This window comes from Dactylosporangium sp. CS-033363 (assembly GCF_050942475.1).
Classification (GTDB): domain Bacteria; phylum Actinomycetota; class Actinomycetes; order Mycobacteriales; family Micromonosporaceae; genus Dactylosporangium.
The window spans coordinates 4,635,018-4,690,926 of sequence record NZ_CP192032.1; the positions used below are offsets into that span (position 1 = coordinate 4,635,018).

At 74.3% G+C, this 55,909-nt stretch carries 48 protein-coding genes (2 of these 48 only partly in view); 26 read left to right on the plus strand and 22 right to left on the minus strand.

Annotation, left to right across the window (positions count from 1 at the left end; all coding sequences use genetic code 11):
• The 4 genes in view from ACQPZ4_RS21445 to ACQPZ4_RS21460 are tightly spaced (at most 2 nt apart) and all read right to left on the minus strand, a layout consistent with a single transcriptional unit that may run on beyond the window.
• A protein-coding gene (locus ACQPZ4_RS21445) for a 4-hydroxyphenylacetate 3-hydroxylase N-terminal domain-containing protein (protein ID WP_433063919.1) crosses the window boundary here: on the minus strand, window positions 1–734 show its 5' portion. Its footprint begins 652 nt before the window's first position; the window shows 734 of its 1,386 coding nt (coding positions 1–734); the start codon lies at window positions 732–734; the stop codon falls past the left edge of the window.
• On the minus strand, window positions 731–1,867 hold the full coding sequence (locus ACQPZ4_RS21450; protein ID WP_433063922.1) for an acyl-CoA dehydrogenase family protein: 1,137 nt from the start codon (window positions 1,865–1,867) through the stop codon (window positions 731–733). The genes ACQPZ4_RS21445 and ACQPZ4_RS21450 overlap by 4 nt, the downstream gene beginning before the upstream one ends.
• 2 nt (window positions 1,868–1,869) lie before the next feature.
• The gene (locus tag ACQPZ4_RS21455) at window positions 1,870–2,628 is read right to left on the minus strand and encodes a crotonase/enoyl-CoA hydratase family protein (protein WP_433063925.1); all 759 of its coding nucleotides are present in this window, start codon (window positions 2,626–2,628) and stop codon (window positions 1,870–1,872) included.
• Window positions 2,628–3,401, minus strand: a complete 774-nt coding sequence (locus ACQPZ4_RS21460; protein ID WP_433063928.1) for an SDR family NAD(P)-dependent oxidoreductase — start codon at window positions 3,399–3,401, stop codon at window positions 2,628–2,630. Before ACQPZ4_RS21460 ends, ACQPZ4_RS21455 begins: the two co-directional genes overlap by 1 nt.
• A 182-nt stretch (window positions 3,402–3,583) precedes the next feature.
• Here ACQPZ4_RS21460 and ACQPZ4_RS21465 point away from each other — a divergent pair, with 182 nt between their 5' ends.
• The 10 genes from ACQPZ4_RS21465 (at window position 3,584) to ACQPZ4_RS21510 (ending at window position 13,454) form a co-directional block, all read left to right on the plus strand.
• On the plus strand, window positions 3,584–5,128 hold the full coding sequence (locus tag ACQPZ4_RS21465) for a class I adenylate-forming enzyme family protein (protein ID WP_433063931.1): 1,545 nt from the start codon (window positions 3,584–3,586) through the stop codon (window positions 5,126–5,128).
• Window positions 5,125–5,889, plus strand: coding sequence for an enoyl-CoA hydratase/isomerase family protein (locus tag ACQPZ4_RS21470; RefSeq protein WP_433063934.1), 765 nt, complete (start codon window positions 5,125–5,127; stop codon window positions 5,887–5,889). The genes ACQPZ4_RS21465 and ACQPZ4_RS21470 overlap by 4 nt, the downstream gene beginning before the upstream one ends.
• Window positions 5,890–5,905: 16 nt before the next feature.
• Window positions 5,906–6,550 (plus strand): TetR/AcrR family transcriptional regulator, encoded by a 645-nt coding sequence (locus ACQPZ4_RS21475; RefSeq protein WP_433063937.1) that lies wholly within the window; start codon window positions 5,906–5,908, stop codon window positions 6,548–6,550.
• 132 nt (window positions 6,551–6,682) lie between these two features.
• On the plus strand, window positions 6,683–7,681 hold the full coding sequence (locus tag ACQPZ4_RS21480; RefSeq protein ID WP_433063940.1) for a LysR family transcriptional regulator: 999 nt from the start codon (window positions 6,683–6,685) through the stop codon (window positions 7,679–7,681).
• Between the two features lie 157 nt (window positions 7,682–7,838).
• Complete coding sequence (locus tag ACQPZ4_RS21485; protein ID WP_433063942.1) at window positions 7,839–8,927, plus strand: ABC transporter substrate-binding protein; 1,089 nt, start codon at window positions 7,839–7,841, stop codon at window positions 8,925–8,927.
• Window positions 8,928–8,944: 17 nt separating this feature from the next.
• Entirely contained in the window at window positions 8,945–9,748 is an 804-nt protein-coding gene (locus ACQPZ4_RS21490) for an ABC transporter ATP-binding protein (protein WP_433066600.1), read from the plus strand.
• Window positions 9,745–10,599, plus strand: a complete 855-nt coding sequence (locus ACQPZ4_RS21495) for an ABC transporter permease (protein ID WP_433063945.1) — start codon at window positions 9,745–9,747, stop codon at window positions 10,597–10,599. The genes ACQPZ4_RS21490 and ACQPZ4_RS21495 overlap by 4 nt, the downstream gene beginning before the upstream one ends.
• A gap of 4 nt (window positions 10,600–10,603) precedes the next feature.
• Entirely contained in the window at window positions 10,604–11,752 is a 1,149-nt protein-coding gene (locus tag ACQPZ4_RS21500; RefSeq protein ID WP_433063948.1) for an acyl-CoA dehydrogenase family protein, read from the plus strand.
• Window positions 11,753–11,756: 4 nt separating this feature from the next.
• Complete coding sequence (locus tag ACQPZ4_RS21505) at window positions 11,757–12,275, plus strand: gamma carbonic anhydrase family protein (protein ID WP_433063951.1); 519 nt, start codon at window positions 11,757–11,759, stop codon at window positions 12,273–12,275.
• 12 nt (window positions 12,276–12,287) lie between these two features.
• A complete protein-coding gene (locus ACQPZ4_RS21510; protein ID WP_433063954.1) occupies window positions 12,288–13,454 on the plus strand; it encodes a CaiB/BaiF CoA transferase family protein in 1,167 nt (388 codons plus the stop codon).
• Here the strand turns inward: ACQPZ4_RS21510 and ACQPZ4_RS21515 are convergent.
• A complete protein-coding gene (locus ACQPZ4_RS21515) occupies window positions 13,431–14,768 on the minus strand; it encodes a histidine-type phosphatase (RefSeq protein WP_433063957.1) in 1,338 nt (445 codons plus the stop codon). The genes ACQPZ4_RS21510 and ACQPZ4_RS21515 overlap by 24 nt on opposite strands.
• Window positions 14,769–14,832: 64 nt before the next feature.
• Window positions 14,833–15,387, minus strand: coding sequence for a dihydrofolate reductase family protein (locus tag ACQPZ4_RS21520; protein ID WP_433063960.1), 555 nt, complete (start codon window positions 15,385–15,387; stop codon window positions 14,833–14,835).
• Window positions 15,388–15,458: 71 nt separating this feature from the next.
• On the opposite strand from ACQPZ4_RS21520, the gene ACQPZ4_RS21525 reads away from it, so the two are divergent.
• From ACQPZ4_RS21525 to ACQPZ4_RS21545, 5 genes are all read left to right on the plus strand, one after another.
• Window positions 15,459–16,373, plus strand: coding sequence for a sigma-70 family RNA polymerase sigma factor (locus ACQPZ4_RS21525; RefSeq protein WP_433063963.1), 915 nt, complete (start codon window positions 15,459–15,461; stop codon window positions 16,371–16,373).
• Between the two features lie 17 nt (window positions 16,374–16,390).
• Complete coding sequence (locus ACQPZ4_RS21530; RefSeq protein WP_433063965.1) at window positions 16,391–17,365, plus strand: aldo/keto reductase; 975 nt, start codon at window positions 16,391–16,393, stop codon at window positions 17,363–17,365.
• 10 nt (window positions 17,366–17,375) lie between these two features.
• On the plus strand, window positions 17,376–17,933 hold the full coding sequence (locus tag ACQPZ4_RS21535) for a TetR family transcriptional regulator (RefSeq protein ID WP_433063968.1): 558 nt from the start codon (window positions 17,376–17,378) through the stop codon (window positions 17,931–17,933).
• A gap of 36 nt (window positions 17,934–17,969) precedes the next feature.
• On the plus strand, window positions 17,970–19,391 hold the full coding sequence (locus ACQPZ4_RS21540) for an MFS transporter (RefSeq protein WP_433063971.1): 1,422 nt from the start codon (window positions 17,970–17,972) through the stop codon (window positions 19,389–19,391).
• An 86-nt stretch (window positions 19,392–19,477) separates the two neighbouring features.
• Window positions 19,478–21,985 carry a hypothetical protein gene (locus ACQPZ4_RS21545; protein ID WP_433063973.1) on the plus strand — a complete coding sequence of 836 codons (2,508 nt, stop codon included), beginning with the start codon at window positions 19,478–19,480 and terminating at the stop codon, window positions 21,983–21,985.
• Here the strand turns inward: ACQPZ4_RS21545 and ACQPZ4_RS21550 are convergent, their stop codons facing one another.
• Genes ACQPZ4_RS21550 through ACQPZ4_RS21560 form a run of 3 tightly spaced genes read right to left on the minus strand, consistent with a single transcriptional unit; the run spans window position 21,986 to window position 23,420 of the window.
• Window positions 21,986–22,561 (minus strand): HdeD family acid-resistance protein, encoded by a 576-nt coding sequence (locus tag ACQPZ4_RS21550; RefSeq protein ID WP_433063976.1) that lies wholly within the window; start codon window positions 22,559–22,561, stop codon window positions 21,986–21,988.
• Window positions 22,562–22,620: 59 nt separating this feature from the next.
• Window positions 22,621–23,040 (minus strand): alpha/beta fold hydrolase, encoded by a 420-nt coding sequence (locus ACQPZ4_RS21555; protein WP_433063979.1) that lies wholly within the window; start codon window positions 23,038–23,040, stop codon window positions 22,621–22,623.
• A 56-nt stretch (window positions 23,041–23,096) separates the two neighbouring features.
• Window positions 23,097–23,420, minus strand: coding sequence for a hypothetical protein (locus ACQPZ4_RS21560; RefSeq protein ID WP_433063982.1), 324 nt, complete (start codon window positions 23,418–23,420; stop codon window positions 23,097–23,099).
• A 321-nt stretch (window positions 23,421–23,741) separates the two neighbouring features.
• Between ACQPZ4_RS21560 and ACQPZ4_RS21565 the strand changes: the two genes are divergently transcribed.
• The 4 genes from ACQPZ4_RS21565 to lepB all read left to right on the plus strand — a co-directional run bounded on the left by ACQPZ4_RS21565 (window position 23,742) and on the right by lepB (window position 26,812).
• On the plus strand, window positions 23,742–23,933 hold the full coding sequence (locus tag ACQPZ4_RS21565) for a hypothetical protein (protein WP_433063985.1): 192 nt from the start codon (window positions 23,742–23,744) through the stop codon (window positions 23,931–23,933).
• 74 nt (window positions 23,934–24,007) lie between these two features.
• Window positions 24,008–24,562, plus strand: coding sequence for a TlpA family protein disulfide reductase (locus ACQPZ4_RS21570; RefSeq protein ID WP_433063987.1), 555 nt, complete (start codon window positions 24,008–24,010; stop codon window positions 24,560–24,562).
• On the plus strand, window positions 24,555–26,333 hold the full coding sequence (locus tag ACQPZ4_RS21575; RefSeq protein ID WP_433063990.1) for an ABC transporter ATP-binding protein: 1,779 nt from the start codon (window positions 24,555–24,557) through the stop codon (window positions 26,331–26,333). The genes ACQPZ4_RS21570 and ACQPZ4_RS21575 overlap by 8 nt, the downstream gene beginning before the upstream one ends.
• Complete coding sequence (gene lepB, locus ACQPZ4_RS21580) at window positions 26,330–26,812, plus strand: signal peptidase I (RefSeq protein ID WP_433063993.1); 483 nt, start codon at window positions 26,330–26,332, stop codon at window positions 26,810–26,812. Before ACQPZ4_RS21575 ends, lepB begins: the two co-directional genes overlap by 4 nt.
• On the opposite strand, the gene ACQPZ4_RS21585 is transcribed toward lepB, so the two are convergent.
• The 4 genes from ACQPZ4_RS21585 to ACQPZ4_RS21600 all read right to left on the minus strand — a co-directional run bounded on the left by ACQPZ4_RS21585 (window position 26,792) and on the right by ACQPZ4_RS21600 (window position 33,752).
• Window positions 26,792–30,292, minus strand: coding sequence for an AAA family ATPase (locus ACQPZ4_RS21585; protein ID WP_433063996.1), 3,501 nt, complete (start codon window positions 30,290–30,292; stop codon window positions 26,792–26,794). The genes lepB and ACQPZ4_RS21585 overlap by 21 nt on opposite strands.
• Before the next feature lie 3 nt (window positions 30,293–30,295).
• Entirely contained in the window at window positions 30,296–32,566 is a 2,271-nt protein-coding gene (locus ACQPZ4_RS21590) for a HelD family protein (RefSeq protein WP_433063999.1), read from the minus strand.
• A 122-nt stretch (window positions 32,567–32,688) separates the two neighbouring features.
• On the minus strand, window positions 32,689–32,895 hold the full coding sequence (locus ACQPZ4_RS21595; protein ID WP_433064002.1) for a DUF7489 domain-containing protein: 207 nt from the start codon (window positions 32,893–32,895) through the stop codon (window positions 32,689–32,691).
• Between the two features lie 35 nt (window positions 32,896–32,930).
• The gene (locus ACQPZ4_RS21600) at window positions 32,931–33,752 is read right to left on the minus strand and encodes a phosphotransferase family protein (RefSeq protein WP_433064005.1); all 822 of its coding nucleotides are present in this window, start codon (window positions 33,750–33,752) and stop codon (window positions 32,931–32,933) included.
• Window positions 33,753–33,853: 101 nt separating this feature from the next.
• Here ACQPZ4_RS21600 and ACQPZ4_RS21605 point away from each other — a divergent pair, with 101 nt between their 5' ends.
• Window positions 33,854–36,202, plus strand: coding sequence for a transglycosylase domain-containing protein (locus tag ACQPZ4_RS21605; protein ID WP_433064007.1), 2,349 nt, complete (start codon window positions 33,854–33,856; stop codon window positions 36,200–36,202).
• A gap of 31 nt (window positions 36,203–36,233) precedes the next feature.
• On the opposite strand, the gene ACQPZ4_RS21610 is transcribed toward ACQPZ4_RS21605, so the two are convergent.
• Window positions 36,234–36,917 (minus strand): 2OG-Fe(II) oxygenase, encoded by a 684-nt coding sequence (locus ACQPZ4_RS21610; RefSeq protein ID WP_433064010.1) that lies wholly within the window; start codon window positions 36,915–36,917, stop codon window positions 36,234–36,236.
• Window positions 36,918–36,991: 74 nt separating this feature from the next.
• Between ACQPZ4_RS21610 and ACQPZ4_RS21615 the strand changes: the two genes are divergently transcribed.
• From ACQPZ4_RS21615 to ACQPZ4_RS21625, 3 genes are read left to right on the plus strand one after another with little or no spacing between them, the layout of a single operon-like run.
• Window positions 36,992–37,951 carry an NAD-dependent epimerase/dehydratase family protein gene (locus ACQPZ4_RS21615; RefSeq protein ID WP_433064013.1) on the plus strand — a complete coding sequence of 320 codons (960 nt, stop codon included), beginning with the start codon at window positions 36,992–36,994 and terminating at the stop codon, window positions 37,949–37,951.
• Between the two features lie 11 nt (window positions 37,952–37,962).
• Window positions 37,963–40,110: a CATRA conflict system CASPASE/TPR repeat-associated protein gene (locus tag ACQPZ4_RS21620; RefSeq protein WP_433064016.1), complete on the plus strand. Its 2,148-nt coding sequence runs from the start codon at window positions 37,963–37,965 to the stop codon at window positions 40,108–40,110.
• Entirely contained in the window at window positions 40,100–42,778 is a 2,679-nt protein-coding gene (locus tag ACQPZ4_RS21625) for a CHAT domain-containing protein (protein ID WP_433064019.1), read from the plus strand. The genes ACQPZ4_RS21620 and ACQPZ4_RS21625 overlap by 11 nt, the downstream gene beginning before the upstream one ends.
• Here the strand turns inward: ACQPZ4_RS21625 and ACQPZ4_RS21630 are convergent.
• Genes ACQPZ4_RS21630 through ACQPZ4_RS21645 form a run of 4 tightly spaced genes read right to left on the minus strand, consistent with a single transcriptional unit; the run spans window position 42,775 to window position 47,607 of the window.
• Window positions 42,775–44,001, minus strand: a complete 1,227-nt coding sequence (locus tag ACQPZ4_RS21630) for a macro domain-containing protein (protein WP_433064022.1) — start codon at window positions 43,999–44,001, stop codon at window positions 42,775–42,777. The two genes, ACQPZ4_RS21625 and ACQPZ4_RS21630, sit on opposite strands and share 4 nt — an antisense overlap.
• 4 nt (window positions 44,002–44,005) lie before the next feature.
• Window positions 44,006–45,031, minus strand: coding sequence for an ABC transporter ATP-binding protein (locus tag ACQPZ4_RS21635; protein WP_433064025.1), 1,026 nt, complete (start codon window positions 45,029–45,031; stop codon window positions 44,006–44,008).
• Window positions 45,028–46,542, minus strand: coding sequence for an ABC transporter permease (locus tag ACQPZ4_RS21640; protein ID WP_433064027.1), 1,515 nt, complete (start codon window positions 46,540–46,542; stop codon window positions 45,028–45,030). The genes ACQPZ4_RS21635 and ACQPZ4_RS21640 overlap by 4 nt, the downstream gene beginning before the upstream one ends.
• A 9-nt stretch (window positions 46,543–46,551) precedes the next feature.
• Window positions 46,552–47,607 carry an iron ABC transporter substrate-binding protein gene (locus ACQPZ4_RS21645; RefSeq protein ID WP_433064029.1) on the minus strand — a complete coding sequence of 352 codons (1,056 nt, stop codon included), beginning with the start codon at window positions 47,605–47,607 and terminating at the stop codon, window positions 46,552–46,554.
• Window positions 47,608–47,717: 110 nt separating this feature from the next.
• On the opposite strand from ACQPZ4_RS21645, the gene ACQPZ4_RS21650 reads away from it, so the two are divergent.
• Both ACQPZ4_RS21650 and ACQPZ4_RS21655 read left to right on the plus strand, forming a co-directional pair.
• Entirely contained in the window at window positions 47,718–48,311 is a 594-nt protein-coding gene (locus tag ACQPZ4_RS21650; protein ID WP_433064032.1) for a response regulator, read from the plus strand.
• Window positions 48,308–49,543, plus strand: a complete 1,236-nt coding sequence (locus ACQPZ4_RS21655) for a sensor histidine kinase (protein WP_433064035.1) — start codon at window positions 48,308–48,310, stop codon at window positions 49,541–49,543. Before ACQPZ4_RS21650 ends, ACQPZ4_RS21655 begins: the two co-directional genes overlap by 4 nt.
• On the opposite strand, the gene ACQPZ4_RS21660 is transcribed toward ACQPZ4_RS21655, so the two are convergent.
• The 3 genes from ACQPZ4_RS21660 to ACQPZ4_RS21670 all read right to left on the minus strand — a co-directional run bounded on the left by ACQPZ4_RS21660 (window position 49,522) and on the right by ACQPZ4_RS21670 (window position 54,263).
• A complete protein-coding gene (locus ACQPZ4_RS21660) occupies window positions 49,522–52,905 on the minus strand; it encodes a CHAT domain-containing protein (RefSeq protein WP_433064037.1) in 3,384 nt (1,127 codons plus the stop codon). The two genes, ACQPZ4_RS21655 and ACQPZ4_RS21660, sit on opposite strands and share 22 nt — an antisense overlap.
• Window positions 52,906–53,089: 184 nt before the next feature.
• Window positions 53,090–53,911 (minus strand): chemotaxis protein CheB, encoded by an 822-nt coding sequence (locus ACQPZ4_RS21665; protein WP_433064038.1) that lies wholly within the window; start codon window positions 53,909–53,911, stop codon window positions 53,090–53,092.
• A gap of 100 nt (window positions 53,912–54,011) precedes the next feature.
• A complete protein-coding gene (locus ACQPZ4_RS21670; RefSeq protein ID WP_433064041.1) occupies window positions 54,012–54,263 on the minus strand; it encodes a hypothetical protein in 252 nt (83 codons plus the stop codon).
• Window positions 54,264–54,345: 82 nt separating this feature from the next.
• Between ACQPZ4_RS21670 and ACQPZ4_RS21675 the strand changes: the two genes are divergently transcribed.
• Window positions 54,346–55,299, plus strand: coding sequence for an alpha/beta fold hydrolase (locus tag ACQPZ4_RS21675; protein ID WP_433064043.1), 954 nt, complete (start codon window positions 54,346–54,348; stop codon window positions 55,297–55,299).
• On the opposite strand, the gene ACQPZ4_RS21680 is transcribed toward ACQPZ4_RS21675, so the two are convergent.
• A protein-coding gene (locus tag ACQPZ4_RS21680; RefSeq protein WP_433064045.1) for an FHA domain-containing protein crosses the window boundary here: on the minus strand, window positions 55,183–55,909 show its 3' portion. The gene runs 416 nt beyond the window's last position; 727 of the gene's 1,143 nt are visible here — the last part of the coding sequence; the start codon falls outside the window, past its right edge — the gene reads right to left on this strand; the stop codon is at window positions 55,183–55,185. The two genes, ACQPZ4_RS21675 and ACQPZ4_RS21680, sit on opposite strands and share 117 nt — an antisense overlap.

The following is a 55,909-nucleotide window of genomic DNA, read 5'->3' on the forward strand; positions in this document are numbered from 1 at the left end:
TTGGGCACGTAGACGTCGTCGAAGATGACGAACCCCTCGGCCATGTTGCGCCGGGCGCTGTAGGGGAAGTAGTCGGCCGGCAGGTCGGGGCGGGGCGCGTAGGTGGTCGCGATGATCTTCACGCCGGGCGCGTTGACCGGGACCGCGCAGGCGATCGACCAGTCCTCCTCGCCCGGCTTCATCCGCTTGGTCGGCATCACGATGAGGTCGTGGTCGATCGGGGCGCCGGTGATGTGCAGCTTCGCGCCGCGGATGGTCACGCCGCCGGAGTCGCGGCTGACGACCCGCACGTACAGGTCGGGGTCGTCCTGCTTCATCGGCGACAGCGCCCGGTTGCCCTTGGCGTCGGTGATGGTCTGCACGCAGCGCAGGTCGGCCTTCTTGGCGTGCTCGAAGTAGGCCATCACGCGGTCGGCGTAGTCGGGCAGGTCGGCGCGGATGCGGCTGGCCGCGGTCATGAGCATGAGCAGGCTGACCGACGTGGTGCGGGTCGGGTTGGCCCACTTGAGCTGCTCGACCTCCTGGTACTTGAGGTCCTCGACGCTGTGCGGGATGAAGAACAGCGGGCCGAACGCGTCGTCGCCCGGCCGGTAGAACTCGTCGTAGTTGGCGGCGGTCATCGCGATGCTCTGCCGCAGCAGCGGCTCCTCGGTGACGTCCTCGATGCGCCGGCCCGCGATGTAGACCTGGCGGCCGTCGCGGAGGCTCTGCCGGTACTGTTCCCCGGTCATCATGGCTGCTGCGGTCCCTTCGGTGATTCGTGACGTTCCCGGGGCAGGCCCAGGACCCGTTCCGCGACGATGCCGCGCTGGATCTGGTCGGTGCCGCCGGCGATGCGCTGGGCGGGGGAGCTGAGCAGGAAGTCCGACCAGGTGCCGAAGCCGGGCGCGCCGGCGTCCGCGACCAAATCGGGGCCGAGCAGCCGGGCGGCCGCGCGGCCGTAGAAGCCCAGGTCGTCGACGAGGGCCAGCTTGCCGATGGACGGCGACACCCCGCCGGTGGCGACCCGGTCGGCCGTCACCCCGGCGAGCTGCTCCCGGATCCAGGCCTCGGCCAGCAGTTCGCGCTCGGCGTCGCCCGGTTCCGGGACAAGAGCACGGAGCCGCCGGTACGGCCGGCTGAGGTAGGTCTTGTCGCGGCTGCCCATGGCGGTGCGCTCGCTGGTGAGCGTGGACATCGCCACCGTCCAGCCCTTGTCGACGGCGCCCAGCCGAGCGCTGTCGGGGATCCGGACGTCGTCGAAGAACACCTCGTTGAAGTGGCTGTCGCCGTTGATCTGGCGGATCGGGCGGACGGTGATGCCGGGCCGGTCCATTTCGACGAGAAAGGCCGTGATGGCCCGGTGCCGGTCGGCCGGCGCCCCGGTGCGCGCGAGCAGCTCGCCGACGTCGCTGAGGTGGGCCCACGAGGACCAGACCTTCTGGCCGTTGACGACCCACTCGTCGCCGTCGCGGACCGCGGTGCAGCGCAGCGAGGCGAGGTCGGAGCCGGCCTCGGGCTCGGAGAACAGCTGGCAGGCGAGGGCGTCGCCGCGCCACAGGGCGCGCATCCAGCGCTGCTGCTGCTCCGGGGTGCCGTGGGCCAGGATGGTCGGGGCGACGATGCGCCGGCTGACGGTGAAGTAGCTCTGGTCGGGCAGCTCGTACTCGTACAGCACCCCGCGCAGCGCGTCCGCCGTGGCGGGGTCGAGGCCCGCGCCGCCGAGCGCGACCGGCCCGTCGAACCAGGCCAGCCCGGCGTCGAAGAGCCGCTGCTGGAAGGCCATCGAATTCTCGAGCCCACCGGACGCGGAGGGGTCCGCCTCGGGATCGCGGCGGGCCAGCCCCTCGGCGGCGGCGAAGGCGTGGATACGCTCAGGAAAATCCATGCTCACCGCCCGGCCCACACGGCGGCCCGGCGCTCGGCGAACGCCCGGGCCCCCTCGGTGGCGTCGGCGGAGGCGAAGACCGGGTCGAACCACTCGTCCTGGCGGGCGAACGACTCCTCGTCGGGCCAGTCGGCGCTGCGCCGCACCACCTGCACGCTGGCCGCGACGGCGAGTGGCGCGTTCGCGGCGACGGTCTGAGCCAGCTCGATCGCGGCCTTGAGCGCGCCGCCGGGCGGGGTGATCCGGTTGACCAGCCCGTGCCCGGCCGCGCGTGGAGCGTCCAGCGGCGCGCCGGTCAGCACCAGCTCCATCGCGAGGGCGTAGGGGAGCCGGCGCGGGAGGCGGAACGCGCCGCCGCCGCGGGCGGTCAGGCCCCGGGTGACCTCGGGCAGCCCGAACCGGGCGTCCTCGGCCGCCACCACCAGGTCGCAGGCGAGCACCATCTCGAAGCCGCCGCCGAGCGCCCAGCCCTCCACCGCGGCCACGAGCGGCATCCGGGGCGGGGACTGCACGAACCCGGCGAACCCGCGGCCGGGCACGCTCGGGCGGCCCTGCTCCGGGAAGTCGCGCAGGTCCATGCCGGCGCTGAAGGTGCCCTCGGCGCCGGTGAGCACGGCCGCCCGTACCTCCGGATCGGCCTCGAGCCCGGCGAACGTCTCGGCGATGGTGTCGGCGGTGGCCCGGTTGATCGCGTTGCGCCGGTGCGGCCGGTTCACCGTGACGACCGCGACGTGCCCCTGGCGCTCGAGGAGGACGTCCATCAGCGCGGCGCCATGCGGATCGCGCCGTCGAGGCGGATCGTCTCGCCGTTGAGGTACCCGTTGGAGAGCATGTGTACGGCCAGCGCCGCGTACTCGTCGGGCTGCCCCAGCCGCCGCGGGTGCGGGACGCTGGCCGCGAGCCCGGCCCGCAGGTCGTCGCGCAGCCGCCCGAGCATCGGGGTGTCGAACACGCCGGGGGCGATGGTGTTGACCCGGATGCCCCGGCCGGCCAGGTCCCGGGCGGTGGTGATGGTGATGCCGTGCACGCCCGCCTTGGCCGCGGTGTACGACGCCTGCCCGATCTGGCCCTCGAACGCGGCCACGGACGCGGTCAGCACGCACGCGCCCCGCTCGCCGTCGACCGGCTCGGACTCGGCGATCGCGGCGGCGACCAGGCGCAGCACGTTGTAGGTGCCGACCAGGTTGACCCGCACCACCTCGGCGAAGCCCTCGATCGGGGCGGGCACCCCCTGCTTGTCCAGGATGCGCAGCCGGTCGCTGCCCCGCCCGGCGCAGTGCACCAGCCCGCGCACCGGGCCGCGCTGCCGGGCGACGTCCACGGCCGCCGCCATCTCCTCGGTGGAGGTGATGTCCGCGGCGACGAACGTCGCGGCCGGGCCGAGCGCCTTCGCCTCGGTCGTGCCCAGCTCGGCGGCGGTGGGCAGGTCGACCATCACCACGGTCGCGCCCTCGGCGACGAGCCGGCGCGCGGTGGCCAGGCCGAGGCCGGAGGCCCCGCCGGTCACCACCACTGTGGCCTTGTCCAGATTCACGATGCGTTCTCCTGCCGCCCATTTCACGATCGACCACTCGACCATTGCGGCTGACCCCGGATATGTCCAATACCCGTGCCCGCCGAATTGATAGGGGACGCCTATCGACCGCTTCCTTGACACCCATTTCCGGGCGGCTAACGTCGGTTTCGGTAAATGGTGCCGAAGTCGGGAGTGCGGCAGTGAGATCGTTGTCCTCGGTCGGGCCGGGCGACTGGCCCACCATCGGCGCGCACGCGTACCCGGACAATCCGGCGCTGCGGACCCCCGACGGCGTCGCGCTGACGTTCGCCGGCCTGGAGGCGCGGGCGTCGCGGCTGGCGGCGGCGCTGCTCGCGGCCGGGGTGGGCAAGGGGGAGCGGGTCGCGATCCTCGGCACCGACGGGGTCGGCTACGCGGTGACCCTGTTCGCCTCGCTCAAGGCCGGCACGGTCGGCGTGCCGCTGAACTTCCGCCTCGCCGGGCCCGAGCTGGCTTCCCTCACGGCCGTGGCCGACCCGGCGGTGCTGGTCATCGAGGCGCGGTACGCCCACCTGCTCGACCAGCTGCGCGCGGCCGCGCCGGGGCTGCGGCTGGTGCTGACGCTGGACCGGCCGCTGCCCGGGATCGCCACCGTCGAGGAGTTCGGCGCCTCCGGACCGGAGAGCCTGGCCGCCGCCACCGAGGACGACGACGTGCTGCTGTGGATGCTGACCAGCGGTACAACAGGGACTCCCAGAGTCGTCGCGCAGACCCAGCGGATGCTCAAGGCGAACACCGCCAAGGGCGTGCTGGAGCAGGGCTTTCAGCCGGGGGAGTGCCTGTATGCCGGCACCCCGCTGTTCCACGTGGCCGGAATGGGCTGGCTGTACTACGCGATCTCCCGCGGCGCCGCGCTCATGCTGCTGCCGCAGTTCGAGGCCGGCGCCGTGCTCGGCTGCCTGCGCGCCGGGACGGTGACCCGCTGCCTGCTCGTGCCCAGCATGGCCGTGGCGCTGCTGGACCACCCCGGCGCCGGACCGGTCCCGCAGTTGCGCAGCATCGCCTACGGCGGCTCGGCGATGCCGCCGGAGCTGGTCCGGCGGCTGATCGAGACGTTCGGCTGCGACCTGTACAACACCTTCGGGGCCGGCACCGAGGGCGGCGGGCAGACCATCCTGCGCCCGGCCGACCACCGCGCCGCGCTCGACGGCCGCCCGCACCTGCTCGGCTCGATCGGCCGGCCGATGTTCGGCGTCGACCTGCGGCTCTGCGACGCCGACGGGGCCGAGGTCGGGGTGGGCACGGTCGGCGAGATCCACACCCGCAGCGACACGGTGATGAGCGGCTACGTGGGGCGGCCCGACCTGACCGCGACCAAGGTCGTCGACGGCTGGATCCGCAGCGGGGACATGGCCTGGCGGGACGCCGAGGGCTACCTCTACCTGGCCGGGCGCAAGGACGACATGATCCTGCGGGGCGGCGAGAACATCTTCCCGGCCGAGATCGAGAACGTCCTCGTCGAGCACGCCGAGGTGGCCGAGGCGGCGGTGGTGGGGCTGCCGGACGAGCGCTGGGGCCAGATCGTGGTGGCCGCGGTGGTCGCCGCGCCCGGCCAGGCCCCCGACCCCGAGGTGCTGCGGGCGTACTGCCGGTCGCGCCTGGCCGGCTACAAGACGCCCGCCCGCATCGTGGTGATCGACGAGCTGCCGAAGAACGCGGCCGGCAAGACGCTGCGGACGGCCGTCGTGCAGCAGGTGGCGGCGTGAGTGACATTCGCGTGGAGCGGGCCGGCGACGTGCTCACGGTGACCATCGACCGGCCGCAGCGGCGCAATGCGATGACCTACGGGGCCTGGGACGAGCTCGGCGCGGCCCTGCGCGACGCCGCCGCGAGCGATGCCCGGGCGGTGGTCGTCACCGGTACCGGCGGCGCGTTCTGCAGCGGCGGCGACCTCGACGGCGGCGACCGCGCCCCGCACCCGACGGCCCAGCTCGCCGCGGTCGCCCGGACGTGTCAGGCCCTCGTGGCCATGCCGCAGCCGACGATCGCGCAGGTCGACGGGCTGGCCGCCGGGGCCGGCTTCGGACTGGCCCTCGCGTGCGACTTCGTGGTGGCCAGCAGCCGCGCGAGGTTCGGCACGATGTTCCTGGCCCGCGGCCTGTCGCCGGACTTCGCCACCTCGTGGCTGCTGCCCCGGCTGGTCGGGCTGCGGGTGGCCACCCGGCTGACGCTGCTGCCGGAGATCTTCGACGCCGCCCGGGCCCGCGAGCTCGGCCTGCTGGAGGACGTCGTCGAGCCGGACGAGCTGCCCGGGCACGTGGCCGCCCTGGCCGCGCGGCTGGCCGCGGGGCCGCCGGTCGCGATCCGGCTCACCAAGCAGCTGCTGCGCGACTCGTTCGCCCGCGGCGTCGAGGAGTCCCTGGCCGCGGAGACCATGGCCCAGTCGGTGAACCGGCTGTCGGCCGACGCGCAGGAGGGGATCGCGGCCTTCCGGGAGCGGCGGGCCGCGCGGTTCGAGGGGCGATGATGCCACGATGTTCGATGTGAAGGCTCCCGCAGTGCGTGCGGTCGCGGCTCCGGCGCAGCCGCGGACCCCGGCGCAGTACGACCGGCGCGACCGCGTGCTCGCGACCGCCTCGGCCCTGCTGACCACCGGCGGGGAGGACGCCCTGCAGATGAAGCGGGTCGCCGAGGACGCGCGGGTCTCCCTCGCGACCGTCTACCGGTACTTCCCGTCCAAGGACCACCTGCTGCTGGCCATGGCCCGGGCGCGCTTCGAGCGGGCCCTCGCCCGGGTCCAGCGCGGCGACATCGACCTGGACGGGACGACCCCCGGGCAGCGGGTCGGCGAGTACCTGCTGCGCGAGTTCGCCGCCCAGCAGCGCCAGCCGCACATCACCTCGGCCCTGGCCCGGGTGCTCGTCGGCACCAACCCGGACTACCGCGAGACGCACGACGAGGTCCAGCGGATGCACCTGCGGCTGCTGTGCGTGATCGCGCACGGTCACGACGGGGCCCCCGGCTACGAGGCCTGGATGGTGCTGCGGGTGGTGGCCGGCTGCTTCGGCTCGGCCACCCGCAACTGGATCGCGGGCCTGCTCTCGGCCGACGAGGCCCGCTTCGAGATCGCCCTCGCGTGCCGGCTGCTGGATCTCCCGCCGGCAGAACCGGTTCTTCCCGCTCCGTAACCACGATCGTCATCACTGCTCCTGACCAGCCACGATGCCCGCAACACGGATTTAACACAACCGTTGAAAACCAGACTCGATTCTGGAACACTCGCCCGCATCAACACCCGGCGATGATGCGTGAGGTGCGGGATGAGCAGCATCGAGGTCCGTCAGCTCGAGTACTTCCTGGCCGTCCACGACCACGGTGGCGTCACCCGCGCCGCGAAGGCCCTGCACCTGTCCCAGCCCTCGCTGTCCCAGGCGATCCGCAGCCTGGAGCGGCAGCTGCGCACCGACCTGTTCCTGCGCGTCGGGCGCGGGCTGGTGCTCTCCCCGGCCGGGCAGGCCCTCGTCGGCCCGGCCCGCCAGGTCGTGCGCTCCCTCGAACGCGCCCAGGCGGCCGTCACCCGGGTCCGCGAGCTGCACGCCGGGCAGGTCTCGATCGCGGCCGGGGCCGGGCTCGTGGCCGACCCGCTCGCGCCCTGGCTCGGCCGCTTCCGCCGCAAGTACCCCGACACGGTCGTGCGGGTCGAGGAGAGCGAGAGCGACGACGGCGTGGCCGAGCTGGTCCGCTCCGGCGACTGCGACCTCGGCCTGACCGCCGGCTCCATCGTCTGCGACGAGCTCGAGCAGCTGCTGGTCAGCGAGCAGCACGTGGTGCTCGTGGCGCCGCCCGGCACGCCCCGCGCGGCGGGCCCGGTGCCGCTGGAGCACCTCGCCGGCGTGCCGATGATCGCCGGTGACCGGCGCGGCCAGGCCTGGACCGACGTCGAGCGGGCGATGGCCGCCCGCGGGGTCGCCGCCGACGTCGTCGTCGAGGTCGCCCGCACCGCCTCCACCATCCCGCTCGTGCTGGCCGGCGTCGGCTCGACGTTCCTGACCCTGCGGCTGGCCATCGAGGCCCAGGCCCGCGGGGCCGTGGTGCAGGAGATCGCCCCGGCCCAGGTGCGCCGGCTGCGGCTGCTGCGCCGGCCCGGCGACCGCTCGGTCGGCGTCTCCGCGCTCAGCGACGTGATCCACGCCGACGCCCGCCGCTGGGTCGCCGCGCTGCAGGAGGAGCAGGACCGCGGACTGGGCCTGGTGGCCGCCGGCGCCGCGGTCGACGCCCGCATCCGCGACGCCCGCGCGGCCCGATCGGCGGCGGCCTAGAAAGCGACCGATACTTCCGCGCTATGGATGCAGTGGAAGTAGGTATGCGCTTCACCGAATCGAATGTTGACCACCGTTACCGGCGCCCGTGACGATGATTGCGAGCGCATTCCCGGGAATTGTTTTCGCCCCTTGGAGGAATTCGGTGGTCTCGACAATGAAAAGGCGCACGGCGCTCGCGGCGCTGGCCGCCCTGGCGCTTTTACCCCTCGCCGCGTGCGGCGATGACGACGACGGCTCCGCCGCCCCCGGAGCCGCCGGCGAGACGATGACGATCCGGCTGGGGTTCGCCGGTGCGGTGCTCTCGCCCGGCGCCGCCATGTACACCTCGCTCCCCGACGTGCTCGGCTTCTGGGCCGAGGACCACCTCAAGGTCGAGATCACCCGCATCGAGGGCACCGCCACGGCCCTGCAGGCGATGGTGGGCGACAAGGTCGACGTCGCGGTGGTCTCCGGCGAGGCGGTCATCCCCCCGGTCTCCGAGGGCCAGCCGTTCGTGATCCCCTACTCGCTGAGCCAGCGCGGCATCGTCACGATCGCCGCCCCTGAGGGCAACGGCGTCAACAGCCTGGCCGACCTCAAGGGCAAGAACATCGGCGTGCCGACCCTGGCCAGCGGCGCGGTCACGTTCACCAAGGCCGGCGCGGCCGACGCCGGCGTCGACCCGAACAGCCTCAAGTTCGTGGCGATCGGCACCGGCGCCCAGGCCGCCAACGCGGTCAAGAGCGGCCAGGTCCAGGCGATCGCCGACACCGACACCTCGATCGTGACCTACCAGCAGGCCGGCGCGAAGCTCAAGGTGCTCGACACCGCCGTGGCCGACAAGCTCGTCATCGGCGTGGTCGCCGCCACGACGAAGAACGTGATGACCAACAAGAAGGCGGCGCTGACCGCGTGGGCCCGCGGCGTGGCCAAGGCGACCGAGTGGATGCAGGCCAACCCCGAGGAAGCGGTCAAGCTGCACTACAAGAAGTTCCCGGACGCCAAGCCGGCCGGCGACGAGGCGGCCGCCGTGGCCACCGGCGTCGAGCAGGTCAAGGCCCGGCTGGTCAACGTCAAGGCGGCGGCCAACGGCGAGTACGGCTCGATCACCAGCGACCAGCTGACCTACATCATCAAGTACCTCACCGACAACGGGCAGCTCAAGAAGCCGGTCGAGGTCGGCGCGGTCTACGACGGCTCGCTCATCCCCGACATCAACAAGTTCGACAAGACGGCCGTGCGCGCCGTGAAGGTGCCAAGCTGATGGAGGTCGGCGTGACCATGCAAGCAAGCGGACCGGGCGCGGCCGTCGGCGCGGCGCCCGGGGTCGAGGTCCGCGGGGTGTCCAAGACCTTCCGCACCAATGCCGGTGACGTGGTCGCGCTGACCGACATCGACCTGGAGGTCCGGCAGGGTTCGTTCGTCTCCCTGGTCGGGCCGAGCGGCTGCGGCAAGTCCACCCTGCTGCGCATCGTCGCCGGGCTGGAGACCAGTAGCGGCGGCTCGACCAAGGTGGCGGGCACGCCGGTCGAGGGTCCCCGCCGCGACTTCGGGATGGTCTTCCAGCAGCCGGTACTGCTGCCCTGGCTGACCATCTTCAAGAACGTCATGCTGCCCGCGGACGTGGCCCGGGACCGCACGCCGGCGGCCCGCCAGCGCGCCGCGGACCTGCTGGAGCTGGTCGGGCTGGACGGCTTCCAGCACCGCTACCCGCGCGAGCTGTCCGGCGGCATGCAGCAGCGCGCCGCCCTCGTGCGGGCGCTGATGAGCCGGCCCAGCCTGCTGCTCATGGACGAGCCGTTCGGCGCGCTGGACGCCCTGACCCGCGAGACCATGAACGCCGAGCTGCTGCGGATCTGGTCGGAGACCGGCGCCACCACGCTGTTCGTGACCCACTCGATCGCCGAGGCGGTGTTCCTCAGCGACGTCGTGGTCGTGCTGTCCGGGCGGCCCGGGCAGATCCTCGACCGGGTCCCGATCGACCTGCCCCGGCCGCGCACCTTCGACGTCATGGAGTCGCCCGAGGCGGCCCGCCTGACCAACCACATCCGTGGGTACCTGCACGCCAGAGGAGCCGTGGGATGACCGTCACCGCCGCACCCCCCGCCGTGGCCCCGCCGGCCAAGCGGCCGCCCCGCTCGATCGTGCGCCGCCACCCCACGCTGATCGTCACCCCGCTCATCGCGCTCGTCGCGCTCGGCGCCTGGCTGCTCGCGGTCGACGTGTTCGAGGTCGAGTCGCTGATCCTGCCGCACCCGCTCGACGTGCTCGACGAGCTGTGGCTGATGGTCAGCAGCGCCGAGCTCTACCAGAACCTCTGGGTGACCGTGGTCGAGTTCGGGGTCGGCTTCGTGCTCGGCTCGGTCGCCGCGATCATCGTCGCCGCCGTGCTGGCCCGCATACCGGTGCTGGAGCGGGGCTTCTCGCCGTACATCATCGCCTTCCAGAACTTCCCCAAGATCGCCATCGCGCCGATGCTCATCACCTGGTTCGGCTTCGGCATGGCCCCCAAGATGGCCCTGGCGACCGTGCTCGCGTTCTTCCCCGTGTTCGTCAACGTCATCGTCGGGCTGAAGTCGTCCACCCGCGAGCAGCGCGACCTCATGCGGATGCTGCAGGCCTCGGAGTGGCAGACGTTCTGGAAGCTGCGGGTCAAGGTCGCGCTGCCGTTCATCTTCGCCGCGCTGCGGGTCGCCGCCGTGTTCAGCCTGCTCGGCGCGATCACCGGCGAGTTCATCAGCTCCTCGGAGGGGCTCGGGTACATGCTGCTCACGGCCAACGCCCAGCTGCACGTGGACGCGGTGTTCGCGCTGCTGATCGTGATGGCCGCGATCGGCCTGGCCGTGCACGCGCTGCTCGGCCTGCTCAACCGCAAGGTCATCTTCTGGGAGGACCACGACGAGCAGCGCCGGCCGATGGCGGAAGAGAGCGTCTGAGCCGATGCGCCGCACGTTGTTCGCGCCCGACCACGAGCAGTTCCGCCAGCTGGTCCGCACGGTTCTGGAACGTGAAGTCGTCCCCAATTACGAAGGGTGGCGCGAGGCCGGGATCGTGCCCCGCGACCTGTTCCGCACCCTCGGTTCCGTCGGCATCATGGGCTTCGCCCTGCCCGCCGAGCACGGGGGCGGCGGGTCCGACGACTACCGGTACAACGTCGTCATCCAGGAGGAGACCGCCCGGGCCGTCGTGACGCTGGGCGGGCTGCGCACCCACCTGGACATCGTCCTGCCGTATTTCCTCGCGTTCGCCGACGACGACCAGCGCGCCCGCTGGTTCCCCGGCCTGGCCTCCGGCGAGCTCTACACCGCGATCGCCATGAGCGAGCCCGGTGTCGGCTCCGACCTGGCCGGGATCAGCACCAGCGCGGTGCGCGACGGCGAGCACTACGTCGTCAACGGGGCCAAGACCTTCATCACCGGCGGCGAGCTGGCCGACCTCGTGGTCGTCGTGGTCCGCACCGGCCGCGACCCCGACGACCGCCGGGCCGGGCTGTCGCTGCTCGTCGTGGAGAAGGGCACGCCGGGCTTCACCGTCGGCCGGCGGCTGCACAAGATCGGACTGTCCACTCAGGACACCGTCGAGCTCGCCTTCGACGACGTGCGCGTGCCCGCCGGCAACCTGCTGGGCGCGGAGGGCACCGGTTTCGCCAAGCTCACCCACAACCTGGCCCAGGAGCGGCTCGCGATCGCCGTCGGGTCCGTCGCGCAGGCCGTCACCGCCCACGAGCAGACCATCCGGTACGTCCGGGAGCGCACCGTCTTCGGCCGCCCGCTCGCGCAGTTCCAGAACACCAAGTTCGAGCTCGCCGCGATGGCCGCCGAACTCGAGGCGGGGCAGGCACTGCTCGACGCGGCCGTGCGGGCGCACCTCGACGGCGAGCTCACCCCGGCCGACGCGGCCAAGACGAAGCTGTTCTGCACCGAGATGCAGGGCCGGGTCGTCGACCGCTGCCTGCAGCTGCACGGCGGCTACGGTTACGTGACGGAGTTCCCGATTGCCCGCATGTACGCCGACGCCCGGGTCACCCGCATCTACGGTGGAACCAGCGAGGTCCTGAAGACCATCATCAGCAAGTCGCTGGAGCTGTGAACGAATGCCGATCTACGCCCTTGGTTCCTTTGTCCCGTCCATCGACCCGTCCGCCTACGTCCACCCCGACGCCGTCGTGATCGGCCGGGTTCACCTCAAAGCGGACGCCTCCGTCTGGCCCGGCGCCGTGCTGCGCGGGGACAGCAACGACATCGTCGTCGGGGAGGGCACCAACATCCAGGACGGCTCGGTCGTACACGCGAACGACCTGCACCCGACGACGGTCGGCGCGCGCTGCGTCGTCGGGCACCTGGCCCACCTGGAGGGCTGCGCCATCGAGGACGGCGCCCTGATCGGCTCGCAGGCCGTCGTGCTGTCCGGGGCCGTCGTCGGCTCGGGCGCCCTCGTCGGCGCGGCCGCGCTGGTGCCGCCGCGGTTCGTGGTGCCGCCCCGCACCATGGCCCTCGGCGTGCCGGCGAAGATCCGGGACGAGGCCTACGACCCGGAGCTGCTGCGGCTCAACGCCACGCGGTACGTCGAGACGGCCCGGCTCTACCGCGACTCGCTCCGGCGGATCGGCTGAAAGGCGGTACCGATGCAGCAGCAGTTGCCGGCGCTGGACGGCATCCGCGTCATCGAGCTCGGCCAGCTCATCGCCGGGCCGTTCTGCGGCCAGCTCCTCGCCGATTTTGGGGCCGACGTCATCAAAGTGGAGCAGCCCGGCGAGGGCGACCCGATGCGCCACTGGGGACACAGCAAGGACGGCAAGTCGCTGTCGTGGAGCGTCATCGCCCGCGGCAAGCGCAGCGTCACCGCCGACCTCAAGTCCGACGCGGGCCGGGCGTTCCTGCGCGCGCTGGTCGCCGAGGCCGACGTGCTCGTGGAGAACTTCCGGCCCGGCACGCTGGAGCGGCTCGGCCTCGGCTGGGACGAGCTGTCGGCGGTCAACCCGCGGCTGATCCTGGTGCGGGTGAGCGGCTTCGGCCAGACGGGGCCGTACGCCTCGCGGGCCGGGTACGGCTCGATCGGCGAGGCCATGGGCGGCCTGCGGCATCTGGTCGGCGACCCGGACCGCCCGCCCAGCCGCACCGGACTGTCCATCGGGGACATGCTCGCCGGCATGCACGCCGCCTACGGCACGACCCTGGCCCTGCTGGCCCGCGAGCGCACCGGGGCCGGGCAGGTCGTCGACGTGTCCATCCTCGAGTCGGTGCTCGCCATGACCGAGGCCCTGGTGCCCGACTACGCCCTCGCCGGGGTGACCCGCGAGCGGTCCGGGGCGGTGCTGCCCGGAGTGGCACCGTCCAATGTGTACCCGACCGCGGACGGCGACTTCGTGCTCGTGGCGGCCAACCAGGACACGGTGTTCCGCCGGCTCGCCGTCGCGATGGGCCGGGCGGAGCTGGGGACGTCGGCCGAGTACGGCACCCACGTGGCCCGCGGCGAGCGCCAGCGGGAGCTCGACGACCTCATCGCGCAGTGGACGAGCAGGCACCAGTCGGGCGACCTGCTGGCGATCCTGGAGGAGCACGGGGTGCCGGCCGGGCGGGTGTACACGGCCCGGGACATGCTCGCCGACCCGCACTTCCAGGCCCGCGAGAGCATCGTGGCCGTGCCCGACCCGGACCTCGGCCGGATTCCGATGCAGAACGTCGCGCCGCGGCTGTCGGCGACCCCGGGGCGGATCCGGTGGAGCGGGCCGGACCTCGGCGCCCACGACGCCGAGGTCCGGGCGCTGCTACCGACCGAAGCAGCGCCGTAGCTCGGTGAGCTGGTAGAAGGCGCTGCCCTTGGCGATCGGGCGGCAGTTGGGCGGGAACGCGGTCTCCCGCTCGTTGTAGAACATGCGGACAAGGTACGTGTTGCCGTGGGTGTGGCCGTTGGAGTACAGGTCCCACTGGATGTTCGCCGCCATCGGGGCGACGGACGCGCCGCGCCACGGGTTGTTCTGGTACGTGTAGGGCTGCGGCAACGGCTGCGCCTTCGTGCTGCCGGGGAGCCGCAGCAGGACCGCGAGCGGCTCGACCTCCTCGGCGTGGGTGAAGCGCAGCACCGCACCCTTGTCGCTGGTGCCGTTCGCCTTCGCCTCGACCTGCGCGAACAGGTCGTCGAGCAAGGGCTGGGCCATCTTGTACGTGATGTCGCGCCCGGCGAAGGCCGGCCCGCTCTGGTAGAACTCCTCGGCGTCGTCGAGGTACGCGAGCCACGCCGCGTCCCCGTCCGGCAGGAACCGGCCGAGGTCCTGGTAGAACGCGGGCGCGACGCTGGCGAGCTCGAAGACCGAGCGGGCGAACGCGACCTGCTCCTCGGTGCTCAGCGTGGCCAGGAACGCCGGGGTGAACAGGCGGGCGTCGACGTGCCGGGCGACCTGGGCGGTGCGGGGCTGGCCGGCGATGCGCTCCAGCGTGGCCAGCAGGGCCGGGTCGTTGTCGGCGTACTCCTGGTAGTCGGCGTTCTGGGGCTGCTTGTGGAAGTACAGCAGATCCTTGTTCGTCACCGGCGCCTGGATCCGCCCGGCGAGGCGCGGGTCGCCGGCGACGAGGCCCTGGGTGAACGCGGTGGCGCTGTCCACCGCGCGGGTGACCCCGGAGGTCTGCACCTCGATCGGGCGCTGGTGCGCGTCGATGTCGGCGAAGAGGCGCGGCAGCCGCTGCTCCAGCCGCAGCGCGATGTCCCGCTGCTCCCGCTTGCCGCGCTCGGCCAGGTTGCCGTAGCCGATCGCGGCGCCGGACGCGAGCAGGGTCTGCACCTGCGGGCCGAGGTCGGCGCCGAGCCGGGTCAGCCCGCCCTGGCCCTGCGCCCGCTGGAGCACGGCCAGGACCGCGTCGCCGTCGTCGCTGTCGGACATGGCCCGCGACCCGTGCCGGCCCACCGTCTCGGTGAACACCGGCGCGAAGCCGCGGGGCACCGCCTGGTAGTCGCGCAGGCGTTCCTGCGGCTCGTACGGCGTCTTCGTCGTGTAGTTGGGCCGGTCGGAGCCGGCCCCGTGCGCCTGGGCGGCGCCGGAGGTCGCGGGGGCGACCAGGACGAGCAGGGTGAGGGCCAGCGCGGCGCCGGCTCGAGCGGTACGCGTCATGGCCCGTCACTCTGTCAATCCGCCCGGAACGCCAAGCGTGGCCGGGGTGGAACAACGGTGAACATCACTCGCTGGCCCGGCGCAGCACGGTGTAGACGGCCGCATCGACCTGCTCCACCTGCGTGAACCGGAACTCCCCCTGCTGGAACAGCCGGTCGCCCTCGCCCACCGCGACCGGGAAGGTGATCAGCCGGTACTCGTCGACCGCGTCCGCCGCCGCCAGCGCGCGCACCAGGCTGAGGCTGCCGATGACCACCACGTCCCGCACCTCGCGCTCGCGCACGGCCCAGGACACCGGGTCGCCGTCGATCGCCGCCGAGTTCTCCCAGGCCTCGGCGTCGATGCCGGTGCTCGTGGCGACGCGCTTGGGCACCCGGTTCATGAGCTTCGCGTACTCGCTGTCGCGCCCCGGCCAGACCTTCGAGAACGCCTCCCAGGTCCGCCGGCCGTACAGCTGCACGCCCTGCTCCATCCGCTCGCCGAGCCGGAACTTGTCGTCGGCCACCGGGCCCGAGCCGTACCGGAACGCCCAGCCGCCGTAGCTCGTCCCGCCGCGCCCGTCCGGGTCGGAGACCACGCCGTCGAGGGTCGCGAACTGGATCACCATGATGTCGCCCATGTTGGGGCTCCCTTCTCGTTGCCAGCACATACCGGCGCCGGTCGCGGAACTCATCGCCGTACTGTCGGGGAATGCAGTTCGAGGCGTACCGCGGTGATCTCCTGGCCCACTGCTACCGGATGCTCGGCTCCTTCGAGGAGGCCGAGGACCTGGTGCAGGAGACGCTGCTGCGAGCGTGGCGGGCCGCCGACCGCTACGACCCGCAGCGCGCCTCGGAGCGCACCTGGCTGCACCGCATCGCCACCAACGCGTGTCTCACGGCCCTCGAGGGCCGGGCCCGGCGGCCGCTGCCGAGCGGGCTGGGACCGGCCGGCGACGACCCGCACGCGCCGCTGACGCCGAGCCTCGACGTGCCGTGGCTGCAGCCGTTCCCCGACGCCCGCCTCGGCGACCCGGCCGACGCCGCCGACCAGCGCGCGGGACTGCGGCTGGCCCTGGTCGCCGCGCTGCAGGTGCTCCCGGCCCGGCAGCGGGCCGCGCTGGTGCTGCGCGAGGTGCTGCAGCTGTCCGCGGCCGAGGTCGCCGAGATCCTCGACAGCAGCGTGGCGTCGGTCAACAGCAGCCTGCAGCGGGCCCGGGCCACGCTGCGCCAGGCCGCGCCGGCCCTCGACGACCTGCGCGAGCCGGTCGACCCGGACGAGCGCGCGGTGATCGACCGCTACCTGAAGGCGTTCGAGGCGGCGGACGTGCCGGGCCTGACCCGCCTGCTCGCCGACGACGTGGTCCTGGAGATGCCGCCGGTGAACCTGTGGCTGGCCGGGCGGGCCCACTTCGGCGAGTTCATGGCCCGCGTGTTCGCCATGCGCGGGCCCGGCTGGCGGGCGGTCCCGATCTCCTGCAACGGCGCCCCGGCCCTCGCCGCCTACGCACCAGGCCTTCGTCCGCACTCGATTCAGGCCTTCACGGTGTACCGCGGGCAGATCCGAGCCTGCGTCACGTTCGTCGACCCGCGGCTGTTCGACTTGTTCGGGTTACAAAATTTGTAATCTGTTACTCTCGCCCCATGGATCCTCGACAACTCGGTGCAGCAGGCCCGCTCGTGTCCCCGATCGGGCTCGGCTGTGGCCCCATGTCCTCGTCCGCCAAGCCGGACGACGACACCGGCGTGGCCACGATCCGCGCGGCCGTCGACGCGGGCATCACGCTCATCGACACCGCCGACTTCTACGGCAACGGCCACAACGAGTGGCTCCTGCGCCGGGCCCTGCGCACCGGCGACCGCGAGCGCGTGGTCATCAGCGACAAGTTCGGCGGCCTGCGCGATCCCGCCGGCCGGTTCGTCGGCATCGACGCGCGTCCGGCGTACCTCAAGAGCGCCCTCGCGTACACGCTGCAGCGGCTCGGCACCGACTACATCGACATCTACCGGCCGTCGCGCCTCGATCCGGCGGTACCCATCGAGGAGACCGTCGGCGCGATCGCCGAGATGGTGCAGGCGGGCTGGGTCCGCCACATCGGCCTGTCCGAGGTCGGCGCGGACACCATCCGCCGCGCGCACGCCGTGCACCCGATCGCCGACGTCCAGCTCGAGTACGCGATCGTCACCCGCGGCATCGAGCGCTCGATCCTCGGCACCTGCCGCGAGCTCGGCATCGGCGTGACGGCGTACGGCGTCCTGGCCCACGGCCTGCTCACCGGCGCCTACACCGGCGGCGGCGAGGTCGGCCACCTGCCCCGCTTCAACGCCGAGAACCTGCCGGTGAACCTGGCCCTGGTGGAGCGGCTGCGCCCGATCGCCGAGCGCCTCGGCGCGACCATCGCCCAGCTGGCCGTGGCCTGGGTCCTGGCCCAGGAACCGTTCGTCGTCCCGCTCGTCGGCGCCAGCCGCCCGTCCCGCATCGCCGACGCCGTGGCGGCCGCGGAGCTGACCCTCACGGCCGCCGACCTCGCCGAGATCGAGGCCGCGATCCCCGCCGACGCCGTGGCCGGCACCCGGTACGCGGCACCGCTGATGGCCCTGCTCGACAGCGAGCGCTAGGGTCGCTCGCGTGCTGGACGCCGAGACCATCATGGTCGCCACCGAGGACGTGCTGCGCCGCTACGGCCCCGCCAAGGCGACGGTGGTGGACGTGGCGCGGGCGCTGGGCGTCAGCCATGCGGCGGTGTACCGGCACTTCCCGTCGAAGGCCGCCCTCCGAGAGGCGGTGGCCCGCCGCTGGCTGGCCCGCGGCTTCGGAGCCCTGACCGCGGCCGCCGACGACTCGCTGCCCCCGCCCGAGCGGCTGCGGGCCTGGCTGGTGGCGCTGTTCACCGAGAAACGCCGGGCGGCGGTCGAGGACCCCGAGCTGTTCGCCACGTACAAGGCCCTGGTCGAGGAGCACAGCGCGGCCGCGGCCGAGCACGTCGAGGCGCTGCTGGCGCTCCTGACGGGCATCATCGCCGGGTTCGAGGTCCCGGACCCGGCGGCGACGGCGCGCACGGTCTTCGAGGCCACGTCGTCCTTCCACCACCCGGCCCACGCGGGGGAGTGGCGCCGTCCGGACCGCGACTCCCTGCTGGACGACGTGTGCACGCTGCTCCTCGCCGCGCTCACCCGGCCGGTGTGATCCGGGCTCCCTCCCGGGCCGGGGAGGATCGGCCCCGTGCGCAGCGCCCGGGCGATGGTCGCGCCCCTCGCCCTGGCCCAGTTCATCTGCAGCTACGCGGGCACGGCGATGAACGTCGCCATCGCCCCGATGGCCCGCGACCTGCACACCTCCGTCTTCGGGATCCAGGCGACCATCACGCTGTTCACGCTGACCATGGCGGCGCTGATGATCCCGGGCAGCAAGCTCACCGACGTGTGGGGGCGCAAGCGGTGCCTGGTGGCGGGGCTCGTGCTGTACGGCCTCGGCGCCCTGCTGGCCGCGCTCGCACCCGGCCTCGGCGTGATGATCGTCGGCAACGCGCTGCTGGAGGGCGTCGGCTCGGCGCTGATGATCCCGCCGATCTACATCCTCATCACGGTCGTGTTCCCCGACGTCGCCACCCGGGCGAAGTGGTTCGGCGTCGTCAGCGGCGCCGGCGCCCTCGGCGCGGCCACCGGCCCGCTCATCGGCGGCGTGATCACCAGCCTGCTCAGCTGGCGGGCGTCCTTCCTGCTGCAGGTGCTCGTCATCGGCTGGATCATCGTGCTGATCCGCCGCCTGCCCGACCCGCCGCGCCCGGGCCCGGCGCCGCGCTTCGACGTGGCCGGGGCGCTGCTGTCCGCCGCCGGGCTGCTGCTCGTGGTCCTGGGCGTGCTGCAGACCTCGACCTACGGCTGGGGCGCGGCCCGGACCGACTTCACCGTCGCCGGGCACGTCGTCATCCCCGCGGGCGGCGTCTCCCCCGTCTGGCCGGTGCTCGCCCTGGGCGCGCTGACCCTGGCCGCGTTCGTCCTGCACCTGCGCCGCACCGAGCGCAAGGGCCGGGAGCCGCTGCTGCACCTGCGCCTGTTCGGCGACCGGGCGGCGAACCTGGGCCTGGGCACGCAGGCGGTGCAGTGGCTCGTCATGCAGGGCATGTTCTTCGTCGTCGCGGTGTACCTGCAGGACGCCCTGGGCTACGACGCCATCCGCACCGGCCTGGTGCTCACCCCGGCCACGGCCGGCATCCTGGTCGCCTCGGCGGTCGCCGGCCGCCTGGCCCGCAACCGCACCCAGCGCACCCTGGTCGTCGGCGGCTTCGTGCTGACCCTGGCCGGCATGGTACTGCTGCTCTTCCTCGCCCCGTCCGGCTTCCTGGGGACCGTACCCGGCCTGCTGCTCGGCGGCCTGGGCCTCGGCACCATGCTCACCGCGTCGGTGAACCTGGTGCAGTCCTCGTTCCCGGACCGCGACCAGAGCGACATCTCGGGCCTGTCCCGCGCGGTGTCCAACCTCGGCTCCTCGCTCGGCACCGCCCTGGCCGGCTCGGTGATCGTGTCGGCCGCCCACCCCGGCGGCCGGCCGTACGCCGCGTCGCTCTCGGTCCTCGTCGTCGTGGCGGTGCTCGGCCTCGTCCTGGCCATCCTGCTGCCCCGCGGGGCCGGCCCGTCCCCGTAACACCCCACGCGGGTTCGCCCGCGGGGCGCCGCGCTCTGCCCGTCCGATCGATGTGTTCCGGCAGGCACACTGCGTAACTTCGCCCAATGAACCGGCCGTACGCGTTGCCCGTGCTCGTCGTGCTGCTCGCCTTCGTGGCCGGCGCGGCGGCGAGCGCGACCAGGGTCGCGCCCGCGAGCAACCGCGACGCGCAGGTGAGCGAGGACTTCGCGGACCCTGGCTGGGCGACCGACCCGGTCCAGCGGCCGCGCGAGGTGACCATGGAGGTCGCGCTCGACGGGCGGGCCGATCACCCCGAGATGACGATCGCGTACGAGGTTCGGCTGGGCGTCGGCGATCCGCTGCTCAAATCCGTACCCGACGGCCCGTCGCTCGGCCGGTACCTGGCCGGCGGTCCCGTCAACCTGCCGGTCACGGTCGAGCGGTCCGGCCCGACCGGCCCGGGAAAGCTCCGGTTCGGGTACACCGGCCGCGAGCACCGCTGGGTCTCGCTCGGTGACCGCGGCCTGCTGAGCCCGGCGGCCCGGGCCACCACCCGCTGGCTCACCGTGCGGACCGGCCCGGCCGTCCTGATCGGCGTGCGGCCCGCCCCGAACCTGCAGCAGGCACGGTTCGCCGCCATCACCGGCAGCCCGGTCGGCGTGGACCTGACGCTGGCCGACGACGAGGCCGGCGCGGACGCGATGAACGCCCCGGCGAGCCCGTCCGGCTTCGTCGCCGGCTGGCTCCGGGCGGTCTTCGACCGGACGGCGTGGCTGATTGTCGTGCTGGTGCCGGGGTGGGTGCTGGTGGCGCGGGTCCGGCGCGTGCGCGACCGGTTCGCCGAGGTCGTGCGCGCGGCGGGCGTTGCGGTGGCTGTCCTGGCCGGCCTGGCCTGGCTCGAGACGGCGCTGCTGTCGCTGCCGGTCCCGATCATGTTCAGGCTGGCGAATTCCGACCTGATCGAGCTGGACGTCGTGGTCGGGCTCGCCGTGCCGCTCGCCGCCGCGGGCGCGGTGTTCGCCGCGCGCCGCCGGGACGCCGAGCCGGCGGAGCCGCCCCGCAGCGGCACCGCCGTGCTGCTGATCGGCGCCGGGTCGCTCGGGGCCGGGGCGGTCGCGATGAGGGCCGCGACCGGGACGCCGGCCGGCAGCGGGGCATGGGCGGGGCCGGCCGCCATGCTGCTGTTGCTGCTGTTCCCGGCTGCCGTTGCCGGGTTCGAGGTCGGGCGGTGGCGGGGGGTCGCGGCGGTGCTGTGGACCGCCGGGCTCGCCGCTTTCGTCGGTGCCGGCGGATCGTGGCTCGCCCTGCCGAATACGCTGCGGCTGACGCTGGCCGGGCTGGCGGCGGCCGGGAGCGTCGCTTTGGCGGTACCGCTGCCGCTCTGGGCCCGGGCCGGGGTGCTGCTCGGCGGCCTGGCGTCGGTGCCGGTGCTGCTCGCGCTCGCCGACCTGCCCACGTTCCTGGTGTTCTACCAGGCATCCACGCCGACGCTCGCCACGCCGCTGGCCCGGTTGGTCGCGGTGGGGCTGGGCGCCGCCGCGCTCGTCCACCTGCACAAGGCCGGGCGGTGGGGGCGGGCCCTGGGCTCCCGGAGCGTGCTGGCGGCCGCGCTCGCCCTGGCCGTGATCGCGGCAACGGATCCGTTCCCGTTCGGACCGCTGCATGTCGCCGCAGTGCTCTGGCTCGTCGTCGCCTGGCGGTGGCTGGTGCCTGTCGACGAGCGCCTGCGCGCGGCGGGGCTGGCGAGCGTCGGCGCCGAGCGGCATCGCGAACTCGTCGGGGCGGAGCTGCGGCGGCGGCTGGCCGCGGTGACCGCGTTCGAGCTGTTCCGGCGGGCGCCCGGAAAGCTCGGGGCGGGCGAGGACCAGCTCGCCCGGTACGAGCGGGCCCAGCTGGAGCTGGACGAGGCGGCGTGGCGGCCGGCGGCGACATCGGAGATCACCGTGGCCGATGCGTTCTCGACCGGCGGCGGGCGGGCGCCGTGGGCCAACGCGGTGCGGGCGTTCGGCTATGCGCTGCCGATCGGCCTGCTGTTCGCCGGCTACGAGCTGTTCGCGATCCTGGCGCCGGTCGACGCGGCCGAGCTGATGCCGTACCGGACCGTGGCCGACCTGGTGGCGATCGGGGCGCACCTCGGCCGCTGGTTCGTCTACGCGCTGCTGTTCGGCTACCTGTATCCGCTGCTGCGCGGGGACAACCCGGTGGCGAAGGCGGCGGCGTTCGGGGTGGCACTGCTCGGGGTCGAGGTGCTGCCGATCCTCGACCTGCCCGCGGGCGGGCGGGCCGAGTCGTCGGTGCTGGACCCTGCGTCGGGCAAGGACCTCGCCATCGCGGTGCTCATCCGGGCCGGGCAGCTCGTCATGCTGCTGGGCGGGCTTGCGCTGCTGTGGGAGCGGTGGCTGACGCGGGCGGCCGGGTACTCGTGGGACCGCGTGCGCAACGTGCGCAGCGTGCGGTCCCTGGCCGCGCCGGTCGGGACGATCCTGGTGTCGGTGCTGACGACGGCGGGGACGGCGCTCGCAGGTGCCGCCGTCGCCGGGCTGCTCAGCACCGGGCCGGGGCCGGCCGCCGATCCGCCGGGCGGTTCGCCACCGGCGGCCACGCCGAAGTAGCTACGTCTCGATCCTGGAGACGGCGCGCAGTCGCAGCGCGAACGCCACCTCGCCGGCGCCGACCAGGACCGCGCCGATGCCGCTGATCAGGACCAGCGTGGTCAGGGACGGGCCGGGCCACAGCATGAACGCCAGGCCGATCAGCACCGAGGCGAAGCCCAGCACCGACAGCCAGCCGCGGACCGTCCCGCGGGCCGGCATCGCGATCAGCAGCAGGGCGAAGCCGCTCAGCAGCCAGGCCAGGCCCAGGAGCGTCGCCAGCACCACCACGCCGCCGTTCGCGTTGCGCAGGCAGGTGATGCCGGCGGCCAGGAGTACGGCCGCCATCACCCCCGCCAGGACGCGCCTGGAGGAACTGGTGTCGGAGCGGATGGCGGTGACCGCGCGGACCACCGCGAGGACGATCAGCCAGACGCCGGCCACGATGCCGAGCAGGCGCAGGGTCTGGCCCGGCCACGCCAGCACGGCCAGGCCGAACAGGACGGTGGCGATGCCGAGCAGCAGCACCTGCAGGAACGGTTCGTCGGAGAGGGCCGACGACCGGGTGCCACGTCGATACCAGTGCGTGGTCGCCATGTGTCCACGATTCGGCCCCCGCCCGGTCCGGCGCTCACCTGACCGGCATGAACCCGGCGCTAGAGGCCCATCAGGTCGAGGATCGCCCGGGCGAGGCCGGGCGGCGGGGCGTCCGCCACGAGGTGCGGCATCGTCAGGCGCCGCACGTCGGGCAAGGCGGCCCCGATGAGGGCGAGCCGGACCACCGTTCCCGGGTGGTCCAAAGCCAGCCGGAGGGCGACCCGCGCGCCGAGGTCGTGGCCGACGGCGGTGAAGCGGTCGTAGCCGAAGTCGCCCATCACGTCGAGGGCGTCGCGGGCCATCGTCCGGTCCGGGAACTCGGCGCCGCGCAGTTGCGGGCGGACGACCGTGACCCGGGCCGCGAGGGCGAGAGCGAGGTCCGAAGGGCCGTGCAGCAGCAGGAGCGGCGGGCCGGCGCCGCCGAAGGTCACGAGCAGGTCGGCGTCGCCGACGTCGATGTGGCGCTCGCGGAAGGGCATCGGCGGAACGGTACCGGCCGCCCCGGGATGCGGGTCCCGGGGCGGCCGGCGGCGAGTTAGTTGTTCTCGACGATGGTCTTGCCGCCGGAGGCGTAGTAGCCCGACTGGCACAGCGCCTTCGAGGTGCCGCCGATCACGGCGCGGGGGCCGTTGAGCACGTACGAGGAGCCGCTGCCCATCGGCTTGCAGGTGGTCTGGGCGTGCAGGTGGAAGGTCGACGGGTACCCGGTGCACGGGCCGCCGCGGTAGCCGCGGCCGGAGTCCGTGTAGGCCCCGCTGCAGCCGGCGGCGAAGGCCGGGGTCTCGGTGACGACGAGACCGCCGGCGCCGACGGCGGCGATGACGGCGGCGACTCGCAGCGCCTTGTTCAGCTTGCGCATAAGTGGTTCCTCTCGTTCGTGGGGAACGGGCCCGGCCAAGGTAAACGCTCTCTCGATCATCGGGCAAGGCTTATACACGCCGATATCTATTCTTGCCGCAAGTTCGACTGAGACAAATCTCGCGGGACCTAAACCGGCAGCTCAACGCTTCGTACGTGTGTTGAACTAAGTCGCGGCGATACATGGCAAATTCGGTCAAGACGGTGTGAAAGCGCTCTCTCGCTATCGCCGGGAAACGTATGAGTAGGCGCGGCGTAGTTCGTTGGTAGCGGGTCGTGGCACCGTGCGGCCCACCACCCGACGTACCGAAAGGGAGACGACATGCGGAAGATCGCCGATCGGCTGCTGGCACTGATCGTGCCCGCCGCTCCGGTCGCCGCGGGCTGCAGCACCTCAACCTGGTGCACCGAATGCCCGGCGCCGCGCAAGTACCTCGACATCAAGCACACGCGCACGTGCTGCCTGAACGAGGGCTGCACCACCACGTCCACGTCCTGCGGCTACTACTGCTGATCGGTTCTTGGACCAGCGGGGCGCGCCGGCCTCACACGGCGCGCTCCGCGTCCCTTTCGAGTGGAGAGAAATCCATGCTGTACCTGACCGCGGCGGTCGTGATCCTGACCGGACTGACGCTGCTGAACCTCCTGCTGATGCTCGGCGTCATCCGGCGGCTGCGGGACCACTCCGAGCGCTTCACGCAATTGACGAAGTCGGTCATGCCCGAGGTCGCGGTGCTGGCCGCGGGCAGCCCGGTGCCGGAGTTCGCGGCGACCACCCGCGACGGCGACACCGTCTCCGGCGCGGCGCTGGAGCCCGAGACCCTCATCGGCTTCTTCAGCCCGTCGTGCAAGCCCTGCAAGGCGATGCTGCCGAAGTTCGCGGACTACGCGCGCTCGGTCCCGGGCGGGCGGGAGCGGGTGCTCGCGATCGTCGTGCAGGACGCGGACCCGGCCGAGTACCTCGCCCTGCTGTCGCCGGTCGCGCGGGTCGTTTTGGAGGAGCCGGGCGGTACCGTCGCCGCCGCCTTTGATGTTTCCGGCTTCCCGGCCGTGTGCCTGATCGGGCCCGACGGCACCGTCGCCGCCAGCGGGATGCACCTGCAGGACCTGCCGCGGGCCAAGGCACTCGCGGGCCGTGGCTGACTCGACCGCGCGGCACGTCGCCCGGCTGGTCTGGAAATCGGCCAGGTGGATCACCGGGGCGCAGGTCACCGTCACGGTCGCCGAGGCGCTCGCCCCGGTGACCATGGCGTGGCTGACCAAGCTCGTCCTCGACCGGCTCGCCGGCACGGGTCCGGTGCTCGGGCTGGTCGCCGCGCTGGCCGGGATCGGGGTCCTCGCGGCGGCGCTGCAACGGCTCGGCGTGTACCTGCGCAACGAGATCGACCGCCGGGTCGGCGCGGCCGCGATCGACGAGCTGTTCGCGGCGACCGGGCGGTTCGTCGGGCTGGCCCGCTTCGAGGACCCGGCGTTCCTGGACCGGATCCGGCTCGCCCGGCAGGGCAGCGACGGGGCCGGCGCGCTCGTCGACGGCGTGCTCGGCCTCGGCCGCGGCGTGCTCCTCCTGGCCGGGTTCATCGGGGCGCTGCTCACCATCAGCCCGGCGATGACCGGGCTCCTGCTGCTGGCCGCCGTGCCGATGCTGCTCGCGGAACTGGCGCTGTCGCGGCGCCGGGCCAGCACCCGGCGGCGGGTCGAGCCCAACCACCGCCGCGAGTACTTCTACAGCCAGCTCCTCACCGGCGTGCGGGCGGCGAAGGAGATACGGCTGTTCGGTACCGGCGGATTCCTGCGCGGTTTGATGCTCGGCGAACGGGCCACCGCCGATGCCGCCCAGCGCCGCCTCGAACAGCGCGAGGTCGGCGTGCACACGGTGCTCGCGATGCTGTCGGCGGCCGTGGCCGGGGGCGGCCTGGTCTGGGCGGTGCTGGCCGCGCGCCGGGGCGAGCTCAGCATCGGCGACGTCTCCATTTTCGTGACGGCGGTCGCCTCGGTGCAGTCGGGCCTCGCGATGGTGGTGGCCACGACGGCCGGGCTGCACGGGCAGGGCCTGCTGTTCGGTGAGTTCGTCGCGGTCCTGCGGGCCGAGCCGGACCTGCCCGTCGGCACCGCGCCGCTCCCGGCCCTGCGCGGCGAGATCCGCCTGCGCGACGTGTGGTTCCGTTACAGCGACGAGCATCCATGGGTGCTGCGCGGCGTCGACCTCACGGTCCCCGCCGGCGCCACCGTCGCCCTCGTCGGCCTCAACGGCTCCGGCAAGAGCACGCTCGTCAAGCTCCTGTGCCGCCTCTACGACCCGACCCGCGGCAGCATCACCTGGGACGGTCTCGACCTGCGCGAGGTCGATCCGGCCGCGCTGCGAGCCCGGCTGGGGGCGGTGTTTCAGGACTTCATGGTGTACGACCTGAGCGCGCACGACAACATCAAGCTGGGCAACCTGCGGGCCGGTTCACGCGATCACGTGACGGCGGCGGCCCGGCAGGCGGGCATCGACGAGACCCTGACCCGCCTGCCCCGCGGCTACGACACCCTGCTCACCCGCGAGTTCTTCGGCGAGGGCGACGACAGCGGCCCCGAGGCGGGCGTCGTGCTGTCCGGCGGCCAGTGGCAGCGCATCGCGATCGCCCGCGGGTTCCTGCGAACGGAGGCGGACCTGATGATCCTCGACGAGCCGAGCTCCGGCCTCGACCCCGAGGCCGAGCACGAGATCCACGCGGCCCTGCACGCCGCCCGCCGGGGCCGCACCAACCTGCTGATCTCGCACCGCCTCTCCACCGTCCGCGACGCCGACCTCATCGCCGTCCTGGACGAGGGCCGCATCACCGAGTTGGGTGACCACGCCTGCCTGCTCGAAGCGGGCGGCCGCTACGCCGACCTGTTCCGCCTCCAGGCCGAGGGATACGCGGTCGCATGATCCCTTCGCTGGTACTGACCGCAGGCGCCCTCATCGTGCTCGCCGCGTTCCTGCGCCGCCGCTATCTGGTGGTGACGGTCTACGGACGGTCCATGCTCCCGTCGTACCGCGGGGGAGACCGCCTGCTGGTCCGCCGCACGGGACTCGACAAGCTCCGCCCGGGCAGCGTGGTGGTCTTCCGCAGCCCCGACGCGCCGACCCTTGCCGAGGTGGCCGCCTTCTCGGACGATCCGGTGACCGGGGTGCTGCCCGACGAGCGGCTGCTCATCAAGCGGCTGGCCGCGGTACCGGGCGATCCGGCGCCGGTGGACCGCGTGCCCGCCCTGGCCGCGCTCGGCTCGCCCGTCGTCCCGCCGGGCATGGTGGTGGTGCTGGGCGACAACCCGGCGGTGAGCCACGACTCGCGGGCGTACGGCTACCTCCCGGCCACCCACGTCATCGGCGTGGCGCTGCGGCGGCTATCGGTCGTACAGGCTTAGCTCCTCGGCGTCCGGCGGCTCGAACAGCGGCAGGTGCGCGTCGAGCATGTCGCGCGTGATGGGCCGGTCGTCGTTGCGCGCCGCCAGTCTCCGGGCGAGCTCGTCGACGGGCACATCGAGGTACAAGAGCCGGACTTTGGCCTTGAGAGCGCGGGACCTTTCACGTTTTTCGTCGCGGTCGGCCCGAAACCAGAAGCCGGACTCCAGGATCACGCTCTGACCGCGGGCGAGCAGATCCTGGGCCAGGAGCCAGAAGCGCCGCTCCAGCTGGAGCCGGGCGGGCAGGTCGAACGGGTCGAGCAGCCACTCGTCGGCGCACAGCCGGACGGCGGGCATCTCCTCGGCCAGCCGCTTGGCGACGGTGGTCTTGCCCGACCCGGGCAACCCGCACAGCAGCACCAGGGTCCCGGGTTCCGATTGACCCCGCACCGTGGCGACTACCTCGCTCGTGTGTACGAACGTATCGAACTGGTAGGACGTCGTGATGGTCTCGACCCACTCGTCGACCTTCGCTCGCGGCAGCCGGTCCAGGTCCCGGGCCAGCATCCGCAGGACCATGCCGATGGCCAGGGAACTCTGCGGATGGCGGCCAGGACCCCAGGCCGCGCCGGCCACCGCCATGACCAGCCGCTCGTAGGCCGCGCCGAGCACGTCCGGCGAAGCGCCGGCGGTCGCGGACACCCACACCCGGATCAGGCTGTGCGCGATCGACTCGGGATCGCCGACATCGTGGGCGACGAAGCCCTCGACGGCATAGGGCAGCCGGTCGAGGAGCGGTTCCAGGGCATGCCGGTACTGCTCCCCGCCGACGTCGTTGCGCAGCTCATGGGCCCACCTCGCCAGCCGGTCCGGCATGTAGCCGGAGAACCCGCCACCGCGCTCGAACGCCCGGACCCAGCTCTCCGGTCCCTCACCGAGGACCCAGTACACGTCGATCGGCCTGGCGTCCGGACCGTGGTGGTCCGACAGCTCGACGTCCCGCGGGCCGCCCGCCTCCCAGACGGGCCGGGCGTCGAGCACCTCGACGAGCGACAGCCAGGCACTGTGGCTCAGCGTCGACTGCCAGCCCAGCGCCAACCGGCCGACCCGGTCGGCCGGATCGTCCTGGCCCGGGAACAGCTCGGAGCCGCGGACCGGACCGCCCGCCGTGAGCAGCAGCACCAGGTTGAGGCCGTAGCGGGCCGGCCGCTCGCCGCCCGACAGCGAGGTCGGCTGGTAGGCGCCGACCGGCACGTCCAGCCGCGCGTACGCGTGCTGGAACGCGCGCAGCAGCCAATCCCGCACCGCCGGGTCCGCGGGCCGCAGCAGCTCCCGGGCGAACGGCAGCGTGCTGGAGCCCTGGCCGGTCAGCGGGGCGAAGCTGAGCAGCGAGTACAGCAGGTCGTCGTGCGCCGGCGCCGTCCGCAAGCCCCGCAGCCCCGCCGCCTCCCGGGCCGTGACGTCCCCGAGCAGCCGGACGACGAGCCGCGCCACCAGGTACTCCCCGAACGTGGCGTGCAGGAACTCGTACGTGCTCAGCCGGCGGACGTCCTGCACCGCCTCCGCCCGCTGGATGAAGAAGAACCGGCCGACGGCCCGCTCCGCCGGCGTCTGGGCCGCCGCGAAGCCGAGGCCGGGCGCCGGCGCGGACGCCATGCCGAGCGCCTCGAGGTCCTGGTCCAGCTCGCCGGTGGTGACCCAGGGCCGGCCCCGGTTCGCCATCGCGAACGCGACCACCGCCAGCTGCAGCAGCTCCCGCTCGACCGCGTCGGCCTGGCGGTCGACCGGCACCGGCCGGTCCTTGCGCAGCTCCCGGACGGCGAAGGCGGTCAGGAGCCGCTCGTACAGCGCCGACCGGCTCAGCTCGGCCGCCGACCGCAGCGCGTTGTCCTGGGCGTCGTAGAGGGCCAGCATCAACAGCAGCAGCGGCTGACCGGCCAGCTCCGGCTGCCGGGCCACCGCGTCCGGCGTCAGCGGCCGCAACCCGCGCTCCCCGAACAACTCCGCGTTCGCCCGGTTCCACACCGCGAGCCAGGCCTCGACCTGGGCGTCGTCGAAGGCCTCGAGCCGCACGATCGTGCTGCCCTCCGGGAGCGGCGCCCGGTTCGCCACCGCCGTCCGGCTGGTCACCACCACGGCCACCGGCCGGTTGAGCATCGCCTCCCGCCGCTGGAACTTCGCGACCTTCAGCAGGTAGTCCGACTGGCTCACCCCGGTGGTCTGCAGCAGCTCGTCGAAGCCGTCGAGGAGCACCACCGGCAGCGCCCCGCCCGCCGCCCGGGCCAGCTCGGGCCAGCCGACCTGCTCGCCGGTCGTGGCCCGCACGGCCAGCTCGATCTGGTCCTGGAGCTCGGCGTCGGCCGGCACCTCGCGCAGCGGCACCCGGACCGGCAGGAAGTCACCGCTGTCCAGCCGCGCGGCCAGCACCCGGGTGAGCGCCGACTTCCCGGAGCCGGGCTGGCCCAGCACCAGCAGCGGCGCCGCCGACGCCTCCGCGGTCGTCAGGTGCCCGGCCAGGAACGCCGCCAGGTCACCCCGCGACACCGTCTCCTGCCACCACGACTCGTCGGCCGGGTTGTCCCCCGGACCCCCGGCGCGGACCGCGAAGCGCGGATCGAGGTAGCTCTGCGCCAGCGACGGCAGGACGCAGCCGCCGGTGTCCTGCTCGTCGCCCGCGACCGGCGTGTCGAGGTCGGCGGCGTAGACCGCCGCGAGCAGCCGCCGCAGCTCGCCGGCGCCGTCGCCCCGCACCTCGGTCCGCAGCGCGTCGAGCAGGCCGGCGAGCTCCCGCAGGCCGGCGCCGAGCTCATCCAGCCGCACGTCCCGCGCGTCGGCGTCCGCGCGCCACGCCCACAGCCGGAACTCGCCGATCTCCGCCGACAGGCGCAGGTAGGCGGACTCGTAGCGCTCCGCGGCGACGTCGGGCAACCGGCCGAGCAGCGCCTCCCGCAGCTGTTCCCGCCGGGTGTCGTCGAGCCGGTCGACGACCGCGAGACCGGTCAGGTGCTCGTGCAGGCGGCGGGACTGCCGGACGTACCACTGCCGCAGCTCCAGCCGGAACGCGCCGAACGGCGTCGCCGGACCCGGCGCGGGCACGGCCGCCGCGAGCAGCGCGGGCAGCCACGCGTCGCCGTCGGGGCCACCCGCGGGGCCACCCGCCAGCGCGACCTGCCCGGTCCGGGACAGCTCGGCGTCCTGGAGCCGGATCGGCAGGTCGAGGGCGTCGAAGGCGTCGAACATCGCGGTCACGACCAGGATCGAGTTCGCGGCCTGCAGGCGGCGGCTGCGCTCCAGCCGCGGCGCGTCGCCCGCCCGCTCGCGCAGGCCGGTCAGCAGCCGCGCGCCGGCCTTCGTCGCCGCGCCCTTGATGTCGAACAGGCTCAGGCCGGGCAGGCCGGTGGCCGACGCGAGGCCGGCCACGGCGGTGCCGAGCGCCTCGGCCCCGGCGGGCCTGCCGTCGAGCAGCCGGGCCGCGTCCGCGTAGCTGAGTCCCTTCGGCATCCGTCAATTGTCCGCCACGCGGGCCTCCGGATCGACGAGGACGTCCGGCAGCGGACGGCGGTGCAGCACCACCAGGCCGGCGACCGCGCGGGTCAGGGCCACGTACAGCCGGCTCATCCCGCGCGGTTCGGCGTCGGCGATGGCGGCCGGTTCGACCAGGATGACGTGGTCGTACTCCAGGCCCTTCACCAGGCTCACCGGCACCACCGGCCCCGGCAGACCGCCGGCCAGGGCGTCGGGCGCGATCACCGCCACCGTCGCCTCCGCCGGGGCCTCGTCGAGCGCGGCCCGCACCGCCGAGGCCAGATCGTCGGCCTGTCGGACAACCAAAGTGCCGCCCGGCCGGTACGAGCGGGTCGGCTCGATGCCCGGCGCCAGGGCCCGGGCGGCGTAGTCGGCGATCGTCTGCGGGACGCGGTAGCCGGTCGGCAGGTCCAGCATGCGGATCTCGTGCTTGCCCAGGCGGTCCAGCAGCACCGGCCACGACGGGGACGCCAGGGGGTGCGTCGCCTGGCCGAGGTCGCCGACCACGGTCATCGACGCGTACGACGAGCGGCGGGCGATCATCCGGCATTCCATCGGGGAGAGGTCCTGGGCCTCGTCGAGGATGACGTGGAGGTACGGGTCCGGGGCCGGGCTGTCGTCCTCCGGCGGGTCGGGCAGCAGGGGTTCGGCGAGCAGCGGGACGTAGCCCTCCTCGCCGTGCGGGTCGAAGCCGTCGGTCCAGCCGGTGACCACGTGGCCCTCGCGGCGGATGACGGCCTCGGCCCAGCGCTGGGCCTGGAAGACCTGGTCGTTGTCGATGGACTGGCCGGCCTGGGCCATCGGGGTCAGCAGGCCGGGCGCGTACAGCTCCCAGCCGTCGCGCAGGCCGCAGCTCAGCACGAACGTCGACACCAGCCTCGGACCGGCGCCGAGTTCCCGCAGGCGCCACTCCGGCTCGGGGGCCTTGGGCTTTGCCGGCGGTGGCCCGAGGAGCACGTCCAGCTCGTCCAGCAGCGGGACGTCGTCGACCGACCACTCGGGATCGGTCTGGTACGACCGGGACAGCAGCTCCGCCTCCGCCGGGCTCAGGGTCGTGATCCTGGCCGGGTCGGCCAGCCAGGACAGGACGTCGGCCGGGGTCAGGGGCGGCCACCAGGCGTGCAGGAACCGCAGGAACTCGCTGCGGTCGCGCAGTTCCTCGGTGAACAGGGCGCGGTCCAGGTGGGTCTGGTCGGCCCTGGTCCACAGGGCGTCCAGCAGCGCCTTGCCCGCCCGGGCCCGCGCGCTGTTGGGCCTTCCGTCGTCGCGGACCCGGCGGCGGACCCCGGTCAGGTCGGGCTCGGCGAGGGTGAGGACCTGCCCGGCGTACACGAGGCGGAGGTGTTTCGGGGCGGCCGGCGGGGTCTGCCACATCAGGTCGGTCAGCACGCCCACGATGCGGTCGTGGCCCTTGAGCGCGGCGAGGGCGGCCGGGTCGCGACGGGTGGCGGTGACGCCGTCGACGAGTTCGCCCAGGGCGCGCAGGTGGACGCTGTCCTCGCCGAGGGACGGCAGGACCCGCCCGATGTACGTGGTGAACACCGTGGACGGGCCGACGACGAGGATGCGCCCGTCGGTGAGCCGGCCCCGGTCGGTGTACAGCAGGAACGCCGCCCGGTGCAGCGCCACCTGCGTCTTGCCGGTGCCGGGGCCGCCGGTGATCAGCGTGACGCCGCGGGCGGGTGCGCGGATCGCGGCGTCCTGCTCCTGCTGGATGGTCGTCACGATGTCGCGCATGTGCGGGCCGCGGGACCGGCGCAGGGCCGCCAGCAGCGCGCCCTCGCCGAGCACCCGCAGGTCGCCGGCCCGGTCCGGGGTCAGCACGTCGTCGTCGAGGTCGAGCACCCGCTGGCCCCGGCAGATGATGACCCTCCGGCGCACGACCCCGAGCGGCTGCCCGGACGTCGCCCGGTAGAACGGCGCGGCGGCGGGCGCGCGCCAGTCGATCAGCAGCGGCTCGATGCCGTCGCGGACGCCGAGACGGCCGATCCGGTACGTCTCGCCGTCGTCGAAGTCGAGCCGGCCGAACACCAGCCCCTCCGCCTCGGCGTCCAGGGCCCGCATCTGCGCGGCGGCCCGCAGCACCATGGCGTCGCGCTCGACGAGGCCGGTGAGCGTGCTGCCGGAGGCGCGGTGGTGCCCCTCGGCGGCCAGCGACGCGGACTGCGCGCGCATGTCCTCGAGGCGCGCGTAGACCCGGTCGACGATCTCCTGCTCGGCGGCGATCTCCAGCGTTCTGGTGTCGGACACAGTGCTCCCTCGGTGCGGAGTCCAGGGTGTCCAGCGAGCGTAGGTCCGTCGCGAGCGGCGAAAATCGGTCTTTGGGCCGATTCGTAGGGGTTGCGCGGCCCGTACAATGAAAACTGAGCGGGTCAGCCCCGTCTTGGCTGCTCACCCTCCTGCTGCACGAGCCGGTCCCCGACCTCCAGCTGGTTCCACAGCTCCCGGTCGACCTTGACCTGCAGCTCGGTGCCGTCGTCGAGGCGGACCTCCAGGCGGCGGTACATGTTCGATCCGTCCAGCAGGGCCCGCGACTTCTTGGCGACCGTTCCGCTCCAGCTACCTTCGTTCTTCGTCATGGATCAACCATACGAAACCGGAGGGATCGGACACCTCAGTCCGTGGACCGGTCTTCCGTCTCCGACTTTAGGATGAGGACGGCGGCCCGCAGGAAGTCGTCGCGGCGGCGGGTGGCGTCGGGGCTGTACCAGACGGTCGGGGTGTTCAGGGCGGCCACGGCGTCCCAGTACGCCACCGCCTCGAGGGCCAGGCCGCTCGCCCGTTCCCAGCCGTCCAGGACGTGCCGCGGGGCCTCGTCGCCGTAGCCGACCGCGGCCTGCTTGCGCAGCTCGCCCACGTCCACGCCGGGGTGGCCGACGCCGGCCGTCTTCCAGTCGATGAGGGCGTGGACCCGGCCGCCGGCCAGCACGGTGTTGCCGGGCCACAGGTCGCCGTGGACGAAGACCCGCGGTGCGGCCGGCGGGTCGATCGCGCGCACGAGCGCGTCGGCCTCGGCGAGCAGCGCGGTGGTGGGCATCCGGCCGGCCCGGCGGTCGGCGGCGAAGTCGTCCACCGCGATCGGGCGGGGGCGCGCCGGCAGGTCCGGGCTCGGGTCGATGACGACGGCGTGGACCCGGGCGGCCGCCGCGCCCGCCGAGCGGAGCAGATCGGCCGAGGGCCGCGCGGGCCAGGTGCTGGTGCCGGCCACGACGGTCTCGATCGTCGCCGAGGTGCCGGCCGCGAGCAGGCGCGGGGCGGGCAGGCCGTGGCGCTCGGCGACGAGCAGGGCGGCGGCGTTCGTGGCGATCTGGCCGGCCGTGATCCGGCTGCTCGGCAAGCGCAGGACCAGCGAGTACACCGACCGGTCGGGTGCCGTGACCTCGAACCACCACGGGCTCTCGCCGCCGTGCAGGGACCGGAGCGCCGAGAGCCGCATGACGACAGCCTAAAAACCTCGCGGGTCGGTGCCAACCTCGCGGCCGGGACGCCGCGTTCCAGTACTGACACACAGGCGCACGACCATGGGGGACGATTCGCGTGCGGGTTCGCAAGCTCCTGCCCAACGGGGCCTCGCTGCTGCTGTGCGGGCTGCTCGCCGGGCTGGTGATCGCGGGCGCAGCGTTCCCCGCGGTGCTGATGTCGGGGCTCGCCGCGAAGGCCGGGGCGGACACGTTCGAGGGCCTGCCGACCGACATCGACGTGCTGCCGTCGCCGCAGATCACCTACGTGTACGCGGGCGACGGCAAGACCACGCTGGCGATGATGTACGACGAGAACCGCCGCGACGTGAAGCTCGGCGACGTCTCCCCGGTCATGCAGCAGGCCATGGTCGCGGCCGAGGACAACCGGTTCTACGAGCACAGCGGCGTCGACGCCAAGGGCGTGTTCCGCGCGTTCGTGGCCAACAAGGCGGCCGGCGGCACCGAGCAGGGCGCCTCGACGCTGACCATGCAGTACGTGCGGCAGGCCATCGCGTACTCCGCGCGCACGCCGCAGGAGGTGGTCGACGCCACCGACAAGACGAACATCCGCAAGGTGCGGGAGATCCGCTACGCCGTCGCGCTGGAGAAGAAGCTCTCCAAGCGGGAGATCCTGGAGCGCTACCTGAACATCGCGCCCTTCGGCCACGGGGCCTACGGGGTGTACGCCGCCGCCCACGTGTACTTCGAGAAGGACCCGAAGGACCTGACGCTGGCCGAGTCGGCGCTCATCGCGGGGCTGGTCAAGGCGCCCGGCACGATGGACCCGGCGACCGAGAAGGGGTTGCCGGAGGCGCTCAAGCGGCAGAAGTACGTGCTGGGGCAGATGGTCCTGATGGGCCAGATCGACCAGGCCACCGCCGACGCCGCCGCGGCCGAGAAGCTCACGATCGCCGGCAAGCGCACGCCGGAGGGGTGCGAGTCGATCCAGCGCGACGGGCTCGGCGCCGGCTTCCTCTGCGACTACCTGCGCCGCTGGTGGGGCGATCAGAAGGTGTTCGGCGAGGACGAGTACCAGCGGGCGACGCGGCTGCGCACCGGCGGGTACAGCATCGTCTCGGCCCTGGATCTGCAGACCCAGACGGCGGCGGCCAAGTATGCGCAGGAGCAGCCGAAGGAGGTGGCGAAGAACCAGCAGATCCGGCTCGGCTCGTCCAGCGCGCTGATGCTCGCCGCCGTGCAGCCCGGCACCGGGCGGGTGACCGCGCTCGCGACCAACCGGACGTACAGCAACGACCAGACGAACAACAAGCCGAACACCAACCCGGCCAAGGCGGGCCAGAAGGGCAACTACCCGAACACCACGGTGCCGATGATCACCGGGGACGCGGACATCCCCGGGTACCAGGCCGGGTCCGCGTTCAAGATCTTCACGGCGGTCGCCGCGCTGGAGTCCGGGCTGCCGCTCGCCACCACGATCCAGACCGAGAAGCAGTTCGTGTCCGACTTCCCGATCGAGGCCGGCGCGCCCGCGTCCTGCAACGGCCCGCACTACTGCCCGAAGAACTCCGGCGGCCAGTCCGGCCCGTACAACATGTGGACCGCGTTCGGCAGCTCGATCAACACCTACTTCGTGCCGCTGGAGCAGCAGGTCGGCGTCGAGCACGTGGTGGACGTGGCCAAGCGGCTCGGGATCCAGTTCAACGCGAAGAAGGACGCCGAGCTCGCGGCCGCCCCGAAGCAGTGGGGCGCGTTCACCCTCGGCGTGTCGGCGACCACCCCGCTGCAGCTCGCCAACGCCTACGCGACCCTCGCGGCCGACGGGCTGTACTGCGAGCCGACCCCGATCGTCGAGGTCCGCGACAACAGCGGCAAGAAGGTCGAGGGGCTGGACCCGAAGTGCAGGCAGGCGGTCGATCCGGAGGTCGCCCGGGCCGCTGTCGACATGGCCCGCTGCCCGGTGGGCGACCAGTCGGCGACGGGCAAGTGCAACGGGGCGACGGCGGAGTACGGCAAGAAGTTCGTCGGCCGCCAGATCGCCGGCAAGTCCGGGACCACCGACTCGGAGAAGAGCGCCACGTTCACCGTCATGACCAAGCAGCTGGCGGTGTCGGGCTTCCTGACCGACCCGGACTATCCCGAGACCGACCAGAACATGCAGCACGCGCCGGTGAACTACGCGGCGCTGGGCGTGCTGCGCGACGGCCTGGCCGGGCAGCCGCAGGTGAAGTTCACCCCGCCGACGAAGGAGCGCGCGCAGGGCAAGCTGGTCGACATCCCGCCGGTCAAGTGCCTCCCGGTCGATCAGGCCCGCGACAAGGTGGCGAAGGCGGGCTTCTCGGTCACGGTCGCGGCCGCCCAGATCGAGTCCCAGTGCCCCGCCGGTACCGTCGACCGGACCAACCCCGCCGGCGCCACCACCAAGGGCGGCCCGGTGGAGCTGGTCGTGAGCAAGGGCGGCCGGTAGTCACTCGGCGCGCTTGAACCAAAGCGCATGATCACTCGGCGTCGTGCAGGACGAGGCCCAGGGCGCGGCGCACACCGGAGCGGACGGTGCTGACGCCGTGGCGGACCGGGGCCGCCGTCCAGCCGCGGGCCGAGCGCAGCGGCCGGTCCCGGGTCGTGAACACCAGGCCGTGCCCGCGCCGCAGCGGCGTCGTGGTGCCCCGCGACTGGGCCCGCGGCCGCTGCTCGACGAGCAGGAACTCCCCGCCGGTGTAGTCGGTGCCGTAGTCGTCCAGCCCGATCACGACCTGCAGCGGGAACACGAGCTCGCCGTAGAGGTCGCGGTGCAGGGCGTTCCAATCCCCGCGCTCGTACCGCAGCAGGATCGCCGTCGGCTTCCGCTGACCGGCGGCGTGGCACATGTCGGTCCACTCCTCGAGGGTGTCGGGCCACGGCGCGGGCCGCCGCAGCCGCTCGGCCCACTCGCGGGCGATCGGGAGCAACATGCGGTACAAGATGCGGCGTTGCTCTTGCATGGGCGCCGGGAACGGGCGCTTGAAGTATTTGTAGTGGCCGGACCCGAACCGGTGGCGCGCCATGTCGACGGTCGAGCGGAACAGGTCCTCGCGGTCGAACAGCGCGGCGATCTCCCGGCACTCGTCGTCGTCGAGCAGCGGGCCGATCGGCGCACAGCCGACGTCGTCGAGTTCGCGGGCCACCGCGTTCCAGTCGGTCACCCACCCATCCTGACCGGCGGTGACCCTGCCTGGCTTGCGGAAATCGGACCTCGCGCTTCCGTAGGGTGGGTGCCATGAGAGTCGCGGTGATCGGTGGCAGCGGCCACATCGGCACGTTCCTGATTCCCCGCCTGGTCGCGGCCGGGCACGAGGTGCTGAACCTCAGCCGCGGGCAGCGGTCGGCCTACGTCGAGGACCCGGCCTGGAGCGAGGTGCGGCACGTGACCGGGGACCGGACCGATCCGGAGTTCCCGGCGCTGGTCGCCGCGCTGCAGGCGGACGCCGTGGTCGACCTGATCTGCTTCGACCTGGCGTCCGCGGACGCGCTGGTCGTGGCGCTGCGCGGGTCGGCGGGACATCTGCTGCACTGCGGGTCGATCTGGCGGCACGGGCCCAGCCGGCGGCTGCCGGTGACGGAGGCGAACGGGGCGCCGCCGTTCGGGGAGTACGGGATCGCCAAGGCGGCGATCGCCGCCGCGCTCAAGTTCGAGACCCGCTCGGGCGGGCTGGTCACGACGTCGCTGCACCCCGGGCACATCGTCGGGCCGGGCTGGCACCCGGTCGGGCCGCTCGGCAACTTCGACCCGTCGGTGTGGCGGCGGCTGTCGGCCGGGGAGCCGCTGGACGTGCCCGGGCTCGGCGCGGAGCTCATGCACCACGTGCACGCCGACGACGTGGCGCAGGCGTTCGCGCTCGCCGTCGCCAACCGGGACGCCGCCGCCGGCGAGGACTTCGACGTGGTGGCGCCGTCGGCGCTGACCGTGCGGGGCTTCGCGGAGTTCGCCGCGGGGTGGTTCGGGCAGGCGGCCACGCTGCGGCCGGTGTCCTGGGAGGAGTTCCGGGCCGCCTCCGACCCGGGCCCGGCCCAGACGAGCTGGGAGCATCTGGTGCGCAGCCACTACTGCAGTATCGACAAGGCGCGGGCGCTGCTGGGGTACGCGCCGCGGTACGAGCCGGAGGAGGCCGTCCTCGAGGCGGTGCGGTGGCTCGTCGACCGAGGGCAGCTCGACGTCGCCAATCCGCTGCGTCGATAGAGTGTGCGGTCATGGGGTCCGGACTCGATGGCGAGGCGGTCGGCGACGCGCTCGACGTGCTCGGCGACGTGCCGCAGTGGCGGATGCCCGAGGCGTGGTGGGACCAGATCGCGCCGATCGTGCGGGCGATGGCCGACGCCGTCGCGGCCGGGGACTCGGCGGCGCTCGAGGCGGCCACCGCGCGGCTGGAGCTGGCCAGTCCGATCCGGATCACCGACCTCGACGCCGTGGCGACCGTGCCGGCGCCGCCGCCGATCATGGTGTTGTACAACCATCTGTGTCATGCGCTCGGTGCTGAACCGCTGCCCCGCGAGCCCGCCGCCCAGGTTCGCGAAGTCCGGACGACCGAGGGCCTGCTGACGCAGTCGTTCGTCGTGCACGTGTTCGCGCCGGTCGACGGGCCCGATGCGGCGGCCGCGTACGAACGGGTTCGCGAACTCTGGGACGGCTGCGGGGCCGCGCTCGGGGCGATTCACCCGATCGGGGGACTGGGGCTGCCCGCCGCGCTGCCGGCGGCGGTGCCCGATGCCAGGGCCATCGCCGCCTGCCGGTCCGAGGCGGTGCAGGCGATCCTGCGGCGGGAGCACGACACCCTGGTGCTCTCGGTCGCCGGGGAGGCGCCCGGCGTGACCTGGGCGCAGTGGGCCTCGCGGTGGGAGGCGGTCGGCGGGGGCGGCGACGACGGCGCGCTGATGGCGACCGTTTCGATCTTCGCCGGTACCGTCGCCAAGGCCCCCGAACCCACGCCCGAGACGGCCGCGGCGATCGCGGGCGCGCTGCCCCGCACGGTCGACGAGTTCTGGCGGGCCGACGGGACGGTCGTGGGGGAGTCGGTGCTGTGGCAGCTCCCGCCGCCGGGGGACGGCCGGCGGCGCCGGCTCGTGGTGCTGGCGGAGGCGGCGCGCGAGGACGCGCTCAACGCGCTGATCTGGACCCGCGGCGGCGGGGTCGAGCTGTCGCCGCTGACGCACTACCTGCTGCACGCGGCCAAGGTGTACTACCAGCGGCGCGTCCGCGACGCGATGTCCACCCGGCTCGGGGAGCTCCCCGACGCCGGGGTGTGGCTGGAGGAGCTGCGCGACGCGGTGGAGATCGCGCGCGACAACATGGCGAGCTCGCTGCGCACGGCCGGCGGCCCGCTCGCCGTGGACCGGGACGTGGCCGGGACGCTGCTGCGGCAGGTGGAGTACGACCGCCGGCACACCGGAAGGGCGCCGAAGCAAGCCGCCGTGCCCAAAGCGCCGACGATCGGCCTGGTGACGGCGATGCCGGAGGAGTTCGCGGCGATGGTCACGCTGCTCGACGGGGCGGCCGACTGGACCGTGGCGCACGACCGCGCGCCGTACCGGGTGGCCACCGTCCCCAGTGCCGACCCCGGCCGGCCGCATGAGGTGGTGCTCACGCTGCTCGGCGAGACCGGCAACGACGCCGCCGCCCACGCCGCGGCGCACCTCGTGCGCAGCTTCCCGTCGGTCAACCAGCTGATCATGGTCGGGATCGCCGCCGGGGTGCCGAAGCCGCGCGACCCCGCCGCCCACGTCCGCCTCGGCGACGTCGTCATCGGCACCTGGAACGTCGTGGACTTCGACCACATCGTCGACCGTCCCTCCGGCCCGGAGCGCCGCCAGGAGTTCCCGCGCCGCTCCGCCCTGCTGGCCGCGCGGGTGAAGCTGCTCACGGCCGGCGAACTGCTGGGCCAGCGCCCGTGGGAGGCGCACCTGGACCGGCTGACGGCGGCGCTGCCGGACTTCGCGCGGCCGGACGACCGTACCGACGTGCTGTTCTCCGACGACACCGACTTCGCCGTGCCGGTCCCGCACCCGGTTCGCCCGCGCCCGGGCCGCCCGAAGGTCCACGAGGGCCGCATCGGCAGTTCGGAGCGCTCGATCCGCAACGCCGCCTCCCGCGACGAGTTCGCCGGCCGCCACCAGTTGCGCGCCATCGAGATGGAGGGCAAGGGCCTCGGCCGGGCCGGCCACGCGGACGGCCGCGACTGGTTCGTGGTCCGCGGCATCAGCGACTACGGCGACCGCTGGCTCGACACCGAGTGGCGCCGCTACGCCGCCGCCGTGGCCGCGGCCTACGTCCGCGCCCTGCTGGAGTCCTGCCCGCCGGTCGCACCGCACGGCGGCCACACCGGCGGCACGGATGGAGCTTGAGCGGGTCCGGTCCCGCCTGCGCCGGTACGCCGACGGCGACGACGGCGCCGTCCTGCACCCGGACGCCCTCAAGGACGTCGGCGCCCTGCTCGCGGCGGCCGGTCCCGTTGTTCCCCTGGACGCCGCCCGGGTCGCGGGCCTGCTGCTGTGGTGCCGCAGCCGGCACCAGGACGAGGACGCCGACCACGACGACCTGATCCCGGCCCTGGCCCTGCTCGAACCGGTCTGGCGCGACGACCCGGCGCGCCTGCCGCCGGAGATCGGCGAGTTCTTCGCGGAGTTCGGCCTCGGCCCGGTCCGCCCTGCCGACGCCTGGCAGGGCCCGGCGCTGGCCCTGGCCGCCCACTCCCGCGCGACCGCCGACCCTGAGGCCGCCGCCCTGGCCGTGGAGCTGCAGCGCCTGATCGTCGCGGCCACGCCGCTTGAGGATCCAGAGCTTCCGTTGTACCTCACGAATCTCGCCATGTCGCTGCAGGACCACGCCGAACTGCTCGGTTCCGCCACCGGCTTCGACGAGGCCGTGACCGTCGGCCGCCGGGCGATGGCCGCGTTCGATCCCGCCGACCCGCGCCGCGCGGTCCCGGCCGCCGCCACCGCCGTAGCCCTGCGCCGCCGCTCCGCCCACACCGGCAACCTGACCGACCTGCACGACGCCATCGCCCTGGGCCGCGGCTCGAACCTGGGCGTGGCCCTGCTGTACCGCTACGAGTGGACCGGCGACGAGGCCGACCTGCGCGAGGCGATCACCATCCAGCGCGCGACGGGCCACCGCACGAACCTGGCCGCGGCACTGCTGGTCGCGGCGGAGGACACCGGCCTGCCCGGGGCCCTGGACGAGGCGATCGCGGCCCTCGACGCGGCGACCGATCCACCCGCGATCGTCAACTCCGTCCGGTGCACCGCGCTGCGCGCCCGTTTCCACTACACCGCCAACACCGCCGACCTGGATCGGGCCGTCGAGGCGGGAGCGCTTGCCGTGGCCGCGTTGCCACCGGGCCATCCGGACCACACGGCGGCGCTGACCAACCTGGGCCTGGCCCGCCACGTGCGCGCGGTCCGGCGCGACTCCGCCGGGGAACTGGACCAGGCCATCGAGGACCTGACCGCCGCGGTGGAGGCCACCCCCGACCACGACCCGGATCTCGCCGGCCGGCTGTCCAACCTGAGTGACGCCCTGCTGGCCCGGGATCGGGAGGGCGACCTGCAAGCAGCGATCGAGCGCGGCTATGCGGCGGTCCGCGCGGGCGAGCACCATCGGCGGCGGGCGGTCTATCTGTCCAACCTCGGCAACGCCCTCGCGGCCGCCGGCGGCGAGGACGCGGCCATCGAGGCGTATGAGCAGGCCGTCGCCGCCTGCCCGCCCGAGGCTCCCGCACGGGCGAACTGCCTCGCCAACCTCGCGCTGGCCAGGCATCCGCGCGATCTCGACGGGGCGCTGCGGGACACCCGCCGGGCCGCCGAGGCCGGCACCGGGCCGGTCGAGGTCCGCATCCGGGCGGCCATCCGCTGGGGACACTGGGCCGCGACGGCCGGGCGATGGACGGAAGCCCTGGCCGGATACACGGTGGCGGTGGGCCTGCTCGCACACGTCTCGCCGCGGGAGCTGCCCCGCGACGACCAGGAGTTCGAGCTGACCCGGCTCGGTGGGGTGGCCGGGGATGCCGCCGCCTGTGCCGTGCGCGCCGGTGACCCCGGCGCCGCCGTCGACCTCCTCGAGCGGGGCCGTGGCATCGTCCTCGCCCACGCGCTGCCCGACGCCCCGCGGGGCGACGGCGAACCCCACGTGGTCGAGGGCACGGTCGCGATGGTGAACGTCAGCCGGTTCGGCAGCCATGCGCTCCTGGTCACCAAGGACGCCGTGGACATGCTCCCGCTGCCCGGCCTCGACCCGGAAATCCTGCGCGCCCACGCTGAGCGCTTCCCCGCGAACATCGGCGAGGTGCTGGCGTGGCTCCGGGACACCGTCGCCGGGCCGGTGCTCGAGCGGCTCGGCGACGTCCGGCGGCTGTGGTGGTGCCCGACCGGGCTTCTGGCCATGCTTCCGCTGCACGCCGCCGTTCCCGAGCATGTCGTCAGCTCCGTCACGCCGAGCCTGCGCGCGCTGGCCAACGCGCGGGCGGCAACGCCGGCCGAGGAGGGCGAGGTCCTCGTCGTCGCGGCGAGCGGTCGGAGCCTCCCCGCCGTCCAGGCCGAGCTGGCGCTCCTGCGGGAACGCTACGGCCATCGCGTGGTGCACGGGGGACCGGCGCGGATCGGTGACGTTTCACGAGTACACGTGACGGGTCATGCGATCGCCGACCTGACCAACCCCTCGCGGGGCGGGATCGCGCGGGACGGGCAGGCGCCGTTCACCGTCGGCGAGCTGAGCCGGGTGCGCTGCCCCGGCGGGCGGCTGGCGTTTCTGTCCGCGTGTGAGACGGCACGGACCAGTCCCGAACTGGCCGACGAGACCGTCCACATCGCGTCGGTACTCCACGTCGCCGGCTACCAGCACGTCGTCGCGACACTGTGGACGGTGCCGGACCGGGTGGCGCTCCGGGCCGCAAAACTGTTCTACGCGGACGACGGTGACGTCCCGGCCGCCGTGCACCGGATGGCGCGAGCGCTGCGCGCGCGGTACCCCGACGATCCGCTCGCCTGGGCCGCCTATGTCCACATCGGACCCTAGACGCCCCGCAGCGCGGGATGCGCGGCCAGGGCCTGTTCCAGGGCGGCGCGCTCGGCGTCGTTGAAGGCCAGGAAGTAGATCCCGCGCAGCGGCGTGCCCGGCACGGCCGCCAGGTGGTCCGCCGCCGCGTCCACCAGCTCCGTCGCCGTGGCCGGGACCGAGGCGCCCGCGCCGCCGGTGCCGAGCATGGGGAACAGGATGGTGCGGACCGCGGTGTCGTCGCGGGCCAGGCGGTCGGCGTGGGTCAGGGCGTTCGCCACGCAGGCGCCGACGTGGCGGATCTGCCGGAAGCCCGCGCCCGGCTCGCCGTGTACCGCGGCCACGTGCACGATCCAGCGCACCCCGTTCGTCTCCGCGAGCACGCCCGGGCCGGTGACGAACGCGGCGCCGGGGGCCACGGGGCGGCGGCCGTCGACGAGGTCGGCCAGTTCGCGGGCGATCAGGTCGTCGACGACGTGGCCGGCGGCGTCGCGGCGGGCGCCGTTGTACCGGATGATGCTCGAGATCGAGAACTCGTTGAACCTGGCCATCTCCATGTCGGTGTTCTCGCTGTTGACCCAGATGTCGACGTCGTGGACGCGCATGATCCGGCCCGGGCGGACGCCGAGGACGCAGTCGACGCCGGGCAGGGTCCAGGCCGACGGCTTGATCAACGGCGGCTCCTCCGCCGGGCCGCGCCACAGCCAGGCCCGGGCCGCGAACTCCTTGGTCCGCACGTCCAGCGGGGTGAAGTCCTCGGCGTGCAGGGCGGTGTGGCGCTCGCGGACGGCGTACGCGTACAGCTGGTCGGAGACGACGAAGGCCAGGTCGCGGCCGGTCAGGGCCTGGCGCAGGGCGTCGCTGTCGACCAGGCGGCCGGCCTCGACGATCGCGTCGCCGGAGAAGCCGATCGCGGCCGGGCCGAGCGGGCCGATGACGGCGGCCATCCGCAGCCGCATGCGGTCGCGGTAGCGGCGGTTGTCCTCGGCGAGGACCTCGGTCGCGGCGCGGATGAGCCGGGCCAGGGCGCGGTGCACCTCGACGTCGCTGGGCAGGAAGACCACCATGCCGTCGCCGGTGCCGTGGTGGTGGGTCTGGTCGAGGCGCAGGCCCAGGTCGCGCAGCACCTCGTCGACGAACGCGGCGACCCGGTGCTGGACGTCGACCTTCTCCCGGGCCGAGCGCCGGCTGTAGCCGGCGACGTCGACGACGAATCCCATCCGGACGGACGCGGGAAACGACATGGCGTCAAGAGTAGGCGAGCACCGGGCCGTCGACGGCGACGGCGACATTCGCGCCGGTCGTGCCGTCTGGGCCGGCCGTGCGGGCCTGCAGCGCGGTGCCGTCGGCCAGCCGCAGGGTGAGGACCGTGTCGGCGCCCAGGAACTCGGCGGCGACCACGGTGGCCGGGGTCCCGTCGGCACTCAGCCGGACCTGCAGCCGGACCTGCTCGGGGCGGATGAACAGCTGCGCGGGGCCGTCGGGGCAGGGGCGGGCGAGCGGCAGGACACCCAGGGCGCAGGTCGCCGACCCGGCCGTGACCGTGGCGGGGAGGGTGCTGCCGGGGCCGAGCAGGCGGGCGGTGGCGAGGCCGGCCGGCGTGGCGTACACCTCCCGGGCCGTTCCGACCTGCGTGAACGCCCCGCCGTGCAGGACCGCGACCCGGTCGGCCATCGCCAGTGCCTCGCCCTGGTCGTGGGTGACGAGCAGCGTGGTGACGCCCTCGGCGCGCAGGGCGGCGGCGACGGCGGCCCGGGTGGCGGCGCGCAGGCCGGTGTCGAGCGAGGAGAACGGCTCGTCGAGCAGGACCAGGGCGGGGCGGCGGGCCAGGGCGCGGGCGAGGGCGACGCGCTGCTGCTGGCCGCCGGAGAGCTCGTGCGGGTACCGGCGGACGAGGCCGGCGTCGAGGCTGACCAGCTCGAGCAGTTCGGCCACCCGGGCCCGGCGGGCGGCCGCGCCGGTGCTGCGCCGGGGCAGGCCGTAGCCGATGTTGGCGTCGACCCGCAGGTGCGGGAAGAGGGCGCCCTCCTGGGCCACGTAGCCGATCCCGCGCCGCTCGGGGGCCAGGGTCGTGACCTCGCGGCCGGCGATGGCGATGGTGCCGCGGTCCGGGCGGTCGAACCCGGCCACCAGCCGCAGCAGGGTGGTCTTGCCGCAGCCGGACGGGCCGAGGATGGCCGTGGTGGTGCCGTCGGCGACGTCGAGGTCGGCCCCGGCCAGTACGTGAACCGCGCCGTAATTCTTGCAGACGTCCCGGATCGACAGCGTGCTCATGGGGCGGTTCCCTTGGTGGACTGGCGCAGCAGCAGGTACGCCGCCGGCATCGAGAGCAGGATCAGGCCGACCGCGTACGGCGCGGCCCGCGGGTAGTCGATCTCCGAGCTGGCCGACCAGAACTCGGTGGCCAGGGTATGGGTGCCGATCGGGGCGAGCAGCAGCGTGGCGGTCAGCTCGGTGGACACGGCCAGGAACACGAGCGCGGCGCCGGCCAGGGTGCCGGGCGCGGAGAGCGGCAGCGTGACCCGGGCGAACGTGCCGAGCGCGGTCCGGCCCAGGCCGCGGGAGGCCTCGTCGAGCGCGGGCGGGGCCTGGCCGATCGCCGCGCGCAGGCTCACCATGGCGCGGGGCAGGAACAGCATCACGTAGGCGGCGACCGCGAGCGCGGTGGTCTGGTAGAGCGGCCGGGCGTACCGGATGGACACCCCGACCAGCGCCAGCCCGACGACGACCCCGGGCACGGCGCTGGACAGATACGTGCTGCGCTCCAGCACCGTGCTCAGCCCGCCCCGGTGCCGCACCGCCAGCCAGGCCAGCGGAAACCCGGCGAGGACGGTGACCGCGGCCGCCAGCAGCCCGAGCCGCGCCGTCGAGAGCACCACCGGCAGCAGTACGCCCGGTGCCCACTGCTCCCCGCCCGTGTACGACAGCCAGTGCCCCACGCTGTACGCGGGCACCCCGAGAGCCAGCCCGAGCAGGCCGAGCAGGGCCAGGACCACCGGCACGGTCCACGGGCCGAGGCGCACCGGGACCGCCGGCCGGGGCGCGCCCGAGCCGAGCCTGTTCAGGCGGGCCCGGCCGCGCAGCAGCACCTCGGCCGTCACCAGGGCCAGGCAGCACAGCACGAGCACGGCGGCCAGGGCGTTGGCGGCGGTCGAGGCGAACGTGGACTGGTACTGCGCGATGATCGCCGTCGCGAACGTCGGGAACCGCAGCTGCTCGATCGCGCCGTACTCGGCGAGCAGATGCAACGTGACCAGCAGCGCCCCGCCGAGCAGGGCCGGGCGCAGGCGCGGCAGGGTCACCCGGGCGAACGCGCGCAGCGGGCCGGAGCCGAGCGAGCGCGCGGACTCCTCGGCCGCCGCGTCCAGCCCGCGCAGCGCCGCCGCGACGGGCAGCAGCACGAGCGGGTAGTACGACAGCGTCGCCACGAGCGTCGAACCCGCCAGCCCGTGCAGGTCGGGCCGCACGGTGATCCAGGCGTAGCTGTTGATGAACGCCGGGATCGTCAGCGGGGCCGACAGCGCCGCCAGCCACGCCGAGCGGCCCGGCAGCGAGGTCCGCTCGACCAGCCAGGCCAGGGCCGTGCCGAGCACCACGCAGCCGGCGGCGCCGGTCCCGCACAGGGCCAGGGTGTTGCCCAGCAGCTCGCCGATGAGCGGCCGGAACACCAGCGGCCGGATGCCGGACCAGCCGACCTGGGCGGTGGAGAACGCGATGTACAGCAGGGGGATCGCCGCGAACACCGCGACCGGGACACAGAGTGCGAGCAGCCGCGGTGATCGCATCGGGCGGGGCTAGATGAGGCCGGCGGTGGTCATCAGGTCGACCACCTTCTTGCTGTTGAGCTTGGCCGCGTCGACCTTCGGGGCGCCCAGTTCGGCCAGGGGCTTGAGCGCGGCGTTCGAGGCGACGTCCTTGCCGACCGAGTACTCGAACGAGGTGCCGGCCGCGAGCGCCGTCTGGCCCTCCTTGCTGGTGATGTAGTTCACCAGGGCCTGCGCCTCGGCCGGGTGCTTGCTCGACTTGAGCACGCCGCCGCCGGAGACGCTCACGAACGCGCCGGGGTCGCCGCCGCCGAAGAAGTGCAGCTTGACGTTGGCGCTGTTCTCCTTGGTCTTGGCCTGGTCGCCGTACCAGTAGTAGTGGTAGATGACGGCGGTCGGGGCGGTGCCGGCGTTGACCGCCTTCATCGCCGCGGTGTTGCCGGTGAAGGCCTGCCCGTTCGCCTTGAGCGCGGCGAGCCAGGCGCTGGTGGCCGCCTCGCCCTTGAGCTCGAGCATCGCGCTGACGATGGCCTGGAAGTCGGCGCCCTTGGGGGCCGCGCCGTAGCGGTTCTTCCACTTCGGGTCCTGCAGGTCCATGATCGACTTCGGCAGGTCGGCCTCGGTGATCAGGGTCGGGTTGTACGCCAGGACGGTCGAGCGGGCCGCGATGCCGATCCACTTGCCGGTGGACGGCGCGAAGTCGGCCGGCACCTGGGCCAGGGTCGCGGCGTCGATCGGCGCGAACAGCCCGGCGTTCTCGACCAGCGACATGGCCGGGGAGTTCTCGGTGAGGAACACGTCGGCCGGGGAGCCGCCGCCCTCGGCCACGAGCTGGTTGGCCATCTCCAGGTCGCTGCCCTGGCGGATCTGCACCTTGACGCCGGTCTTGGCGGTGAACGCGTCGGCCCAGGCCTTGCCGACGGTGTCGTGCTGCGCGTTGTACAGCGTGAGCGTCACGTTGCGGTCGAGCGGTGCGCCGGACGAGGCCGCGGCGCCCGCCGGCTCGGCCGCGTCGTCGCCGCACGCGGCGAGCAGCGTCAGCACGACCGGCACGGCGAGCACCGGGAGGAGGCGTTTGATCAGCACAGAGGGGTCCTTCGGTCAGGTTAGGCTTGCCTAAGACACCCTCGCGGTGCTTGCATGTGACGCCAACCCCCCAAAACAGGGGGGTCCTGCCAAGGAGCCGAACTGACGCCATGCGGTCCGTCCTCCTCGTCGACGACCACCGGGTCTTCGCCGACGCCCTGGCGTTCGCCCTCGACGCCCAGCCCGGCCTGCGCTGCGCCGCCGTCGCGGGCTCGGTGCGCGGCGCCCTCGACGCGGCCGCGGCCCACCCGTTCGACGTGGCCATCGTCGACCTGAACCTCCCAGACGGCGGCGGCCTCACGGTCGTCGCGCACCTGCGGGCCGCGCACCCGGCGGCGCAGGTCATCGTGCTGACCGGGCACGACCAGCCGGGCCTGGCCGAGCGCGCCCGCCGGGCCGGCGCCGACGTGTTCCTGCCCAAGGACGACGCCCTGCGCAGCGTGCTCGACGCGATCCGCGGCGGCGGTACCGACCCGGCCCCCGACGGCCCGCCCCGCCTGAGCCCGCGCGAGCGCGAGGTGCTGACCCTGCTGGCAGGCGGGCTGGACGCGAACCGGATCGCCGGGGAGCTGGAGCTGTCGCTGCACACCGTCCGCGACTACCTCAAGGCGATCCGGGCCAAGCTCGGCGTGCACTCCCAGCTCGACGCGGTGCTGGCCGCCGATCGCCTGGGGCTCGTGGCCCGCGCGGACCGGTTCCGATGAGCGGCGTGTGGCGGCGGGTCCTCATCCGGCACGCGGCGATCGCGGTGGTGGCGTCCGCCGTGGTCCTGCTCGCCGCGACGGCCGGGGCCTGGCGGACCGGGCGCCAGCAGACCGGCCGCGACGCGACCCAGGTCTCCCGGGCCGTGGCGGACGCGGTGCTGGCCGACCTCGCCGAGTACGACTTCGCGCGGCCGGCCGGCTACGACCGCGCCGCGATCCTGGCCCGGCTGGAGCCGTTCCTGCGGTCCGGCACGCTGTACCGGATCAAGCTCTGGATCGTCGACGGGGACGACCGGGCGCGGATCGTGGTGTCCGACGTGGCCGGGCTGGAGGGGACGGTCCGGGGCCGGGACAAGGAGCCGCTGCGCTCGATCGGCACCGGCGGGCTGCGCAGCCGGGACGTGCCCGGCGACAGCGAGCACCGCTACGAGTCCAGCCGTCGCCGCGGGCTGCAGGAGTCGTTCCTGGACTTCCGCGACGCGGGCGGGCACGTGATGAGCCTGGAGGCGTACGTGCCGGTGAGCGCCGGCGACCTCGCCGTGCAGGCGGCCGAGGCGCAGGTGCCGCCGCTGCTCGCCGGGGTGCTGGCGCTCGCCGTGGCGACGGTGCCGCTGAGCCTGGCCGCGGCGCGCCGGGCCCGCCGCCTGTCCGCGCTGGCCACGACCGCGGCCGACCGGGAGCGGCGGGAGCTGGCCCAGCGGCTGCACGACGGGCCGATCCAGCAGCTGGCGGCCGCGAACGTGGTGCTGTCCGTGGACCAGGCCACCCCGCTGGCCCGCGACCTGCTCCGGGACAGCATCCGCGAGCTGCGCACGCTGACCGACGACGTGCTGCCGGCCGCGGTGACCGTCGCCGACCTGCCGGCCCTGCTGCGCCGGGTGGTGCCGGAGCCGATCGCGCTGGAGGTGCGCGTCGACCGGGCGCCCCGGCTGGCCGCCGAGCACGCGCGGCTCGTCACCCGCAGCGCCCGGGAACTCGTCCGCAACGCGGTCCGCCACGGGAATCCGGCCGTCGTCACGGTTTCGCTGGACATCGGCGGCTCCGTGCGGCTGGTCGTGCGCGACGACGGCGCCGGGTTCGACCCCGGGCGGGCGGCCGAGGCGGGGCACGTCGGGCTGGCGCTCATCGCGCAGGCCGCCGCCGAGGCCGGCGGGACCCTGACCGTCGAATCCGGGCCGGGCGCGGGCTGCACGGCGACCGTGGAGCTGCCTCAGCGTCCGATGTGGACGTAGGGCGCCCAGGCGGCCGGGTCGTCGGGCCAGCGCTCGCGCAACCGGCGCACGGCGTAGCGGACGGCGGCGGGCAGGCGGTCCGGGCGCGGGCGGCCTTCGTCGAGCACATGGCGGTACACCTGCTGGATGAACCGCAGCGAGATCCGGTCGGCGACCGGCCAGGACGCCCCCACCACCTGCCCGAAACCGGCCAGGTGGAAGGCGGCCGCGACGTGCACCGACTCGGCGGCCAGGTCGGGGCGGGTGCGGGTGCTGCTGCCCGCGGCCAGCACCGCGACCTGCCCGTCGACGTGCGCGGCGGCGAGGTCGGCGACGGTCAGTGGGCCGTCGGTCAGCCGCAGGTGGCTGCGCGAGGGCTGGTCGAGGTCGGCCCGCGCGTGCCCGCTGAAGTGCACCCACCCGTGCTCCAGCAGGGCCGGCACGACCCGCGCGGCGTCCGCGTCCGCGCCCGGCAGCAGCGTGGCCCGCGGGCCGAGCAGGTCGGCCAGCCGGGCCGCCTCCGCCCGCGCGGCCGGCAGCGGGGTGCCGCCCTCGGGCGCGCCGACGACCAGCGCGCGCACGTCGGCGGGGACGGGCCGGGACCGGTGGTGGCGCAGCGAGCCCAGCGTCGGGGTGTAGCTGGGGACCACCCGGTCGTCGACGTACGGCCCGCCCGGGCGCCCCGCCGCGTGCAACGGCAGCAGCGCGAGGACGCCGATCGGCATCCACCACAGCCGCCCGGACGCGGCCACGGCGTCGAGCACCGGCGCCGCGATGGCGTCCCAGAGCCACGCGAGCTGCTCGGCCGTCGCCACCTCGGCGCGCGCGGCCGCGGCCACGTCCCCGTGGGCCAGGGCGGGCAGCTCGACCACGGTCACCGCGCCGTTGCGCCCGAGAACCAAGGCATCGCTCCGGTACCGGCTGCTGCTCACCATCACCACCGGACCCTCCGCCGCCGTCGCGCGCAGGTCGGCCTCGGTCGGCGGGGACTGGAAATCGGCGAAGCCCGGCAGGCGGCGGATCTCCTCGACGACGTCCCGCCAGGCCCGGTCGGCGCCGCGCCGGCGGAGCCCGTCCAGGGTGCTCGCGGCCACGCCGGACGCGGGCGCTCCGCCGGCGTCGATCGCCTGCGTCACCGCCTCCAGCCGGGCGGCCGCGTCCGGGTGCCGCTCGCGCAGGTCGGTGAGGTCGGTGCGCAGCTGCAGGGTGCGGGCGAGCATGACGCCGGTGCCGACCTCCAGCAGCTCCACCGCCAGCCGCGCGTCGCCCGCGTGCAGGGCGCAGGCGGCCGCGTCGGCGGGCAGCTCGGCGAAGCGGGCCAGGTCGTGCTCCTCGTCGCCGCGGTCGGTGGAGTGCGTGGCCAGGCGGGGCATCAGCCGCACGGCGAGCGCGTACTCCTCGGCGGCCGTCTTCCACGCGGCGTCCTCGGCGGCCAGCTCGCCGGCCCGGGCCGCGGTCTGGATGCGCAGCGCGGCCGGGGCGAGCTCGTGCCGGGCGACGTCGTGGAAGCGGCGGGCGGCCTCGGCCCGGTCGCCGTGCGCGAGCAGCGTGGCGGCCAGGTTGCTGATCCGGCCCGGCAGCGCGTGATGCCCGTCCGGCGTGGCGGCGACCGCCTCGCGCGCGGCCGCGACGGCCCGGTCGAGGGCTTGCGGGTCGTGGTCGTGCTCCCAGCGGTACCGCAGCACGAGCCCGAGATTCGACAGCCGCATCGGCCGGTCGGCGTGGCCGGGCGGGGTGCGGTCGACGGCCTCCTGCGCACAGGCGACGGCGTCCTCGAGGCCGCCGTCCAGCCGGGCGAGCATGCCGGAGAGGTTGGACAGGTACATCGGCCGGTCCGGATGCCCGGCCGGCGTCCCGTCGACGGCGGCCCGGCCGGCCGCGACCGCCTCGTCGAGCGCCGCCCGGTCGCCGGTGCGGACGTACCGCCGCCACAGCGCGCCGCCGAGGTTGGCGAGGTAGCCGGGGCCGCCCGTGGTGGAGACGGCCTGGCGGGCGGTTTCGAGGGCCTCGTCCGCGATGCGTTGCGCGCCGGTGGCCTCGGCCCAGGACAGGAGCAGTACCGTCACGTTGGCCAGATGCTCCAGGCGCTGGGCGTGCCCTTCGGGCAGCGTCTCGACCGCCTCGCGCAGGTGCCCGGCCGCCTCCGCCACCGCCGCCTCGGAGCCGGTGGCGATGAACCGCTCGGCCAGCGCGAGGCCGAGCGTGGACAGCACCCCGGCGCGGTCGTCGGCGCGGGCGAACGGCCGGTCCAGCAGGCTCCGGCCGAGCTCGATGGCCCGGTCGAGCAGTTCGGCGTCCCCGGTCGCGGCGGCCCGGCGCTGCCAGGCGACGGCGAGCCCGGCGAAGGCGAGGGTCTGGTGCACCGGCACGTCCGCGGTTGCGGCGACGGCCTCCTGGTGCAGCCGCTCGGCCGCGTCGAGCGCGGCCGGGTCGCCGGTGTGCTCGAACCGCTGCAGGTGCGCGCCGCCGAGGTTCACCAGCATCGGCCCGCGGCGCGGATCGGCCTCCGGCAGCGCGTCGAGGGCGGCCCGCCCGGCCGCGGCCAGCTCGGCGAACGCGGGCTCGGTGGGGTCGGTGCGGTACGCGTCGGTCAGCGCGGTCACCAGGTTGCCGCGCCACAGGTGCCGCTCGGGCCCGGGCCGGGCGGCCGCGGCGGCGAGCGCGTCGAGGGCCTCGCGCAGGTCGCCGGGGTCGCCGGTCGCGCGGTGCCGGGCCAGCAGCACCAGCCCGAGATTGCCCGCGCTGTCAGGAGCCTGATGTCGTACGGCCTGTCGCCCGACCGTCACCGCCTCCTCGGCGAGGGCCGGGTCGCCGTCGCGCTGGTACGCCAGCCGCAGCGCGAGCAGGTGGTTGTTGGCGACGATCGACCAGAACGCGTCCTCGGGCGCCGGCAGCGTGAACGCCCGCCGGGTGAGGTCCAGGGCCTCGGTCGCGTCGTGGCCGTCGCCGGTGCGCTCGGCGCGGTCGAGCAGCAGCCCGGCGAGGCTGGCCAGGCGTACCGGCCGGGCGAGGTCGTCGGTGCAGGTCTCGGCGGCGGCCCGGCCGGCCTCGACGGCGGCGTCCAGGTCGGCGTTGTCGTCCGTGAGGCGGAACCGGACGTGCAGGGCGCTGGCGAGGTTGAGGTACCGGCCTGAGGTGGCTTCCCGCGCGACCGCGTTGCGAAGTTCGTCGACGGCCTCGCCGGCCAGGCGGGGGTTGCCGGTGCGCTCGGCGAGCATTCGCAGCGCGAGGCCGAGGTTGGCCGCGACCGCGCCGGGCTCGCCGTCGTCGGCCTGGCGGGCCTTGCGGAACTGGGCGATGGCCCGGTGCAGGAGGCGGTCGTCGCCGGGGTCGCGCTGGGCCCGCACGAGCAGCTCCGCCGCGTCTCTCGCCAGCCCGGCCACGGCGGTCACCGTAGCCCGGCCGCGGCGGCCGGACAATCGCCCGTCCGTGTCGGGGCCGCCGGTCCGTGTCGCGGCGGCCGGTCCGTGTCGCGGCGGCCGGTCCGTGTCGCGGCGGCCGGTCCGTGTCGCGGCGGCCGGTCCGTGGCGCGGCCACGGCCGGGGAGCGGTCAGGGCCGGGGAGCGGTCAGGGCTGCGGGTCGGTGGTGTCGCGTTGGTAGTGCGGCAGGACGTGGGTGGTGATGATCTCGGCGGCGCGCCGGGCGTCGGCGGCGCGGTTCTGGGCCTCGGCGATCAGCGGGCTGTCGAAGTCGAGGATCTCCTCGAGGCGGTGCTGGGCGGCGGCGTGGGCGTGCAGGCGGGCGACCGCCAGCCACAGGGCGTCGTCGATGCCGTGGACGCGCGGCGGGAACGGGGGCGGGGCGACGCGGGCCGGGGCGGAGGAGGCGACCAGGTCCGCGATCGCCGGGCCGAGCTTCTCCGCGGGCCACGTGGCGGCGCCGGGGACGCGGGCGAGGGTGGCGCGGGGCATGTCGGGGTACGGGGCCTCGGCCGGGTCCTGGACGAGCACGGTGCCCCCGGCCGCGGCGACCGCGGCGGCGCCGGCCGCGCCGTCGCGCAGCTGGCCCGACAGCAGCACGGCGATGACCCGGCGCCCGCAGACGGCGGCCGCGCTGTGCAGGAGCGGGTCGGCGGCCGGGCGGGTGTGGTGCACCAGCGGGCCGCGGTGCAGCCGCAGTTGGTCGTCGCCGGCCACGACCAGGTGGTGGCCGGGCGGGGCGATGGTCAGCACGCCCCGGGTGAGGGCCTGGCCGGACACGGCGTGGGCGGCGGGCAGCGGGCTGCGGCCGGCCAGGATCTGCGGCAGCCGCGAGGTGGTGCTCTGCCGGGTGTGCACGACGATCAGGACGCTGGCCGGCAGTCCCGCGGGCAGCCCGGCGACGAGCTGGCGCAGCGCGCCCAGCCCGCCGGCCGAAGCGCCGATGACCACCACGTCCCGCCCCGGCATGGAGCCCCCTGACCACGGTCCCGGTCCGCCGGCGCCACGACCTGGAGCCGCGCGGCATACGGTGCCCGGCTTCAGCCTGACCGGCCCGGCCCCGAAATGGCTAGCGTGTCACGCGAACAGCTGGGGCCGGAAATGCCCCCCGAAGCGAAGCATCGCGCGTGCGGAGCCGGTCGGCCGCCCGCTCGGCGAACTGCCACGCGGCCGCGCCCCGGTCGGCGTGGTCCTGCGCCTCCAGGGCGGACTGCCGCGCCCGCTCCCGGGCCTCCGCCGCGAACTTGCGGTACGCGCGCACCCGCTCGACCGCGCGCACCCCCGCATCGGCCCCTCGCGAGTCGATCTCCCACGCGTTCATGTACGCCATCCGGCCCTATCGGTCCCCATGCGGTCAAGGGGTTCCCAGATCACGGATTCGTCTCGGCCTGCAGACTGGGGCCATGACCACGGCCATGATCGAGATGGATGACGGCGCGCGCCTGCGCACCTGGACCGCGGGGACCGCCGGCGGCCCGGCCGTGGTCCTGCTGCACGGCGGCCCGGGCCTGCGCGACTATCTCGCCCCGGTCGGCGCGCTCATCGAGGACCTCGGGACCGTCCACCGGTACGACCAGCGCGGCACCGGCGACTCCGCCTGGCAGGGGACGCACACGCTCGCCCGGCACGTCCGCGATCTGCGCCTGCTCCTCGACGCGTGGGGGCACGAGCGGGCGATCGTCGCCGGTCACTCGTACGGGTGCGGCCTGGCCTGCTCCTTCCTGCTCGCCCACCCCGAACGGGTGGCGGGCCTGATCCTGCTCGCCGGCCCGTTCCTGGACCCGTGGCGCGAGGCGGCCCGCGCGGCCGAGCGCGCGCGGCTGACCCACGGGCAGCTGGCCCGGCTGGCCGAGCTGGCCGCGACCGAGGTGCGCACGGACGCCGAGGAGACCGAGTTCCTGACCCTGACCTGGTCCACGGATCACGCCGACCGGGACCGCGCCCGGGCCTGGGCGGCCGAGTCGGCCCGCACGGTGCGCCCGGTGAACTACGCGATGAACGCCGAACTCGGCGCGGCCCGGCGCGCGGACCCGCTCGAGTCCCATGTGGACGAACTGCGCGCCCTCCGCCCGCCGGCCACGACCATCATCGGGGGAGCGGGCGACAGCCGCCCGGCCGCGGCGCTGGTCCGCCTGGGCGGGCAGCTCGGCTGCGCGACCGTCATCATCCCGGGCGCCGGCCACCACCCGTGGCTGGAGGCGCCCGGGCAGTTCCGGTTGGCCCTGCGAGCGGCGGTGGCGTCAGCCCACGGCGGGGCGGCCGGCGGCCCAGCGGGTGAGGCGGTCGGCGGCGTGCTGGGCGCGGGTGACGGCGTCGGCGGAGAGGGCCCGGCCGTGGGCGGCCGAGTCGGCGAGTGACTTGAGGGCGGCCGCGTCCGCGCGGGCGGCCTCGGCGGCCCAGCCCCGCACGGCCTCGTCGCGGGCGAACACGGCCAGGCAGAAGCGGTCGTCGCCGAGCCCGTGCCCGGCCGGCAGTCCGCGGGACCGGCGGGCCGCGTTGACGACGTCGAGCCAGCCGGGGCCGTAGCGGGCGGTGAGCCGCGCCGTGAGTACCGGCGCGAGGGCCGACGCCGCCGCGTGGGCCGCCCGGGCCACGCGGACCTGCGGCCGCACCGCGAACCCGTCGGTGTCCGGTCCCGGCGGCACGATCGGCACCGCCGGGCGCAGGCGGCCCGCGGCGGCCGTCCGGGCGTCGAGCCAGCCGAGGTCGTCGGCCGTGATGAGGCGCATGGCGAGCAGCCACTCGCACAGCGCGCGGCGGGTGTCGCGGGCGCCGTCCAGCCCCTCCACGCCCGACTCGACGAGCCGGTCGCGCACGTCCTCGATCCGGCGGGTCACCTGCGTGCGGGTCAGGCCCAGGCCGGCCGCGATCTCGTCGTAGCCGGCCGGGCGCGGGTCGTACTCCGGGTACGGCCGCAGGTAGCCGCGGGCCAGCGCGACCAGCACCTCGCGCCGGTTGTCGGTCATC

Coding starts and splice junctions, on each gene's coding strand:
- ACQPZ4_RS21565 (WP_433063985.1), top strand. CDS start 23,742: ATGCGGAAGATCGCCGATCGGCTGCTGGCACTGATCGTGCCCGCCGCT.
- ACQPZ4_RS21600 (WP_433064005.1), bottom strand. CDS start 33,752: ATGCGGCTCTCGGCGCTCCGGTCCCTGCACGGCGGCGAGAGCCCGTGG.
- ACQPZ4_RS21500 (WP_433063948.1), top strand. CDS start 10,604: ATGCGCCGCACGTTGTTCGCGCCCGACCACGAGCAGTTCCGCCAGCTG.
- ACQPZ4_RS21510 (WP_433063954.1), top strand. CDS start 12,288: ATGCAGCAGCAGTTGCCGGCGCTGGACGGCATCCGCGTCATCGAGCTC.
- ACQPZ4_RS21560 (WP_433063982.1), bottom strand. CDS start 23,420: ATGCGCAAGCTGAACAAGGCGCTGCGAGTCGCCGCCGTCATCGCCGCC.
- ACQPZ4_RS21490 (WP_433066600.1), top strand. CDS start 8,945: ATGCAAGCAAGCGGACCGGGCGCGGCCGTCGGCGCGGCGCCCGGGGTC.
- ACQPZ4_RS21495 (WP_433063945.1), top strand. CDS start 9,745: ATGACCGTCACCGCCGCACCCCCCGCCGTGGCCCCGCCGGCCAAGCGG.
- ACQPZ4_RS21585 (WP_433063996.1), bottom strand. CDS start 30,292: ATGCCGAAGGGACTCAGCTACGCGGACGCGGCCCGGCTGCTCGACGGC.
- ACQPZ4_RS21620 (WP_433064016.1), top strand. CDS start 37,963: ATGGGGTCCGGACTCGATGGCGAGGCGGTCGGCGACGCGCTCGACGTG.
- ACQPZ4_RS21545 (WP_433063973.1), top strand. CDS start 19,478: ATGAACCGGCCGTACGCGTTGCCCGTGCTCGTCGTGCTGCTCGCCTTC.
- ACQPZ4_RS21515 (WP_433063957.1), bottom strand. CDS start 14,768: ATGACGCGTACCGCTCGAGCCGGCGCCGCGCTGGCCCTCACCCTGCTC.
- ACQPZ4_RS21670 (WP_433064041.1), bottom strand. CDS start 54,263: ATGAACGCGTGGGAGATCGACTCGCGAGGGGCCGATGCGGGGGTGCGC.
- ACQPZ4_RS21530 (WP_433063965.1), top strand. CDS start 16,391: ATGGATCCTCGACAACTCGGTGCAGCAGGCCCGCTCGTGTCCCCGATC.
- ACQPZ4_RS21635 (WP_433064025.1), bottom strand. CDS start 45,031: ATGAGCACGCTGTCGATCCGGGACGTCTGCAAGAATTACGGCGCGGTT.
- ACQPZ4_RS21570 (WP_433063987.1), top strand. CDS start 24,008: ATGCTGTACCTGACCGCGGCGGTCGTGATCCTGACCGGACTGACGCTG.
- ACQPZ4_RS21655 (WP_433064035.1), top strand. CDS start 48,308: ATGAGCGGCGTGTGGCGGCGGGTCCTCATCCGGCACGCGGCGATCGCG.
- ACQPZ4_RS21650 (WP_433064032.1), top strand. CDS start 47,718: ATGCGGTCCGTCCTCCTCGTCGACGACCACCGGGTCTTCGCCGACGCC.
- ACQPZ4_RS21450 (WP_433063922.1), bottom strand. CDS start 1,867: ATGGATTTTCCTGAGCGTATCCACGCCTTCGCCGCCGCCGAGGGGCTG.
- ACQPZ4_RS21665 (WP_433064038.1), bottom strand. CDS start 53,911: ATGCCGGGGCGGGACGTGGTGGTCATCGGCGCTTCGGCCGGCGGGCTG.
- ACQPZ4_RS21630 (WP_433064022.1), bottom strand. CDS start 44,001: ATGTCGTTTCCCGCGTCCGTCCGGATGGGATTCGTCGTCGACGTCGCC.
- ACQPZ4_RS21525 (WP_433063963.1), top strand. CDS start 15,459: ATGCAGTTCGAGGCGTACCGCGGTGATCTCCTGGCCCACTGCTACCGG.
- ACQPZ4_RS21455 (WP_433063925.1), bottom strand. CDS start 2,628: ATGGACGTCCTCCTCGAGCGCCAGGGGCACGTCGCGGTCGTCACGGTG.
- ACQPZ4_RS21550 (WP_433063976.1), bottom strand. CDS start 22,561: ATGGCGACCACGCACTGGTATCGACGTGGCACCCGGTCGTCGGCCCTC.
- ACQPZ4_RS21505 (WP_433063951.1), top strand. CDS start 11,757: ATGCCGATCTACGCCCTTGGTTCCTTTGTCCCGTCCATCGACCCGTCC.
- lepB (WP_433063993.1), top strand. CDS start 26,330: ATGATCCCTTCGCTGGTACTGACCGCAGGCGCCCTCATCGTGCTCGCC.
- ACQPZ4_RS21675 (WP_433064043.1), top strand. CDS start 54,346: ATGACCACGGCCATGATCGAGATGGATGACGGCGCGCGCCTGCGCACC.
- ACQPZ4_RS21625 (WP_433064019.1), top strand. CDS start 40,100: ATGGAGCTTGAGCGGGTCCGGTCCCGCCTGCGCCGGTACGCCGACGGC.
- ACQPZ4_RS21480 (WP_433063940.1), top strand. CDS start 6,683: ATGAGCAGCATCGAGGTCCGTCAGCTCGAGTACTTCCTGGCCGTCCAC.
- ACQPZ4_RS21640 (WP_433064027.1), bottom strand. CDS start 46,542: ATGCGATCACCGCGGCTGCTCGCACTCTGTGTCCCGGTCGCGGTGTTC.
- ACQPZ4_RS21615 (WP_433064013.1), top strand. CDS start 36,992: ATGAGAGTCGCGGTGATCGGTGGCAGCGGCCACATCGGCACGTTCCTG.
- ACQPZ4_RS21485 (WP_433063942.1), top strand. CDS start 7,839: ATGAAAAGGCGCACGGCGCTCGCGGCGCTGGCCGCCCTGGCGCTTTTA.
- ACQPZ4_RS21520 (WP_433063960.1), bottom strand. CDS start 15,387: ATGGGCGACATCATGGTGATCCAGTTCGCGACCCTCGACGGCGTGGTC.
- ACQPZ4_RS21595 (WP_433064002.1), bottom strand. CDS start 32,895: ATGACGAAGAACGAAGGTAGCTGGAGCGGAACGGTCGCCAAGAAGTCG.
- ACQPZ4_RS21555 (WP_433063979.1), bottom strand. CDS start 23,040: ATGCCCTTCCGCGAGCGCCACATCGACGTCGGCGACGCCGACCTGCTC.